The sequence below is a fragment of the Rathayibacter sp. AY1B5 genome (assembly GCF_002932795.1).
Lineage (GTDB): Bacteria > Actinomycetota > Actinomycetes > Actinomycetales > Microbacteriaceae > Rathayibacter.
Map to the genome: position 1 here is coordinate 1 of NZ_PSWM01000016.1, position 54562 is coordinate 54562.

Below are 54562 nucleotides of genomic sequence, written 5' to 3' on the forward strand. Positions count from 1 at the left end.
CCTCGCGGGGCCGCGAGCGGGCGTGCGCGGTGAGGCCGACCAGCGAGAGCAGCTCGTCGACGGCGGCGCGGGCGGCCGGGCGCGGGGTGCCGCGCGGGAGGCCGAGCGCGACGTTGTCGGCGATGCTCCGCCAGGGCAGCAGCCGCGGCTCCTGGAACGCCACCGCGCAGCGCGGGTCGATGCCGGAGACGGGAGCGCCGTCGATGAGGACGGACCCCTCGGAGGCGGTGTCCAGGCCCGCTGCGATGCGCAGCAGCGTCGACTTGCCGCAGCCGCTCGGGCCGAGGATCGCGATGACCTCGCCCGCGGCGGCCTCGAGCGTCACGTCCGTCAGTACCGGGGACCCGGGCGCGAAGGTGCGGCCGACCCCCTCGAAGCGCACGGGGAACGCCGACTGGCCGAGCTCGGCGTCGAAGGCCAGGCTCGTGCGGGCGGCGGGGGTGGCGGGCATGTCTCTCCGGACGGCGGGGCGGGCGGGCGGATCGTCCGATCGTACGGAGAGCCTCCCGGCGGCACAGCGGGGACCGACACGGGGAGTAACACAGGGTGGGATGCGGAAGGCCTCCCCGGTCCGTGGACGGGGGAGGCCTTCCGCGGGAGGGCTACGCCTGGACGAGCACGAGCTCCTCGAGGGGCAGGCGGGTGCGCGGCGCGGTCTCGCGCTCGCGGAGGGTCTCGTTCGCCAGCGCGTCGGCGTCGGCCGCGACTCCCACCGCGGCGATCGTCACGGGGTCGAAGCGCTCGTCGACGCCGAACGCGGCGCGGACGGCGTCCTTGTCGAAGCCGGCCATCTGGTGCACGTGCAGGCCCTCGTGGTGCGCCTGGACGCTGAGGTGGGCGATCGACTGGCCGAGGTCGTAGACGGCCCAGGGGCGCGGCTTCCCCTCGGAGTCGACGGTCTCGGCGAGGGCGACGACCAGGACGGCGGCGGAGCCGGCCCAGGCGCCGTTGAAGCCGGCGAGGGTCGCGACGATGCTGTCGAACTCGTCGGTCCCGCGGCGGGCGACGATGAAGCGCCACGGCTGCGAGTTGCTGGCGGAGGGCGACCAGCGCGCGGCTTCGAGGAGGGATGCGAGGGTCTCGTCCGAGACGGTCGCGGTCGCGTCGTAGGAGCGGGGGCTCCAGCGCTCCGCGAGGACGTCGAGGATCGGGGCGCTGGTGCTGGCGGTGCGGGAGGCGGTGGCGGACATCGCGGGGCTTCTTCCGTGCGGGGGACTGGGGGAGGGGCTCCGTCGCCCGAGGAGCCCAACCGTCCCCGCCCCGCAGGCATTCCCGCGCGCGCCCGTCCGGCGTCCGCGCGCGCGTTCGCCCACGGAGGAGCGGGCCGCCTCCGAGCCCCGGAACGGTACGGTGGGAGACGGCGTGGTCACCCCGCGCACCACCATCCACGACTCTGGAGGATCATCCATGGCCCAGCACTTCGACGTCGTCGTCCTGGGGGCAGGCCCCGGCGGATACGTGGCCGCGATCCGCGCCGCCCAGCTCGGCAAGTCCGTCGCCGTCGTCGAGAAGCAGTACTGGGGCGGTGTCTGCCTCAACGTCGGCTGCATCCCGTCCAAGGCGCTGCTGCGCAACGCGGAGCTCGCCCACCTCTTCCACACCCAGGCGAAGCAGTTCGGCATCTCGGGCGACGTCTCGTTCGACTTCGGCGCGGCGTTCGACCGCAGCCGCTCGGTCGCGGACGGCCGCACCAAGGGCGTCCACTTCCTGATGAAGAAGAACAAGATCGCCGAGTTCGACGGCGTCGGCTCCTTCACCGGCCCGCAGGGCCTCGACGTGCAGCTGAGCAAGGGCGGCACGGAGTCGTTGACGTTCGACGACGCGATCATCGCGACCGGCGCGAGCGTCCGCCTGCTCCCCGGCGTCGAGCTCTCCGAGAACGTCGTCACCTACGAGACCCAGATCATGACCCGCGAGCTCCCCGACACGATGGCCATCGTGGGCGCGGGCGCGATCGGCATGGAGTTCGCCTACGTCCTCAAGAACTACGGCGTCGACGTGACGATCATCGAGTTCATGGACCGCGCCCTCCCCAACGAGGACCCGGACGTCTCCAAGGAGATCCAGAAGCAGTACAAGAAGCTCGGCGTCGAGATCCTGACCTCGACCAAGGTCGAGTCGGTCGTCGACAAGGACGGCTACGTCACGGTCACCTACACCGCGAAGGACGGCACGCAGTCGACCCTCGAGGTCGACAAGGTGCTCATGTCCATCGGCTGGGTCCCCCGCACCGAGGGCTTCGGCCTCGAGAAGACGGGCGTCGAGCTCACCGAGCGCGGCGCGATCGCGATCGACGACCACATGCGCACCAACGTGCCGCACATCTACGCCATCGGCGACGTCACCGCGAAGCTCCAGCTCGCGCACGTCGCGGAGGCGCAGGGCGTCGTCGCCGCCGAGACCCTGGCGGGCGCCGAGACCCAGACGCTGGGCGACTACCGGATGATGCCGCGCGCGACGTTCTGCCAGCCGCAGATCGCCTCCTTCGGCCTCACCGAGAAGCAGGCGACGGACGAGGGCCACGAGATCACCGTCTCGACCTTCCCCTTCATGGCGAACGGCAAGGCCCACGGCCTCGGCGAGCCCACCGGCTTCGTGAAGCTCATCGCGAGCAAGAAGTACGGCGAGCTCCTCGGCGCCCACATGATCGGCCCGGACGTCTCGGAGCTGCTCCCCGAGCTCACGCTCGCCCAGAAGTGGGACCTCACCGCGACGGAGCTGGCCCGCAACGTGCACACCCACCCGACGCTGTCGGAGGCGCTGCAGGAGGGCTTCCACGGCCTCAAGGGGCACATGATCAACATGTAGGGCCCGTCCCTCCACGGCCTCCGGCCCGCAGGATCCCGCTCGGCTCGTCCGCCGCGGATCCTGCGGGCCGGAGCCGTCTCCGGGGGCACCTGCGGGGCTCCGGCACCGCTCCCGCTCCCGCTACCGTGGCCCGATGGATCCGCGCCTGCTCGACCGCCTCGCCGCCGACGCCTGGCCCGCGCTCGTGCGGCGCCCCCTCGGTGCGTGGGAGCTGCGCGCCTCCGCGGGAGTCACCAAGCGCGCGAACTCCGTGCTCGCGTCCGGCGACGTCGTCGACCAGGAGGCGGCCCTCGACGCGGCGGAGGCGTTCGCCCGCGAGCACGGGATCGCGCCCCTCGTGCAGATCGGCCCGCCGAGCCCCGCTGGTCTGACCGGGCTGCTCGCCGAGCGGGGCGCCGCGCCGATCGACCGGACGCTCGTGCTGACGGGATCGGTGCAGGAGGCGCTCGCCGCGCTGTCCGCACCGTTCAGGTCCGCACTGTCAGGATCCGCGCCGCGGCCTCGCGTCCGCCTCGCCCCGGCTCCCGACGAGGACTGGCTCGCCCTCTGGTGGTCGGTCGACGGACGCGGCGGAGCGGAGGAGCGCGCGGTCGCCGAGCGCATCCTCGCGGGCTGCCCCTCCTCCTACGCTCTCGCCGTCGACGGGGACGGCCCGGCCGCGACCGGCCGCCTCGCGCTGGTCACAGCGCCCGACGGCGAGCTCTGGGGCGGCCTCTTCGCCCTGACGACCCGCCCGGACGCCCGGCGCCGCGGCCTCGCCTCCGCCGTGATCGCCGCCCTCCTCGAGGACGCGTCCCGCCGGGGCGTCGCGCGCTTCTGGCTCCAGGTGCTGGCCGACAACGCCGGCGCCCGCCGCCTCTACGCGTCCCTCGGCTGCCGCGAGTCGTCCTGGTACGAGTACTGGCGCTGACCCGTCCGTCCGCCTCCGCGAGATGCCACTCCGGTACGCGACACGCCGGTGGAGGCGTACCGAAGCGGCATCTCGCGGGGAGGAGCGGGGCGGCCGGTCAGGCGTTCGCGAGCACGGCGCGGGCGACGGCCTCGGCCTTCGCCGCGTCGCCGGTGACGGTCACCCGCCACCACACGTCGTCGGCCAGCGCGTCGATCTCGCAGACGCCCGCCGCGCAGCCGGTGAGGGCCTTCTCGCCGAAGCCGTCGAGCGGCTCGAGCGGGATCGCCAGGCCCGAGGTCAGCGAGAGGTTCCGCCAGCCGTCGTCGCCGTTCGGGAGCGCGTCGACCGTCACGCCCGAGTAGGCGGCGCTGGAGGCGTCGCTCCAGCTGCAGGAGGCGTACCCGGCCCGGGCGGCGGCAGCGGCCGACGCGGTCGTCGGCGTCCCGGTCCCGGTCCCCGCGGTCGCCTGCGCGAGACCGGCGGCACCGGACAGCTGCTCGGCCGTCAGGACCTCGGTGCAGACGGGCGCCGTCGCGGTGACCGGCTCGTCGAGGGTGCCGAGCGCGGCGGAGGCGGTGCCGGTCGCCAGCGCGGCGAGGTCGACGGCCGCGGGGGCGCCGCGCAGCTGCAGAGTCACCCAGGTGGCGCCGGCGAGCAGGTCCAGGTCGCAGCTGCCGTCGGTGCAGGAGCCGTACGCCTCGACGTCGGTCTCGAGGCGCGGTCCGGGACGGCCGGCGAACGCCTCGGCGGCGTCGTCGACCGCGGCCGCGGTGACGGAGGCGTCCTCGTCGTACCAGGCGCAGCGGAGCACTCCGCCGTTCTCCTCCGCGGCCTCGCGGATCAGCTCTCCCGAGGAGCGCGTCGTCACCTCGCGGCTGCCCTCCAGAGCGCTGCGGGAGACCCCCAGCGCCGAGGCCGCCCGCGCGGCGGGGAGGAGGGAGTCGCAGCCCAGGCGGGTCGAGGCCGTGGGCGAGGGCGTCGGAGTCGCGGAGGGAGTCGGAGCGACGCTCTCGGACGCCGACGGGGTGGCCGCCACGTCGGCGCGCTCGGCCGTCGTGCAGCCCGTCAGCGCGACGAGCACGGCGAGCGCGGCGCCGACCGTCGCCAGCCGCGGGAGGCGGGCCCTCACGCGGCCAGCTCGCGCTCGATCGCGGCCGTGAACGCGTCGATGTCGTCCTCCGTGGTGTCGAAGGAGCAGACCCAGCGGACCTCGCCGGTCGCCGGGTTCCAGTCGTAGAAGCGGTAGGCGGCACGGAGCCGGTCCGCGACTCCGGGCGGCAGCGTCGCGAACACCGCGTTGGCCCGGGTCTGCTGCGTGAACTCGAGCCCGGTGATCCGTCCGGCCGCGATCGCCTCCTCGAGCCCCGAGCGCAGACGCGCCGCCATGGCGTTCGCGTGCCGGGCGGAGCGGAGCCACAGGGGCTCCTCCGTGCTGCCGTCGCCGAGCAGCGCGAGCAGCTGCGCCGAGATGAAGCGCATCTTGGAGGAGAGCTGCATGTTGGTCTTGCGGAGGAAGGTCAGCCCGGTCGAGGCCGCCGGGTCGAGCACCACGATCGCCTCGCCGAGCAGGATGCCGTTCTTCGTGCCGCCGAACGAGAGCACGTCGACGCCCGCGTCGGTGGTGAAGGACCGCAGGGGCAGGCCGAGAGCGGCCGCGGCGTTGGCGATCCGCGCCCCGTCCATGTGCAGCCGCATGCCGAGGCCGTGCGCGTGGTCGGCGAGCGCGCGCACCTCCTCGGGGGTGTAGACGGTGCCGAGCTCGGAGGACTGGGTGATCGAGACCACGAGCGGCTGGGCGCGGTGCTCGTCGCCGAAGCCCCACGCCTCCTGGTCGACCAGAGCCGGGGTCAGCTTGCCGTCGGGCGTGGGGACCGTGAGGATCTTGATCCCGCCGACCTTCTCGGGCGCTCCGCCCTCGTCGGAGGTGATGTGAGCGGTGCCCGCCGAGACGACGGCGCCCCAGCGCGGCAGCATCGACTGCAGGCCGGTGACGTTGGCGCCCGTGCCGTTGAAGACGGGGAAGGCCTGGGCCTGCTCGCCGAACTCGCGGCGGAACGCCTCCTGCAGGCGCTCGGTGTAGACGTCCTCGCCGTACGCGATCTGGTGCGCTCCGTTGGCCGCGGCGATCGCGGCGAGGACCTCGTCGTGCACTCCGGAGTAGTTGTCGGAGGCGAAGCCGCGGACGTCGGGATCGTGCAGAGCGCTCATCCCTCCATCTTCGCAGCCCGCCGCCCGGAGGAGCCCCGGAGGCGCCCTCCGCGACGCCCCTCCTGCCTCCCGCGTGTTTCGGGCAGGTGAACGGACGACGACCCGAAAGCCGATCTCCGTCAAGAAGTTGGTATCGGCTGGGAGGCAGGCCACTCTTTACCTATGCGCATGGACACGACGGGAGCTGTTCGCGACATGCCCGCCCCTCCCGGGGTGGACGAGATCGCGGCTCGCTTCGGCGATCCCGTCCTCGCGTTCGCGCCTCAGCCGAGGCTGGAGGAGTTCGCCGCAGCGCAGACGATGGCGCTCGGCCGCTTCGTCGAGATCTCGCTCTCGTACTCGTTCTACAAGAACCCGCGCAACCGCGCCGACCCCGTCAACCACGTCCTGCTGACCCCCGAGCAGAAGCGCGCGATCGAGCGCGCCGAGAACGACCACCTGCCGCCGTGGATGGTCGACCAGGTGACGCGGATGCGGTACCCGGTCCTCTGGGAGGCGGTCCGCACCTCCGTGCCGATCCCCGCCGAGCGCAGCCGGCCCCTGGAGTCCCGCCTCGCGGCCCACATGGGCGACGTGCTCCGCAACACCTTCCCGGGCCGCGTGCGCAGCCGACGAGGCGGGATGCCGGTGGTCGCCGCCGCCCTCCGCGACGAGGACGTCGTGCGCGGCGTCCCGGTGATCGTGGACGGCGAGGCGCTGCGCGGCTACCGCGTGGACACCGACCCGGACGTGGTCGCGATCGGCGCCCGCGTCGACGGCCGCTACATGACGGTCGTGCTCGACCGGAAGATCGTGCCGGAGATCCGGATGGAGTTCGTCCGCCGCACCCCGCCGCGCCCGGCCTCGAGCCAGCCCCGCCGCTGACAGCCCGCCGCTGACAGCCCGCCGCTGACCGCCCGCCGCTGACCGCCCGACCGCCCACCGCTCAGGGGCGGCCCGGCACCGCGATCCCGTGCTCGTAGGCGAACACGACCGCCTGGATGCGGTCGCGCACGCCGAGCTTCATCAGGATCTTCGAGACGTGCGTCTTCACCGTCGCCTCGCCCACGAACAGCTCGGCCGCGATCTCGGCGTTCGACCAGCCCCGCGCCAGGTGCACGAGCACCTCGCGCTCGCGGTCCGTCAGGTCGGCGACTCCGGAGTGCTCCGCGGCGGCGGGCGTGCGCTCGGGCACGGACGCGAACCGCTCGATCACCCGCCGGGTGACGTCGGGGGCGAGCATCGCGTCGCCGCGGGCGACCACCTGCACGGCCTCCACCAGCTCCTCCGGCGACGCGTTCTTGAGCAGGAACCCGCTGGCGCCGGCCGAGAGCGCCTCGAAGAGGTAGTCGTCGCGGTCGAAGGTGGTGAGGATGAGCACCCGCGAGCACAGGCGCGGGTCGGCCACGATCTCGCGGGTCGCGGCCAGGCCGTCGAGCCCGGGCATCTGCACGTCCATGCAGATCACGTCGGGGTGGAGCTCGGAGGCGCGCTGCAGGGCCTCGAGCCCGGTGCGGGCCTCGCCGACCACCTCGATCCCCGGCTCCGACTCGAGGATGATGCGGAAGCCCACGCGGACGAGCTCCTGGTCGTCGACGAGCAGCACGCGCACGTGCTCGGTCATGGGCGGCCCCCGCTCGCTCGATCCTGACGCCCCCGCGACGTCTCCGACGACGGTACCGGGTCGCCGGCGTCCGGCACGCTCGCCCGGACGGGGGACAGCGGGACCCGGGCGTGCACGAGGTAGCCTCCGCCCCTCGGCCCCATCTCGATCCAGCCGCCGACCGCGGACGCGCGCTCGCTCATGCCGGTGTGCCCGAGTCCGCAGGAGGCGGGGGCGCTCGGGTGCGGGCCGGACCCGCCGTCGTCGGCGATCTCGAGCTCGACCGCGTCGGGGGCGTAGCGGAGGCGCACCTCGGCGTGCGCGCCGCGTCCCGCGTGCTTGCGGACATTCGTGAGGGACTCCTGCGCGATGCGGTAGAGGCTGAGGCCCACCGTCGCGGGGATCTCGCGGGGCGTGCCGAGGGTGAGGAAGACGGTGGGCAGGCCCGACCCGCTGGACGCCGCGACCAGCTCCTCGAGCTGGGCCACCCCGCGGGTCGAGGCGGCGTCGGTGAGCGGATTCGGGGCTGCGTCCTCAGCGCGCAGCGCGACCAGGATGCGGTGCAGCTCCTCGATCGCCGAGCGCGCGTCGCCCTCGATGGCGCTGAGCGAGGCCGCCGCCTGCTCCGGATCCCGCGCCAGCACCCGCCGCGCCGCTCCCGCCTGCACGCCCATCACGCTGACGTGGTGCGCGACCACGTCGTGCAGCTCGCGGGCGATCCGCAGCCGCTCGGAGGACACGGCCTGCCGGGAGGAGCGCTCCCGCTCGTCGTCGAGCTCGGCCGTGCGCGTCTCGAGCGCCTCCAGCCGGCGGGCCGACTGCCACGACGCCTCGCCGAAGACGTAGGCGCTGCCGAAGTAGAGCAGGTTCGACACGACCGCGAGGGCCGACTCCGCCGCGTAGGGCGAGAGCAGGCCGGGGGAGTCGTCGACCGGCACGGAGCTGCCGAAGTACTCGCCCGTGGCGAGGGTGGTGAGCAGCCAGCCCAGCATCCCGACCGCGATCGCCACCCGGACGACGAGGGCCGTGCGCCGGTTCCGGCCCCACGCACCGACCGTGTACAGCGCGAGGAACAGGCAGATCTGGCCGAAGAGCGACTCCGGCACCTGGAGCACGATCCCCAGCGCGTAGACGACGGAGAGCCCGGCCGCCACGCTCGCGGGGAACCGGCGGCGCAGCGCGAGCGGCAGGGTCATCAGGACGGCCCAGTGGGCGCTGACGACGGGGTGCGCCGCGTCGGGGAAGCCCGCCGAGGAGTACAGCGCGACGGAGACGATCGTCGCCACCAGCATGATCCCCGCGGTGACCGCGTCGTGCACGTATCCGGCCCGGCTCGGCGCTCGCCGGATCCAGCCCGCGTCGAGCGGGTCCGCGGCTCCGTCACCTGAGGGCATGCGCCCCACGCTAACCGACGCCGGTCGGACGGGGCCCCGGGAGGCGGAGGAGCGCACCCCGCCGCCTCCCGGGCGCGACGTCAGTCCCGGCCGGTGATGCCCCGGGTCGAGGCGATCACGTCGCCCATCTTCTTCCCGAGGGCCTCGTAGAACATCGACAGCGGGAACTCGTCGTCCAGCACCGCGTCGGTGAGGCCGCGCGGGGCGCCGAGCAGCACCTCCTCCGGCAGCCCGCGGGCCCAGGCGGAGGCGGGGTGCGGAGTGAGAGTGGCCGCGATCAGCTCGTGCGCGGCCAGCCAGTGCGCCGTCTTGGGCCGGTCGATCGAGCGCCAGTAGAGCTCGTCGATGGCGTCCGAGAGGGCGACGACCACGTCGGCGACACCGTCCCACTCGAACGCCAGCCGGGTGTCGGTCCAGTGCAGGACGCCGTGCTGGTGCAGCCAGGCGAAGAGCAGCTGGCCGCCGAGGCCGTCGTAGTTGCGCACCCGCGACCCGGTGAGCGGGAAGCGGAAGAGCCGGTCGAACAGGATCGCGTACTGCACGAAGCGCGAGCGCTCGGCCAGCGCCTCCTCCTCGTCGTCGCGGCGGTCCAGTGAGCCGAGGCGGCGCTCGATGGCGACGGCCTCGCGGAAGGCGGTGAGGTCGCACCGCAGCTCCTCCAGCGAGTAGAGGAAGAAGGGCATCCGCTGCTTGATCATGAACGGGTCGAACGGCAGGTCGCCGCGCATGTGGGTGCGGTCGTGGATGAGGTCCCACATCACGAAGGACTCCTCCGCCAGGCGCTGGTCGGCCAGCAGGCGCTGCGCGTCCTCCGGGAGCTCGAGCCGGGTGATCCGAGCCGCCTCCGTGACGACGCGGCGGAACCGTGCCGCCTCGCGGTCGGCGAAGATCGCGCCCCAGGTGAAGGACGGGACGGAGCGCATCGCGACCGTCTCGGGGAACAGCACGGCGCTGTCGGTGTCGTAGCCGGCGGTGAAGTCGACGAAGCGCACGGGCACGAAGAGGGCGTTGGAGTAGTCGCCCGCCTCCAGCTCGGCGACGAACCGCGGCCAGACGACCTCGACGAGGACGGCCTCGACGTGGCGGTCGCGGCTGCCGTTCTGGGTGTACATGGGGAAGACGACGAGGTGGCGGCGGCCGTCGACGCGCTCGACCTGCGGCTGGAACGCGGTGAGCGAGTCGAGGAAGTCGGGCAGGCCGAGGCCGCCCGCGCTCCAGCGCTCGAGGTCGACGACCAGCGCGTCGAGGTAGGCCGCGTCGTGAGGGAACGCGGGGGCGAGGGTGCGGACGCCGGCGACGATCCGCTCGACGAGGGTGCGCGCCTCGTCGAGCCGCTCGGGCTCGGCGAGCGAGCCGTCCTGGGACTGGAGCGGCTGCAGCGCGGCGGCGGCCGCCTTCAGGTCGAGCCAGGCGGCGGAGTCCTCCACGCGGTCCTCGACGACCTCGGGTTCTCCGACGACGGTGCTCTGCACGGCTTGCGACATGGTGATCCTCCTCACGCTGGTGATACGGGGCTGCAGGAGCGGAACGCGCTCCGACTCCGAGCGTATGGGCTCGTGCGCGCGCTTTTCTTGCGTCTCGGCGGAGCGAAGCAGCGACCTCGCGGGGGCGGGCGCACGTCTCCGCCGCCCGTCGAGAGCCCCGCGGTCAGCGGCTGCCCAGGTGTTGTGCAGGTGCCACCCCCCGTCCGGGGCTAGATTCCTCAGGCTTCCGTTTCCCTCCCCTGATCGGGTCGAAGATGGGGCGACACCGTGTCCGCATCCCGAGTGCGGAGACATCCGATCGGACCGGCGCGCCGAACCCCTGGCGGCGCGCTCGATCGGCGAGCCATCCTGAGAGAGAGGATCGGAGCGCGTGACGGGACCCGAACCCGGAAGCGACCAGAGAACAGCCAGCATCGACCACCACCCCGAGAACCTCCGCCTGGTCCCCTGGCCGCAGGCGGACGCCTCCGTCCTGCGCGACACCCTCGCGCACGCAGGCGGCGGACTCGAGAGCGAGAGCGAGATCCTCCTGCGCCACGACCGCTACCTGCGCGGTTGGGCGGACGGCGACGCGTTCTTCTACGTGGTCGAGCTGGACGGACTCTCCGTCGGCTCCATCGGCTATTGGTACGGCTGCTCGCGCGGCGTCGTCGCCTACGAGGCGGCGTGGAGCATCGCTCCGCACGCCCGCGGCGTCACGGCGGACTCCGTGCGCATGCTGCTCGAGGAGGCGGCGGCGTTCCCCGTGCCCCGCTTCGTGCACGCTTTCGTGGCGGAGAGCGATCTGGACGCCGGAGCGACCTGTGTCGAGACCGGCTTCGACCGGGTCGATCTCGTCGAGCAGGGCGAGCCGCCGGAGCTCTACGTGGACTGGGCGTTCGACCTGGCCGCCGTGGCCTGATCAGATCCCGTGGCGCTCCAGCCACGGCCGCAGCACCGCGAGGAACTCCTCGGGGTGCTCGAGGCTGGGCAGGTGCGCCGCGTCCTCGAGCACCTGCAGCTCGGCACCGCTCACCGCGGCGGCGAGGTGCTCGCAGACCGGCAGCGACTCCGAGAGGTCGTGCGCACCCGCCACGACGAGGGTCGGCACGGCGATCTCCCCGAGCCGATCGCCCGCCGGCCCGGACGGCTCGACCGGGCGCGGAGCCTCCGATTCGTGGCCGACGCCCGTGAGCGCGAGCTCCCGGACCCGCGCGAGGAACTCCGGAGCCACGTCGTCGGCGGAGCGGTCGGGGCCCACGGCCCAGAGCTCCGCCTCGACGATCGCCGCGGCCTCCCGCTCGCCCGCGAGCTCCAGCGCCTCGACCTCGCCGAAGCGGCGCTCCTCCTCCGCCGTCAGCGCCGGGTAGTCGAAGCCCGCCAGGCCCGGGGCGATCGCGACCAGGCCGGTCACCCGCTCCGGATGCTCCAGCGCCAGGTCCAGCGCGAGGGTGCCGCCCCGTGAGCAGCCGACGACCACCGCGCGCTCGACGCCGAGGTGGTCGAGCACGTCCAGGGCGTCCCGGCGCGGGTCGTACTCCACGTCCTCCGTGCTCGTGCCGCCGGCGCCGCGGACGTCGAAGCGGACCACCAGCCGGTCGCGCGAGAGGTCGGGGACGAGCGGGTCCCACATCCGCAGATCGGCGATGCCCGCGTGCACGAGCAGCAGGGCGGGGGCGGAGGCGCGGCCGTCCGCCTCCCAGTGGAGGGTCGCGCCGGGGACCTCGAGATGCGGCATGCCGCACACCGTAGGCGCGTCGGGCCGGCGCTGCAACGCCCGGGCACTGCCTAGGGTGGAGGCGCGACAGCGGACGGACCGCGGCGGAGAGGCGGCGGCGTGGAGGGCGTGCTCACCGGCTTCTCGATCATCGGGGTCGTCATCGCGGTCGGCTACCTGATCGCGCGGTTCCGGATCGTCCCGCCCGAGAGCCGGCTGATCCTGTCGCGGATCGCCTTCTTCGTCACGACGCCGGCGCTGCTGTTCACCGTGCTCTCGCGGGCCGACGTCTCCGTCCTCTTCTCCTCGTTCCTGCTCGTCTCGCTCCTGACGGTGCTGACCGTCGCCCTGCTCTACGTGCTCGCGTCGCGCCTGCTCTTCCCCCGTCCGCTCCCCGAGACGGTGATCGGGACCGCGGCCTCCTCCTACGTCAACGCCAACAACATCGGACTGCCGGTCGCCATCTACGTGCTGGGCGATCCGCAGTGGGTGGCCCCGACGCTCCTGCTGCAGCTGATCGTCCTCGCGCCGACGATCCTGACGCTGCTCGACGTCTCGACGAGCGGGCGGACCTCGGTCGGCGCGATCCTCACGCAGCCGCTGCGGAACCCGATGATCATCGCCTCCGCCCTGGGCCTCGTCGTCGCCCTCACCGGCGTGGAGCTGCCCGCGCCCGTGCTGCAGCCGTTCTCGATCATCGGCAACGCGTCGATCCCGCTGGTGCTGATCGCCTTCGGGATGTCGCTGCGCGGGCAGCGGCCGCTGGAGGCGGGGCCGGCGCGGGTCGAGGTGGTCGTCGCCTCCGTGCTCAAGTCGCTGGTGATGCCGGCGGTCGCGCTGCTGCTGGGGCGCTTCGCGTTCCACCTCGACTCCGAGCACCTCTTCGTGGTGACGGTGACCGCCGCGCTGCCGACCGCGCAGAACATCTTCACCTTCGCCTCGCGCTACGACCGGGGCGTCGCCGTCGCCCGGGACACGGCCCTCGTGACCACGGTCGCCGCGGTGCCCGTGCTCATCGGGGTGTCCCTCCTGCTGGGCTGAGCGGAGCAGCCTCCCCGGCTCCCGCGCGACCCCGGCGGAGGAGCCGGACGGCCCGCGCATCAGCGTCGCGTGTCCCTCGTCCTGGGTCGGGGGCGGTGGCGCGGGCCCGGTCGCACTCCGCCGACCGTCGCTTAGGCTCTCTCCAATGAGCACCACCACGTCCGCCGACCGCCCCGCCCGCGGCAGGCCGCGCCGCCGTCGCGGCCTCTGGATCACGCTGATCGTCCTCCTGGTCCTGCTGATCGGAGCCGTCGTCGCAGTGCTCCTCGGCGTGCGCACCTACGACAAGGCGATGACCGTCCGCGACAAGCTGACCGAGGCGATCCCGCTCGTGTCGCAGGTGACGGACAGGCTGACGACCTTCGACACCTCGGGGGCCGGGGAGACCGCGGCCCAGATCGCGACCCTCACCGGCGAGGCGCGCGACGAGACCGACGACCCGGTGTGGCGGGTGATGGAGGTGGTGCCCGTCCTCGGCCCGAACCTGTCCGCCGTCCGTGCCGCGACCGAGATCGCCGACGACGTCTCCGGCCGGATCGTCACGCCGCTCTCCACGACCTCGCTCGACATCCTCAAGCCCGTCGACGGCAGGGTCGACCTCGCGGCGATCACCGAGCTGTCGCGGAAGATCACCGTCGCCAAGGAGGTCGTCGACGCCGCGCAGACCCGCGTCGAGGGCATCGACCGCGGCCCGCTGGTGCCGCAGGTCGCCTCGGCCCTCGACTCCTTCACTCCGCAGCTGGCCACCGCCACCGCCGCGATGGAGCAGGTCGAGCCGCTCACCGCGATCCTCCCCGACTCCCTCGGAGCCTCCGGTCCGCGCCACTACCTGGTGATGTTCCAGAATCTGGCGGAGTCGCAGGCTCTGGGGGGCGGTGCGTCCTCGGTGATGCAGCTCGACGTCGACGGCGGCGCGATCTCGATCGGCCGTCAGCTGGGCAGCGGCGACTTCCGCGGGCCGGCGCCCGTCACCGTCGACCAGAGCGCGCTCGACACCATCGGCGAGAACCTGGCGACGACCTTCAACGTCTCGACCAGCCGCCCCGACTTCCCGACGGCGGCCTCGATCGCCTCGCAGTTCTGGGCGCAGAAGTTCCCCGAGCAGAAGATCGACGGCGTCCTCGCGATCGACCCCGTCGCCCTCTCCTACCTCCTCGGCTCGACCGGGCCGGTGACCCTCACCGACGGCACGGTCCTCACGAGCGAGAACACCGTCTCGACCCTGCTCAACGAGGTCTACTTCCGCTACCCGGAGTCGGTCGTGGCCGAGCGCACCGACGAGTTCTTCTCGGAGGCGAGCGCGACGATCCTGGGCAAGATCCTCGGAGGGGAGATGGAGCCGACGAAGATGCTCCCGGCGATCGTGAAGGCGGTCGACGAGAGCCGCATCCTCGCCTACAGCTCCGACGCCGACGAGCAGGCGCTCCTCGCACCCACGCCGATCGCAGGGGTCCTGCCGCAGACGACGACCGACGGCACGACCACCGGAGTGTTCTTCCAGGACGCCTCGCGCGGCTCGAAGATGGACTACTACCTGAGCACGGCGGTCGCGCAGTCGAGCACGGGCCGGTGCGCCGCCTCCGGCGCGGTCTTCACCACCTCCGTCACCGTGACCAACACGATCTCGAAGGCGGTCGCGCGGACGCTGCCCGCCTACGTCGCCGCGGCCGGCGGGCGGGGTGCGTACCCCCTGGGCGACTTCGTCACCAACATCTACGTCTACGGCCCTCCCGGAACCACGGTGTCGAGCGCGGCCTGGGCCGACGGCACGGGCTACGAACCGGAGAGCCTCGACGACCTCGGCCGTCCCGTCTCGAAGGTCGCCGTGCAGCTCTCACCCGGTCAGTCCGAGACGTTCGACGTTCAGTTCAGCGCCGGCGACGCCTCCGGCTTCGGCGACCAGGCCGTCCGGGTGACCCCGATGATCAACCCCACCGCGGTGACGCTGAACGACGAGCCCGCCTGCGGCTGACGCTCCTCCCGGGTCGGTGCTGGGCCGGCGCCGAACCACGTCCGTGGCCGGCACCACCCCGGGTCGGTGCTGGGCCGGTGCCGAACCACGTTCGTGGTCGGCACCACCCCGGGTCGGTGCTGGGCCGGCGCCGAACCACGTTCGTGGTCGGCACCACCCCGGGTCGGTGCTGGGCCGGCGCCGAACCACGTTCGTGGTCGGCACCACCCCGGGTCGGTGCTAGACCAGCGCCGAACCGGGGATCGAGCTCGTCACGAGCGAGGAGGCGAGGAACGCGGTGGCGATGCAGAGCACGAACCCGATGACCGGCACGAGGAACGCGCGGCGGCCCACGAGGTAGCGCACGACCGTCACGACCACGGCGATCAGCGTCAGCGCGGGCGGCCCGATCAGCGCGATCGAGACGCCCCAGTCGATCCGGTCGAAGTCGCAGGCGAAGTTCTGGCCCTCGCACTGCGCGGGGAAGACCGAGAGGATCGCGGCGAGGTAGCCGAGCACGATCGTGAGCAGGCCGAGGGCGAGGCAGCCGAGGATCGAGAGCACGAGGTCCCAGCGGCGCCGGCGCGGCTTCCCGGCGGCGATGATCTCGCCCACCGAGCGGTAGGCGTCGGACCGGAACTCGTCGTGGGCGGCTCCGGGGCGGACGGCGGCGGGGCGGACGGCTCCGGGGCGGGCCGACGCCGGCCGAGCGGGGCGGGCCGCACCGCCCGAGGCGCCCTGGGCCCGCGCGCGCTTCTTCTTCGACGAGGCCATGCTCAGAAGATCATCGGGCGGTCGTCGTCGAGGGTCGTCTCGAGGTCGAGGTCGACCACCACCGGGACGTGGTCGCTCGGGGCGTCGCCCTTGCGCTCGTCGCGGTGGATCGAGGCTCCGGTGACGAGCTCGCCGAACGCGTGGGAGCCGAGCACGAAGTCGATCCGCAGCCCCTCGTTGCGCGGGAAGCGGAGCTGCTTGTAGTCCCAGTAGGTGTAGCCCTCGGGCACGAGCGGGCGGACGACGTCCCGCAGGCCGGCGTCCTCGAAGGCGGCGAAGGCGGCGCGCTCGGGGATCGAGACGTGCGTGGATCCGGGGCCGAGGCCCGGGTCGCCCACGTCGCTGTCGAGCGGCGCGACGTTCCAGTCGCCGACCAGGGCGAGCGGCAGGTCGGGCTCGGCGGCCAGCCACTCGCGGGTGCTCGCCTCCAGGGCCGCGAGCCACTCGAGCTTGTAGAGGTAGTGCGGGTCGTCGACCGCGCGGCCGTTCGGGACGTAGAGGCTCCAGACGCGCACGCCGTCGACCGTGGCGCCGATCGCGCGGGCCTCGAGCGGGTAGGAGCCGTCGGCCGCCGCCTCCTTCGCGAAGCCGGGCATGCCCGGGAAGCCGATCCGCACGTCCTCCATCGGCAGGCGCGAGGCGATGCCGACGCCGTTCCACTGGCTGAGCCCGACCATCTCGACGTGGTAGCCGGCGTCGGCGAAGGCCTCGTGCGGGAACTGCTCGGGCTTGCACTTGAGCTCCTGCATGGCGAGGACGTCGACGTCCTCGCGCACGAGCCAGTCGACGACGCGGCCGGTGCGGGCCCGGATGGAGTTCACGTTCCAGGTGGCGATGCGCATCCTGGAAGTGTAGGAGCCGCCGCCGACACGTCTCCTGCGCGTCCCCCGCGCTCCGGCGGCCGCGGGCCGGGGGAGTCATCCCCTCGGCGGATTGCGGAACCGGTGTCGGTGGTCGATGGTTGTCTAGCGCCGTCCCGACCGGCCGTTCGTCGAGCCGTCCGGACGCCGCCGCCGCCCGCGCCGTGCGGGCCCGACGGGCTCCCCGGCGCTCCGCGCTCCCCAGCCCGGTCCCCTCCCCTGCCGCTCCTGCTCCGCCCCTCCGGAGGACCCATGATCCTGCTCCGCCTCGCCTCCGCCTACGCGAAGCCCTACGCGCGCTGGGTGGCCGCCGTCGTCGTGCTGCAGCTCGTCGCGACGCTCGCCGCGCTCTACCTGCCGAGCCTCAACGCCGAGATCATCGACCAGGGCATCGGCCGCGGCGACACCGACTTCATCTGGGGCACCGGCATGACCATGCTCGGCGTCTGCGTCGTGCAGGTCGCCGCGGCGATCGGAGCCGTCTACTTCGGCGCCCGCACCGCCATGTCCGTCGGCCGCGACCTGCGCCGCGACGTCTACCGCCGCGTCGACTCGCTCAGCGGGCTCGAGGTCGGCGGCTTCGGTACGGCCACCCTGATCACCCGCGGCACGAACGACGTGCAGCAGGTGCAGATGCTCGTGCTGATGACCCTCAACTTCATGGTGTCCGCGCCGATCATGTGCGTCGGCGGCATCGTCTTCGCCCTGCGCGAGGACGCCGGCCTCTCCTGGCTGGTCTGGGTGTCGGTGCCGCTGCTGTTCGTCGTGGTCGGCTTCCTGGTGTTCCTGCTGCTGCCGCTGTTCCGCCTCATGCAGGACCGGATCGACGGGATCAACAGCGTGCTCCGCGAGCAGATCACGGGCATCCGCGTGGTGCGCGCCTTCGTGCGCGAGCCGTTCGAGTCCGAGCGGTACCGCAAGGCCAACGCGGCGATCACCGAGGTGTCGATCAAGGTCGGCAACATCTTCGTGCTGATGTTCCCCGCGATCATGATGATCCTGCACCTGGCCACCGCGGCCGTGCTGTGGTTCGGCGGGCAGCGCGTCGACGCCGGTCAGATGCAGGTGGGCTCGCTCACCGCGTTCCTGCAGTACCTCCTCCAGATCCTCACCGCCGTGATGATGGGCGTCTTCATGGTGATGATGATCCCGCGCGCGGTCGTCTGCGCCGAGCGGATCCAGCAGGTCCTCGACGCCCGCACCAGCCTCACCACGCCCGAGGGCGGGGTCCCGACGCCGACACGTGGCCGCGTGGAGTTCTCGGGGGTCGTCTTCGGGTACCCCGGCGCCGAGCGCCCCGTGCTCTCGGGCATCGACATCCTCGCGGAGCCGGGCCGCACCACGGCCGTCGTCGGCTCCACCGGCGCCGGCAAGACGACCCTGCTCGGCCTCGTGCCCCGCCTGTTCGACCCGCAGGAGGGCACCGTCACGATCGACGGCGTGCCCGTCTCCTCCCTCGACCGGGCGCAGCTCGCCGAGGTGGTCGGGCTCGTGCCCCAGCGCCCCTACCTCTTCTCGGGGACGATCGCCTCGAACCTGCGCTTCGGCCGCCCCGACGCGACGGACGCCGAGCTGTGGGAGGCGCTGCGCATCGCCCAGGGCGAGGACTTCGTGCGGAGCAAGGAGCACGGGCTCGACGAGCCGGTCTCGCAGGGCGGCACCAACGTCTCCGGCGGGCAGCGCCAGCGGCTCTGCATCGCGCGGGCCCTCGTCGCGAAGCCGCGGGTCTACCTGTTCGACGACTCGTTCTCGGCGCTCGACGTCGCGACCGATGCGCGGCTGCGGGAGTCGCTGGCCGACGCCACCACCGACGCGACCGTGATCATCGTGGCCCAGCGGGTGTCGACCATCCGCCATGCCGACCAGATCGTCGTGCTCGACGCGGGCCGCGTCGTCGGCCGCGGCACGCACGACGAGCTCCTCGAGACGAACGCGACCTACCGCGAGATCGTCGAATCCCAGCTGAGCGTCGAAGGAGTGTCCTGAGATGGCGCGCACACGCGACACCACCGCGCCCGAGGAGACGACGTCCCTCGAGCCCGAGTTCGAGCCCGGCGAGGGCGACGGCGGCATGTTCGGGGACGGGCCGCCCGCCCGCAAGGCGCAGAACTTCTGGCCGTCCGCCAAGCGCCTCTTCTCGCTGCTCGGCCCCGAGCGCGCCCGGATGGTCCTCGTGGTCGCCCTGGTCTCGCTGTCGGTCGTCCTCACCGTCATCGCGCCCAAGATCCTCGGGCAGGCGATGGACACGATCTTCAACGGCGTGATCGGCTCGCAGCTGCCGGCCGGCGTCCCGCTCGAGCAGATCATCGAGCAGCAGCGCGCCTCGGGCAACGGCACCTTCGCCGACATGCTGGCCAAGACCGACATCGTGCCCGGCGCGGGCATCGACTTCGTGGTCCTCGGCCGCCTGATCATCATCGTGCTGCTGATGTACGTGGTCGCGTCGGTGCTCATGTGGGCGCAGGGCTACATCCTCAACGGCCTCGTGATGCGGGTGGTCTTCGGTCTGCGCCAGGACATCGAGGCGAAGCTCAACCGCCTCCCGCTGCGCTTCTTCGACACCCGGCAGCGCGGCGACGTGATGTCGCGCGTCACGAACGACGTCGACAACATCCAGACGGCGCTGCAGCAGGCCTTCTCGCAGCTGGTGCAGTCGGTGCTCACCATCATCGGCATCGCCGCGATGATGTTCATCGTCTCGTGGCAGCTCGCGCTGATCGCGCTGATCTCGATCCCGCTCTCGGGCGTGATCGCGGGCGTGATCGGCGCCCGCTCCCAGAAGCTCTTCGCCGCGCAGTGGAAGAACACGGGCGCGCTCAACGGCCACATCGAGGAGACCTTCTCCGGGCTCGAGATCGTCCGCGCCTTCGGCCGCGACCGCGAGATGCTCGAGGAGTTCGACCGCCGCAACGACAGCCTCTACACCGCCTCGTTCGGCGCGCAGTTCGTCTCGGGCATGATCATGCCCGCGATGACCTTCGTCTCCTACCTCTCCTACGTGCTCATCGCCGTGGTCGGCGGGCTGCGGGTCGCCTCGGGTCAGCTGACGCTCGGGGACGCGACCGCGTTCATCCAGTACTCGCGCGAGTTCACGCAGCCGGTGACCCAGCTCGCGAGCATGGCGAACATGCTGCAGTCCGGCGTCGCCTCGGCCGAGCGCACGTTCGAGCTGCTCGACGCCGAGGAGCAGGAGCCGGAGACGGCGACCGCGTCGCTCCCGCAGCGCACCGACGGCCACGTGGAGTTCGAGGGCGTCTCGTTCTCGTACGACCCGGAGCAGCCGCTGATCGAGGACCTGACCTTCTCTGCCCAGCCCGGGCAGACGGTCGCCATCGTCGGTCCGACCGGCGCCGGCAAGACCACGCTGGTCAACCTGGTCATGCGCTTCTACGAGCTCACGGGCGGACGCATCCTGCTCGACGGCGTCGACATCACGAGCCTCGCGCGCGGCGATCTGCGCTCGCGCGTGGGCATGGTGCTGCAGGACGCGTGGCTCTTCCAGGGCACGATCCGCGAGAACATCCGCTACGGGCGCCTGGACGCCACCGACGAGGAGATCGTCGACGCGGCGAAGGCCACCATGGTCGACCGCTTCGTGCGCCAGCTGCCCGACGGCTACGACACGGTGCTCGACGCCGACGGCGGCAGCGTCTCGGCGGGCGAGCGGCAGCTGATCACGATCGCGCGCGCGTTCCTCGCGAACCCGTCGCTGCTGATCCTCGACGAGGCCACCTCCTCGGTCGACACCCGCACGGAGCTGCTGGTGCAGCACGCGATGAACGCCCTGCGCACCGACCGGACCTCGTTCGTCATCGCGCACCGGCTCTCCACGATCCGCGACGCCGACACCATCCTGGTGATGGAGTCGGGGCGGATCGTCGAGCAGGGCGCGCACGAGGCGCTCCTGAAGCAGCGCGGCGCCTACTACGAGCTCTACATGACCCAGTTCCGCGGAGGAGGCGACGAGGCGGGCGAGCACGCCGCAGCGGGCGCGCTCCCGAGCGGGGGAGGGGTCGCCCCGTAGAGTAGGCGCGTGACCGACGCACGCCAGCAGCTCATCGAGTACATCGGCTCCGACGCCGTCTTCCACGGGGACTTCACCCTCACCAGCGGCAAGAAGGCGTCGTACTACGTCGACCTGCGCCGCGTGAGCCTCGATCACCGCGTCGCGCCGTTGATCGGGCAGGTCATGCTCGACCTCATCGCGCCGATCGAGCGCGTGGACGCCGTCGGCGGCCTCACCATGGGCGCCGACCCGATCGCCGCCGCGATCCTCCACCAGGGCGCCGCCCGCGGCCTCGCCTACGACGCGTTCGTCGTGCGCAAGGAGCCCAAGGACCACGGCCGCGGCCGGCAGGTCGAGGGCCCCGACCTCGAGGGCAAGCGCGTCGTCGTCGTCGAGGACACGTCCACCACCGGCGGCTCGCCGCTGAAGGCGATCGAAGCCCTGCTGAAGGTCGGCGCCGAGATCGCGGGGGTCGCCGTCGTCGTCGACCGCGCGACCGGGGCCCGCGAGATCATCGAGGAGGCCGGCTACCCGTACTTCGCCGCGATCGGTCTGGCCGACCTCGGCCTGAGCTGATGGTCGACGACAGGGGACGCGACGGGGGCCCGGGAGGCGGCGAGCACCCGGATCGGGAGCGCCGCGGATCCGAGGACCGCGAGCCGGAGCGTGCCGGATCGGAGACCGCCGAGCCGGAGCGTCCCGAGCCGGAGCGTCCCGAGGCCGAGCGTCCCGTCGGCGGCAGCGAGTGGCTGCTCCAGCAGCTCAGCGGCGGCCGTCTGAAGAGCATCTTCGATTCGCCCCGCCCCTCCCCTCCCGCGGAGGAGCCGCGCGCGGAGCGGACGTCCGGTCCTGCTGGGTCCGCGGCCGACGAGGCCCACGCCTCAACGGAGGAGCGGAGCGACACGAGCGAGTCGGCCTCCTCCGCCGACGCGGCCGGACCGTCCTCGGACGACGGCGACTCCGGTGCGGTGCCGTCCCGTGCCCCCGCCGCTCCGGTCGGCCTGTGGCCGGGGGAGCCCGTGCTGAGCGCGACGCCCGCCCCCGAGGAGGCCCACGACGATCGTCCGACCTCTGCGGACGACCCCGCTCGGGTGGAGGATGGCGACGACGACGACCGCGGCACTGTCGCGGAGCCGGAGCGCTCCTCCGACCGCGACGGAGTCTCCGCCGGGGGACGGGACTCCCGGGGCGGTGACACGGGTGTCCCCGCCGCGGGGGCCCGGGACACGGGATCGCCCGCGACCGGTGCCGGCGAGACCGGTGCCGGCGAGACCGGTGCCGGCGAGACCGGTGCCGGCGAGACCGGTGCCGGCGAGACGGATGTCCGCGAGACGAGTGCCCGCGGGACGAATGCCCGCGAGACCGGCGCCTCCGGTGCGGACGTGTCCGACGAGGACGCCTTCGACGCGTTCTTCGCCCCCCTCCGCGACGACGCGGACGACGCCGACCCCCACGCCGACTCCGACCGCTCCGCCGACGCCGGCCGCACCGACGTGCACCGCCGCGGGGCCGACTCCGTGCGCCCGGTCCTGCCGCACACCGACCCTCCCGCCGACCTGCCGACCGCACCCGCCGGGCTGCGCAGCGCCCACCGGCCGGACGACGAGCCCGATGCCGGATCCTCGACCGACGTCGATCCCGCGGGCCGCACCGCCGCCCCCTACCCCGCCGACGGACGCCCGGTCGGCGCGACCCCGCCGACTCCGCGCGAGCCGACTCCGCCCGCCGTCTACGAGTGGCCCGACCCGCGCGGGGACTGGGACCAGCCGCCCGTGTGGGAGCAGGTCGTCGCTCCGCGTGACGAGCCCGACGAGGACGGCGGTGACGAGGAGCTGTGGCGCGAGACCGCCGGCGCCTACTCGTGGAACCTCGAGCCGGCCGCCGAGCCCGCCGACCGCGCCGAGCCCGCGCCCTTCCGCACCGCTCCCGCGGCCGCCCACGTCAACGCCGCTCCGCCGCGGAAGAGCCGCTCCGCCCGGTCCCGACCCGAGAGCCGCGAGCGCGACTCGGCGCCCGCCGGAGCGCCCGCATGGCGCACGCTCAGCCGGCGCCGACTCCTGATCGGCCTGATCGCGGCGGTTGCGGTGATCCTCCTCGCCGGGCTCTTCGCGATCGGCATCGCCGTCGGGAGCGCCGGCGGCCGGGCCGAGCCGCAGGCCGCACCGGTCGTCAGCGAGACGCCCGCGGCGGAGCCGACCCCCTCGCCCACCCCGACCGCGACCCTCCCGACCGTCGGACCGCTGCCCGTCGGCACCTGGGCCTGGAGCGCGCTCCTCGGCGGCGAGTGCATCGATCCCTTCGACTCCGTCTGGGCGGAGGAGTTCACCGTCGTGGACTGCGCGAGCGCCCATTCCGCCCAGCTCGTCGCCACGGCGGAGCTGACCGACGCGGCGTTCCCCGGCCAGGACGCCCTGGCCGTCACCGTCTCCTCGCTCTGCCAGGCGCAGGGCGTCGTGGACGTCGCCGCAGCCGAGACCTACGGCGACGTGCAGGTCGCCGGCGCGTTCCCCGTCACCCAGGAGCAGTGGGACGCGGGCGAGCGCAGCTACTACTGCTTCGTCGACCGCGCGGGCGGCGGCGAGCTGACCGGCTCCCTCGCCGGCACTCCCGCGGCCTGACGCGCGCCGTCGCGTCGGCCCGGGGGATGCCGCCGTGCCCCTGCTCTGCGCACCCGGCCGAGCCGGGGAGCGCCCAGTAGGATCGCTCGTCGTGCAGGAGAACGAGGCGACCCCCGCGACCGGACCAGCCGCCTCCGTGGAGCTCACCACGAACGGCGTCGGCCCCTGGCAGGGGGAGTGGCCCGAGGACGACCGTCTCGACCCGGAGCTGCTGGAGCGCGGCGACGCGCGCAACGTGATCGACCGGTTCCGCTACTGGCGGATGGACGCGATCGTCGCGGAGCTCGACCGCACGCGGCACCCGTTCCACGTCGCGATCGAGAACTGGCAGCACGACATGAACATCGGCTCGATCGTCCGCAGCGCCAACGCCTTCGGCGCGGAGGGCGTGCACATCGTCGGCCGGAGGCGCTGGAACAAGCGCGGCGCGATGGTCACCGACCGCTACCAGCACGTCCAGCACCACGAGACGGTGGCCGACCTCGTGCAGTGGGCCGCGGAGGAGGAGGTGCCCCTCCTCGCCGTCGACAACGTCCCCGGCTGCGTGCCGCTCGAGACCTACCGGCTGCCCGAGCGCTGCCTCCTGCTGTTCGGGCAGGAGGGGCCCGGCCTCTCGGAGGAGGCGATCGCCGCCTCCGAGGCCGTGCTCGAGATCTCGCAGTTCGGCTCGACCCGGTCGATCAACGCCTCGGCGGCGGCGGCCGTCACGATGCACGCCTGGGTGCTGCAGCACGTCCGCTTCTGACTGCCCCGCCCTCGACGGCACCGAGGGAACCCCGAGCCGTCGAGACAGCCTCGTGGAGCGGGTTCCCTCGACGGTCCGGGGTTCCCTCGGAGGCGGTGCGAGGCTCGGGACTCAGACCGCGGAGTCCGGCGGGAACTCCGACTCCAGCGGCTCCGACGACAGGAGCTCGTGCACCCCGCTCAGCACCTCGTCCGGGCGGAACGGGTAGCGCTCGATCTCGGCCTCGTCGCTGATCCCCGTGAGCACCAGCACGGTGTGCAGGCCCGCCTCGATGCCCGCGACGATGTCGGTGTCCATCCGGTCGCCGATCATCCCGGTGTTCTCGCTGTGCGCACCGATCTTGTTCATCGCCGAGCGGAACATCATCGGGTTCGGCTTGCCGACGACGTACGGATCCTTGCCCGTCGCCTTCGTGATGAGCGCCGCGATCGCCCCCGTCGCCGGGAGCACGCCCTCGGCGCTCGGCCCCGTCGCATCGGGATTGGTGACGATGAAGCGCGCACCCGCGACGATCAGGCGGATCGCCTTCGTGATCGCCTCGAAGCTGTAGTTGCGGGTCTCGCCCACGACCACGTAGTCCGGCGCCGTCTCCGTCATGATGAAGCCCGCCTCGTGCAGCGCGGTGGTGATCCCCGCCTCGCCGATCACGAACGCGCTCCCACCCGGCATCTGCGACGCGCAGAAGTCCGCCGTCGCCAGGGCGCTCGTCCAGATCCGCTCCTCCGGCACGTGCAGCCCCGACCCGCGCAGCCGCGCCGCCAGATCCCGCGGCGTGAAGATCGAGTTGTTCGTCAGCACCAGGAACGGGGTGCCCGAATCCGTCCACTCCTGGATCAGCTCGGGCGCGCCGGGGAGCGCCTTGTTCTCGTGCACCAGCACGCCGTCCATGTCCGTGAGCCAGGCCTCGACTTCACTGCGGTTCGTCGCCATGGGTCGATGCTATCGGCGGCACCCCCGCGCACGACGGCGACGACCGGCGAACCGCCCGGCTCCCTCCGCTGACGCCCCTGTGGAGGGACGACCGTCGTGCGCCGGACGGCCGGACCCCGGACCCGCACAGCCGCGAGCGGGATAGCCTGGGAGGCATGAGTGGCGAGAACCTGCTGGGCCCCGAACCGACCCTCCTCCCCGACGAGCCCGCGGTCACCGCGGCCCTCGCGAAGCACGCGAACCCGGGAGCCGTCGAATTCGCCGCCCTCGCCGCCGCCCACCCGCGCTCCCCGCTGGCCTGGGCACTGCTCGCCGACAGCGTCTGGGGCATCGACGCGGCCCTCCCCTCCTACGCCTACGCCCGCGTCGGCTACCACCGCGGCCTCGACCTCCTCCGCGGAGCCGGCTGGCGCGGCCAGGGCCCCATCCCCTGGCGCCACGGACCCAACCGCGGCTTCCTGCTCTCCCTCTACGCCCTCCGCCGCGCCGCCGACTCCATCGGCGAGACGGAGGAAGTCACCCGCCTCACCCAGTTCCTCCAGCAGGCCGACCCGATCGCCATCGAGGAGATCGAGCGGTACCACGAGGACGCGTTACCCCCTACCGCCGCCATCATCATCCTCGGCAACGACTAGGCGACGCCCGGGTGCGGTTCTGGCGGCGTTGTCGTCGGGCGCCGTAGCGCCGCTACGGCTTCCTCCTCCGCCTTGCCAGAACCGCACCCGGACGCCGCCTAGCCCTGTGCTGGTGGGTGGGCGCCGTGCCTTCGGGCACGAGCGCGGGGCGCCGTGCCGGGGGCACGAGCGGCCGCGTGGGGCCGTGCCTGCGGCACGAGCCTGGTCCGAGGGAGCGTGGGGGCCGTGCCTTCGGCACGAGGGGCCGCGGGGCCGTGCCTTCGGCACGAGCCTGGACTGCGAGCGTCAGGCCGTGCCTGCGGCACGGGCCGCTCCACGGGTGAACGGGGTCGTGCAGGCGGCACGAGGCGGCTCGGGTGCGTCTGTGGGCGGGAGCCGCGGGTCGGGCGGCGGGTAGGTGGATCTAGGCGGCGCGCGGGAGCTGCGGCAGGATGGGGGGATGGACGGCGCGGTGGTGGAGGCGCTCCTCGAGGGGCTTCCGGGAGCGGAGGCGGGCTTCCCGTTCGGCGAGGGGACCCGGGTGTGGAAGGTCGCGGGGAAGGTGTTCGCGCTCGAGTCGGAGCGGTTCGGGCGGCCGGTGGTGAGCGTGAAGGCGCTGCCCGAGAACGTGGTGCACCTGGTCGCGGGAGTCGACGGGATCGAGCCCGGCTACCACCTGAACAAGAAGCACTGGGTGACGGTCGACGCCGGCGGGACCGTGGAGCCCGAGCTGGTGCTGGAGCTCATCGAGGAGTCGCACGCGATCGTGGTCGCGAAGCTGCCGAAACGGCTCCGCCTCGCCCTCGACGGCACCGCCTCCGGATCGCTGAACGAGGACGCCTGACCCGGACGGACGGCCCGCCCACGGCACCCGGACGCACGGGATCCCCCGCCGCAGCAGGGGATCCCGGGGTCGCGCGGAGCGGCCCGACTACAGGCCGTAGGAGCGGAGGTACGCGGCGGTGTCGTGCCAGCCCTCGACGGCGAAGCACTCGACGCCCATCGCCTTGACGGGGTAGTCGTTGCCGTCCGGGTCGAGGCGGTCGCCGACGAAGATCATGTCGTCGAGGGGGATGCCCGTCAGCTCGGTGAGCTTGTTCATCCCGTACGCCTTGTCGATGCCCTTGCGGGTGATGTCGACGGAGGTCGAGCCGCCGGAGCGGACCTCGAGGTCGGGGAGCACGGCCTGCACGGCCTCGCGGAGGGTGTTCTTCTTCTCGCCGTCCGGGTCCCAGGCCTGCTTGACCTCGACGGGCGCGGACTGGCCGAGGGCCGAGAAGGTGATCTGCGAGTCGCGGTCCTCGAGGATCGGGCCCCAGGTCTCGGACTCCCAGTAGCCGAGCTCCTTCGCCTTCTCCTCGACGGCGGCGAGGGCGCGCGACTTCTCGTCCTCGGTGAGGTTCTCGGCGTAGATCTGCGCCCAGTCGCCGTTCTCGTACCGGTAGTACTGCGTGCCGCAGGTGGGCATGAGGTGCAGCTTCGCGAGGACCTCGGGGTCGGCGCCCTCGAGGCGGTCGAGCACCTGCATCCGGAACTGGCCGATCTGGCCGCCCGAGATGATGCACACCTCGGTGGCCTGGAGCAGCTTCACGAAGAGGTCGGCCATCGCCGGGTCGACGGGGGACTTCGAGGCGGCGAGGGTGTCGTCGAGGTCGAAGGCCATCAGGCGGGGCAGGGTGCTCATGGAACTCGTTTCACGGTCTGCGGACGGGGCGGTAACGAGGATACGGGGCGCCGCCGGAACGCGCGCGCGGTCGGCGCGGGCGGGCTCCGAGCGCAGACTGAGGGCATGACCGCCGCCACAGCGCCCGACGGAGGACGCCGCTCCCTCCCGCGCACTCTCGCCCGCATCCTCCTGGGCCTGGTGCTCGCCACGGCCGGCACGGCGCACCTGACGGTCGCTCGTCAGGCGTTCCAGGCGCAGGTCCCGCCGTGGCTGCCGGCCGACCCGGACCTGGTGGTCGTCGCGTCGGGCGTCGTCGAGATCGCGCTCGGGCTCGCGCTCGTCGTGCTCGTGCGGTGGCGCGTGATCGTGGGTGTCGTGGTGGCCGCGTTCTTCGTCGCGGTCTTCCCCGGGAACATCTCGCAGCTGGTGACGCGGACGCCGGCGTTCGGCCTCGAGACGGACGCGGCGCGAGCGGTGCGGCTCGCCTTCCAGCCCCTCCTGGTGATCTGGGCGCTCTGGTCCACGGGAGCGTTCTCGGCCTGGCGGGCCCGCCGGTCGCGCAGCCGCGACGACTGAGCCGCCGGTCCGCGGCCCGATCGTCCCGCGATCCTCCGGAACGACGAACGGCGGCCGGCGGGAGACCCCGCCGACCGCCGCCCGTGCCCTCCTCGGCTAGGCCGCGAGGCGGCGTCGCGCGACGACCAGCGCGAGGCCCGACAGCAGCAGCACGAGGGCTCCGCCGATCAGGCCGGCCGCGTCGGCGCCGGTGTTCGCGAGCGAGCCCGGGCCGGAGCCTCCCGCGACGGGGGCCGCCGTGGTGGTGGGGTGCGGCGACGGAGCGGCGGTGGGCTGCTCGGTCGGGGTGCCGGGCTCGGTCGGCGCAGGGGTGACCGGGACCTCAGCGGCGGGCACCGTCGTCAGCGACCAGTTGGGGTCGAAGAAGTCGGCCTGGTCGATCACGCCGCGGGCGGTCGACCAGTCGATGAGCAGCTGGCGGATCTCGAGGCGCTCGTCGTAGACGAGGGGGGCCTGCGCGACGGCCGGGTAGGCGCCTCCGCCGCTCTGGCGGTAGTTGTTGACCGCCATCACGAAGCGCTCGTCGTCGGCGACCGGGGTCCCGTCGGCGTGGGCGAGACCGCGGATCCGCGAGCCGGCGGGCTGCGAGACGTCGATCACGTAGTCCAGGCCCGAGATCGCGTCGTAGTTGTAGTCCGGGATGCCGTCGGGGCGGTCCTCGGTCGTCGCGTTGGTGCCGGTCTCGGGGTCGAACACGGCGCCCTCGGCGGTCTGCACGAAGTAGCGGGCCGAGAACTCGAGGTAGTCGCGCACCTCGGCTCCGGTCAGCTCCACTCCGCGGAGGGTGTTCTCGTAGATGTACAGGCCGGCGATGTCGCGGATGCTGACCTGCCCCTTCGGGAAGACGGCGGTGCGCGAGAACGGCGACGCCTGCGAGATCACCGGCAGGTCGGCCCACTCGGTGCCCTCGAGCGCCGTCTCGACGGTCTCGGCCTGGACGGTGTTGATGAAGTCGATGATCGGGGTGTCCTCGTAGCGCGAGGTCGCGGCCGAGAGCTCCTCGACCGAGTCCGCGACGGGGGTGTTGACGTACTCGATCGTGGCGGCGTGCTGCTCGGCGAGGGCGTCGACCAGTGCGGGCGACTCCTCGGCGATGTCCGTCGCGTAGACGGGCTTCGCGACCGGCGCGCTCCCGGCCGACCAGTCGACCTCGAGGCCGCCCGCGGCGTCCGGCACCAGGTTCAGGGTGACCTCGGTGAGGCCCTGCGCCCAGAACTTCGGCTGGGTGACCAGCACCTGCTCGCCGGCGACGTTGGTGAACAGCGTCTGCGGCAGGTCCTTGTGGCTGTGGCCGGCGACGACCACGTCGATCCCGGGGACCTGCGTCGCGATGTTGTTGACGACGTCCTCGTTGAGGTCGGCGGCGTCGTACTCCGCGTCCGGGACCGTGCCCTGGCCGGTGTGCGCGAGGACGACGACCACGTCGGCCTGCTCCTGCACGATCGGGACCCACTGCTTCGCGGCGGCGACCATGTCCTGGAACTCGAGGACGCCGTCGACGTACTGCTTGTCCCAGACGCGGACGCCGGGGGTGACGAGGCCGAGGACGCCGACGGTGACCGTCTTCCCGTCGATCTCGCGCTCGATCAGCGTGTAGGGGTCGTGGTACGGCTTGCCGGTGGCGACGTCGACGACGTTCGCACCCAGCAGCGGGGCGTTGAGATCGCCCTCGTACGCGCTGAGCATGTCGAGCCCGTAGTTGTACTCGTGGTTGCCGACGACCTGCGCGTCGTAGCCGATGGTGTTGAACGCGGTGGCCATCGGGTGCGTCGTCTCGCCGGAGAGGACGCCCGCGGCGCCGTCGCCGAGGCCGTAGTAGTAGGTGAGCGGCGTGCCCTGGATCGCGTCGCCGTTGTCCATGACGAGCACGGACTCCTCGCCCTTCTCGGCGCGGAGGCGGTCGACCTCGGTCGCGACGCGGGTGAGGCCGAGCGTGCCGGCGGCCGGGTACGGCGCGTTCGCGAAGTAGTCCCAGTCGTAGACGTGCCCGTGCGTGTCGGTCGTCGACACCAGGGTGAGCTCGACGCCGTCGTCGAGAGGGGCGGCCGAGGCGATCGGAGCGGCGGTGGCGGCTCCGAGTGCGACGACGGCGAGGAGGCTTGCGGCGCGGAGTCTGCGCATCGTGGTCCTGTTCGCGTGATGAGTGGAGTGTGAACGTCCTCGAATCTATGCGGCGCGTGTGAACTGCGCATGACGGGATCGAGAGCATTGCTCGGCGATGCGTCCGCGGTGCGGCTCCGGTGCCGGGGCGTCCGCCGGGCCGGCCGTCGCCGGGGGCGTCCGCAGGGCCGGCCCGCGTCGGCGCGTCCGCCGGGCCGGCCTCGCGGCGAGGGCGTCCGCCGCACCGGCCTCGCGGCTGGAGGCGTCCTCCGGCCCCTCCGCTAGAATCGAGCGGCTGGTCGCGCGGAGGCGGCACGACTGCCGCGCCGCACCCGCCCACCCCCGCCCCTCCCGTCGAGAAGGACACCGCCATGCCAGCAATCGTCATCACCGGCGCCCAGTGGGGCGACGAGGGCAAGGGACGCGCCACCGACCTCCTCGGCAGCCGCGTCGACTACGTCGTGAAGTTCAACGGCGGCAACAACGCCGGGCACACCGTCGTCGTGGGCGACGAGAAGTACGCCCTGCACCTCCTCCCCTCCGGCATCCTCACCCCGGGCGTCGTCCCGGTGATCGCGAACGGCGTCGTCGTCGACATCGAGGTGCTCTTCCACGAGCTCGAGGCGCTGAGCGCCCGCGGCGTCGACGTGTCGAAGCTGCTCGTCAGCGCCAACGCGCACGTCATCACCAGCTACCACCGCACCCTCGACAAGGTCACGGAGCGCTTCCTCGGCAAGCGCCAGATCGGCACCACGGGCCGCGGCATCGGCCCGGCCTACGCCGACAAGATCAACCGCGTCGGCATCCGCATCCAGGACCTGTTCGACGAGAACATCCTCCGCCAGAAGGTCGAGGGCGCCCTCGACCAGAAGAACCACCTGCTGGTGAAGGTCTACAACCGCCGCGCGATCCTGGTCGAGCAGGTGCTCGAGGACCTGCTGCAGTACACCGAGCGCCTGCGCCCGATGGTCGCCGACACGTCGCTCGTGCTCTCTCAGGCGCTCGACGCGGGCAGGACGGTGCTGTTCGAGGCGGGCCAGGCCACGATGCTCGACGTCGACCACGGCACCTACCCGTTCGTCACCTCCTCCAACGCGACCTCGGGAGGAGCGGCCACCGGCTCCGGAGTCGCGCCGAACCGCATCGACCGCGTCATCGCGGTCATCAAGGCGTACACGACCCGCGTCGGCGCCGGTCCGTTCCCGACCGAGCTCTTCGACGAGTGGGGCGAGTACCTCCGCCGGCAGGGCTTCGAGTTCGGCACCACGACCGGCCGCCCGCGGCGCTGCGGCTGGTACGACGCCCCGATCGCCCGCTACTCGGCGCGGATCAACGGGGTCACCGACTTCGTCCTCACCAAGCTCGACGTGCTCTCGGGCCTCGAGACCATCCCCGTCTGCGTCGCCTACGACGTCGACGGTGTGCGCCACGACGAGGTCCCGGTCTCGCAGAGCGACTTCCACCACGCGAAGCCGATCTACGAGGAGTTCCCCGGCTGGCAGGAGGACATCTCCGGCTGCCGCGAGTTCTCTGACCTGCCGCAGACCGCGCAGGACTACGTGCGCGCGCTCGAGGCGATGAGCGGCGCCCGGTTCTCGGCGATCGGCGTCGGCCCGGAGCGCGAGCAGGTCGTCGTGCTGCACGACCTGCTCGACTAGAGCCTTTCGCCGACCGCACGCCGGTGCGCGCCGCGGCCGACTGCACGCCGGTGCGCGCCGCGTCTCGTCACAGCCGGTGCAGGCCGCGGCCGATCGCCGACAGCACGGCCCGCTCGACGTCGTCCCACTGCGTGAGCACCTGGGTCGCCGAGAAGCGGAGGGTGACGTAGCCGTCGACCGCGGCGAACAGATCGCGGCGGCGGTCGTTCTCGAAGTCGTGGGTCGACCTGCCGTCGATCTCGACGATCAGCGTGCGGCCGATCAGCAGATCGACGCGGCCGACGCCGGGGATCCGGGCCTGGGTCGAGCACTCGACCCCGATCGAGTGCAGGCGCCACCGGGCCAGGGTCTCGACGCCGCTGCCCGAGTCGTCGCGGGCGAACGCGAGGAGCGCCTGGAGCCGCTGCGGGCAGGCCGCCCGCAGCTCGGCGAGGTCGTCGGGTCCGAGCAGGCGCTTCTCGAGCGCCGACTCGAGCGCGACCAGCATGTCCTCGGCGCCGAGGGTGCGGCCCAGCTGCAGCAGTGCGTGCGGGACGGACACCCGCAGGGGCTCGTCGTCGGGCCGGGCCGGGTCCCAGTGCAGGCGGACACCGCGGGGAACGGTGAACCGACCGGCGTTCGGCCCGACGTGCACGTGCAGCCGAGGCGAGCGCAGAACCCAGAGTCCGTGGGAGCGAGCCGCATCGGTCGCGGCGAGGCGGCCGCCGAGCCGGAAGGCGGTGAGGGCCTCCGGAGGAAGGTTCGGCGAGGCGTACCGGCCGCTCCGGCCACGGACCAAGCGGCCGTCCGCGACCGCTGCAGTGAGGCCGCGAGCAGTCGCGCCGGCGGCGAGCAGGACCGGCCGCGAGGAGACTCCACCGTGGAGGGACATGAGGCGATCGAGATCCACACGGCGAGCCTGGCGCCCGACCGCCGTTCGGGGAGGGCCTCCTGCCTCTGCCGCGACGACCGGGCCGTCCGATTCGACTGTGGAGGGACGTCGCAAGCCTCTACGACCGGCGATCGTGTTCACAACTCAGGACGAACGTCCTCGGGCCGTCGGATTCATGCGGATCCGGCCGGGTCCGAACGAATTCTTCCTGAGTTGTGAACACGACCGCTGCCGAGCGCGCCGGATAATCGGCCCATGCAGATCTACGCCGACCTCCCGGCCGTCCGCGCGCGGCAGATCCTGGCCGACGCCCTCGCTCTCGGCGTGGCCGTCGTGGCGATCGCCGCGGGGATCGCGGTCGGCTCGCTGATCGCCGGCCTGGCCGAGATCGGCCGTCGGCTCGAGAGCGCCGGCAGCGGCTTCGGCTCGACCATGAGCGACGCCGGGACCACCCTCGGCGGCATCCCGCTGCTCGGCGACGCCGTGCGCGCGCCCTTCGATGAGGCGAGCGGGGCCGGCTCCGTGCTGGCCGCCGCCGGACGCGACCAGCAGCAGCTCGCGAGCGCCCTGGCCGTGGTCGCCGGGCTCGCCGTCGGGGGCCTCCCGCTCCTGCTCCTGGCCGTGCTCTGGCTCCGGCCCCGGCTCCGTTTCGCCCGCCGGACCGCCGAGCTGCGCGCCCTGGGCTCGACCGGCGGCGGAACCGAGCTGCTGGCCCTGCGCGCGCTCACCCAGGCGTCCCCCCGCGAGGTCCTCGCCGCGCACCCGGACGCCGCCGCGGGCTGGCGGACCGGCGACCCGGCCGTCACCGCCGCTCTGGCGGCCCTCGCCCTCCGCCGGGCGGGGCTCCGGCCGCGCTGACCCCGGAGGACCACCGCGGGTCCGCCGGAGGGATGACGCCGCGAGCCACTGCGGACGACGCCGGCGACACGGGTGCCTCCGTAGCGTCGGGGACATGCAGAACCAGACCTCCTCCGTCGTGGCGCGCGTCGAGGGCGTGCGCAAGCTCTACGGCAGCACGCCGCCCGTCGTCGCCCTCGACGACGTCACCCTCTCGATCGAACGGGGCGAGTTCACCGCGGTGATGGGCCCCAGCGGATCCGGCAAGTCGACGCTCATGCACGTCCTCGCCGGCCTCGACACCGCCTCCTCCGGCCGCGTGTTCCTGGGCGACGCCGAGATCACCTCGATGAGCGACGCCGAGCTGACGGTGCTCCGCCGCCGCAGCGTCGGCTTCGTCTTCCAGGCCTTCAACCTCGTCCCCACGCTCGACGTGCGCGGCAACATCCGCCTCCCGTTCGAGCTCGACGGCCGCTCCGTGACCGGCGACGAGGAGCAGTGGATCGCCCGGCTGATCGAGTCCCTCGGGCTCCGCGAGCGCCTCACGCACCGGCCCCACGAGCTCTCGGGCGGGCAGCAGCAGCGCGTGGCGATCGCCCGCGCCCTCGCCACCCGGCCGCAGCTGATCTTCGCCGACGAGCCGACCGGCAACCTCGACTCCCGCACCGGCCGCGAGGTCCTCAGCCTGCTCCGGGCCTCCACCCGCGAGTACGGCCAGTCGATCGCGATGGTCACCCACGACCCGATCGCGGCGGCCTACGCCGACCGCATCGTCTTCCTCCGCGACGGGGCCGTCGTCGACGACCGCCGCGGGATGAGCGCCGAGGAGATCTCGCGCGCGATGCTCACGATGGAGGGCGCGGCGTGAGCGGCGTGCGCACGGGCTCGACCCAGGGCGGGGGCGCCGTCGTCACCGTCGCCGCACTCGCCGCGGCGTTCGGCGCCGTGCTGGTGCAGGTCATCGCCGACATGGTCGCGGCCTTCGCGGCAGCGGGGATCGACGGCATCGGCCAGGTCGCCCTCATGCTCGGGATGGTCGGCGCCGTCTTCTTCGGCATCGCGGTGTTCGTGGGCGGGATCGTCACGGCCAACGCCGTCTCGACCGTCATCGCCGGGCGCACCCGCGAGATCGCGCTGCTGCGCCTGCTCGGCGCCTCCGGCCGGTCGCTGCGCGGCGGGATCGTCCGCACGGGCCTCCTGCAGGGTCTCCTCGGAGCGGCGATCGGCGTGGTCGCCGGCGTCGCTCTCGTGGCGCTCGCCGCGGAGCTCGCCATCCGGAGCGGCACCCTCCCGCGCTTCGACTACCCGCTCGTCTCGCCCGGCCTCGTGCTGCCGCTGATCGCCGTGGTCGCCTCGACGGTCATCGCCTCGTGGTCCGGATCGCGCCGCGTGCTCGCGGTGGCGCCGTCGCAGGCCGCCGGATCGTCCGCCGAGCCCCGCTACGAGGAGCTGCGCGGCCGCACCGCCCGCAATGTCACGGCGATCGTCTTCGTCGTGGTCGGCGCGCTGCTGCTCGCCGCCGGCGTGGTCCTCGGGCTCACCAACCCCGGCGGAGTCCTGCTCGGGCTCGTCGGAGGCATGGCGTCCTTCACCGGCGTGATCCTCGGGGCGCCCGTCCTGCTCCCTCCGCTCACCGCCCTCGTGGGCCGCGCTTTCGGCCGGGGCCCCGTCGCGCGTCTGGCGTCCGCCAACGCCGTCCGCAACCCGGCGCGCAGTGCGCGCGCCGTCATCGGCCTGGTCATCGGAGTGTCGCTGGTCACGATGTTCGCGGTCGCCGCCGCCACCTTCGGCTCGATCATGGAGCGATCGGGCGAGACGAACCCCGAGGTGATCGCGGCGTTCGAGCAGTTCATCCAGGTGAGCACCGCGGTGATGAGCGTCCTGCTCGGCTTCTCGGTCGTCCTGGCCGCCGTCGGCATGGTCAACACGCTGTCGCTCAGCGTGCTGCAGCGCCGGCGGGAGCTGGGCCTGCTCCGCGCGCTCGGCTTCACCGGCTCGCAGGTGCGGTCGATGGTGGTGCTCGAGGCGGCGCAGATGATCATCGCTGCCGCGGTCCTCGGCATCGTGCTCGGCGTCGTCTACGGCTGGTGCGGCGCGATCTCAGTGTTCGGCTCGCTGCCGGGCATCGGACTGATCCCGCCGACCGTCCCGGTGCCGATCCTGGTGGCGGTGCTCGTGGTGGGCGTCGTGATCACGGTCGTCTCGGCCGTGCTGCCCGCCCGCCGCGCCACGACGGTGTCGCCGGTCGCCGCTCTCGCGGTGGCCTGAGGGCCGGCGCCGCCGGATCGAGGAGAGCCCGCGGCGTGAGGACAGGCGCCGTCCCGCGGAGGACCCGGAGGCAGGCACCACGCAGAACCCGCGGCCTGAAAGGCGGCGCCCTCACACCACCGAGAACCCCGCGGCGAGGGGCTCCCGCCCGCTGAGCGCGAGCAGGAGCTCCTCGCCGCGTCCGGCTCGAGCAGCCAGCCCGCCGGTCAGCGCGCAGCACGCCTCGACGGCCTCGGCGGGCAGCACGTGCCGGATCCCGGTGGCGCGCGAGAGGTCGAGCGTGTGCACGACCAGCTCGAGGAGCCGGGTCCGGAGGTACTCGCCCAGCTCGATCGCGTGGCCGCCCACGGCGACGAGGCGGCCGGGACGCTGGGCGGCGACCAGCTCGACCGCGCGGCCCGCCGCCTCCGCCAGCGCCTGAGCCGGCCTGTCGCCGAGCAGCAGTCCCGCCTCGACCCCCCGCTGCGCCACCGCCACGGGGTCGGCGACGTTCCCGGCCAGCGCGGCGTAGTAGTCGAGCGCGTCCTCGATGGTCGGCTGGGGCGGCTCCGGAGCGAGGAGGTACGCCTCGACCGTCAGCACGGCCCGGGAGGCGTGGCCCGCGAGGCCTCGGACGTCCCAGACGCCGAGCCCCGGCTGCTCCCACTGGTCGTCCCGCACCTGAGCGAGCAGGCCGACGAGGGCGGCGGCGGCGGACTCGAACAGTGCGGCGGTGCTCATGGAGCCATGCTGGCACGGTGCCCCACACTGATCGCATGAGCAGTCCCCGCCGCCCCGGTCCCGTCACACTCGTCGGCCGCTCGATCGTCCTCGAGCCGCTCGCCGCCGAGCACGTCGAGCCGCTCCGGCGGGCGATCGGGCGTCCGGAGGTGTTCGCCGGCGGCTACGGAGGAGGACCCGCCGGCCTCCCCGGCGGACCGGAGGAGTTCCGCGCCTTCGTCGACCGCTACTACCCGTGGGGCACGGGCCTGCCGTTCGCCGTGCTGCAGGAGGGGCGCGTCGTCGGCACGACCTCGCTGGCCGACTTCGACGAGACGCGCGAGGCGGCCCACCTCGGCTGGACGGCCTACGCGCCCGAGACGTGGGGCACCGTCGTGAACCCGGAGGCGAAGCGGCTGGTGCTCGGGCTCGCCTTCGACAGCGGCTACGAGCGGGTGAAGCTCCAGGCGGATGCGGTGAACGCGCGCTCGCGGGCCGCGATCCTCCGCCTCGGCGCCGTGTTCGAGGGGGTGCTCCGCCACGACCAGCGGCGGGCCGACGGCTCGTGGCGCGACACGGCCGTCCACTCGATCCTCGCGGCCGAGTGGCCGGCCGTCCGCGACGCGCTCGACCGTCGGATCGACGCGGCGCTAGCGCTCTCTCCCTCGGCCGCGCAACCGCTGACCGACCGGGCGCCCGAGGAGTAGGAAGGAGGAATGGAACGCATCCACTACGCCGGCAGCTCCGTGCTGACGGGTACCGCCATCGCGCGGTCGCTGCTGGCCTACGCGGAAGCGCTGGCGCTCACCAAGGGGTCGATCACGGTCGACATCCCGATCCGCCAGGAGTCCGGCCGGCCCGGACGGGCGGCGCTGCTGATCGGACCGGCGAGCCAGCTGTTCTCGGAGTCCGAGGACGACGGAGCCGAGGAGCTGCTCGACGAGGAGCTCGTCGAGCGCTTCACCCGCGAGACGGCCCGCCTGGGCGTCTCGCACCCCGTGGCCGAGGAGGACGGCGGCGCCGGGCCCCTCTCCGCCGTCGACACCGAGATCCCGCACTTCCACGGCGAGGACGACTCCTGGTGAGCATCCGGGGCGCCGGTAGTATCGACACCCACGACTGCGCCCGACCCTTCGCGGACGGGCGACTTCCCGAACGGAGAACCGCCTGATGGGGCGACTGATCTACGACTCGACCCTCGAGGCCGACTTCGACGACCGTCTGCTGGCGCACCTGCAGATCGTGATCGGCTCGAAGCTCGCGCGCAACGAGTCCTTCTACTTCTCCTGGAAGGACTCCCAGGCGGTCGGCGACGGACGCACCTCGATCTGGCTGCACCCCGCCATCCCGTTGCGCTTCAAGTACCACGGCGGCCGCGCACCGAACATCAACCCGGACTGGATCCGCCAGCTGCTCGCCGACTCGCACACGGCGCACGGGCTGCGGATCAGCGAGGAGCCCCACGGGACCGCCCGTCAGAGCGAGGAGAGCATGCTGTGAAGCGCGTCGAGATCATCTACGGCGGAGCGCCGTTCAGCCTGAGCGAGACGAGTGCCGCGGAGGTGCGCGAGAGCATCGACCGCGCCCTGGACGGCTCCGCGTCGCGCTGGATCACGGTGAACCAGGGCGAGGGCGAGCCTCGCGAGACCTCGATCCTGATCACGCCGGGAGTGGCGTTCTCGGTCGCGGACGTCGCGCACTGAGGCTCGTGCCGCGGTCCCGGTGACCGCCGGGGCTCGCGCCGCCGGCTCGGTCCGGGGCGCTCGCGCCGCCGGCCCGGCTCCGAACGGCTGCCGTGGCAGGCGCACCCGCCCCGCTCAGCCCGCCAGCACGCGCGGGAACTCGCCCGGGATCTCGCTCGCGAGATAGCCGGCCGGGCCGATCCGCGCGGTGAGGCGCGTGTCCGCCTCCGTGTGCAGGAAAGCCCCCCACGCGGCCGCGCCCATCGGGTCGATGCCGCGCCCGCGCAGGCCCGCCGTCGCTCCGGCGAGCACGTCGCCGCTGCCCGCGGTGGCCAGCCCGGGGTGCTCGCCCTCGATCCGCACCGCGTCGCCGTCGGGCGAGGCGATCGTGTTGAACAGGCTCACCACCGCGCCGTAGCGCTCGGCGACCGCGAGAGCGGCCCGCTCGACGTCGTCGACCTCCTCGCCGAGGAGCCGGGACGCCTCCTCCGAGTTCGGGGTCAGCAGGAGCCGGCCCGCGAGCCTCCGCGCGAGACGGCGCTGCCCGGGCAGGACCCCGAGCGGGAAGGCGTCGAGGTGGACGGCCGGCACGTCGTCGAGGAGCGGAGCGAGGGCCCGCAGGGTCGCGGCGGTCGCGCGCGGGTCGTCCAGGCCGGGCCCGATCAGGGCGACGTCGGCGGAGGTGAGCTCGCCGGCCAGGACGTCGAGCCCCCGGCCCGCGACGGAGCCGGTCCGCGTCTCCGCGAGCGGGACCACTCCGCACTCCGGCAGCGCGACCGCGGTGGCCGACGCGACCGACTCGGCGACGCAGAGCGTGATGCGCCCCGCGCCGGTCCGCAGCGCGGCGATCCCCGCGAGGATCGCGGCTCCGGGCGTCTTGCGGGCGCCGCCGACGACGACCACGTCGCCGCGGGAGTGCTTCGAGCCTCCGGGCTCGGGGAGGGGCCAGCGCTGCTCGAGCAGGGCGCGGGAGACGAGGTCACTCACGGGGGTCTCCTTCTCCGGCCGCGCGGTCGTCGTGCCGGGTGACGGGGGCGCCGGAGCGCTCGAGGTGGGACGTGCGGTTGAAGAGCTCGAGACGCCACGCATCGCCGTCGCGGACGAGACGGGTGACGGAGCCGTTGGCGACGGGCGTCGAGGCGCCGATGTCGAGCAGTTCGCGCTCGGAGAGGCCCTCGAGGACGTAGCGGAGGACGAGGACGACCGCGTCGTGGCAGAAGAGGATCGCCGGCCCGGGAGGCGCGGCGACAGCGAGGTGGTCGACGAACGCGCGGACGCGGAGCGCGAGATCCGTCCAGGCCTCCCCGCCCGGCGGGCGGTAGTAGAACTTGCCGAGCCACTCGCGCCGAGCCGCCTCCTCGGGCATCCGGGCCCGCACGCCGGCGGACGTGAGGCGGTCGGTCACGCCGAGATCACGGTCGCGCAGGCGCTCGTCGGGGCGCAGCCGCAGGTCGATGCCGGCCTCGCCGAGGGCGAGACGCGCGGTCGCGGAGGCGCGGCGGTAGGGCGAGGTCCAGGCGGAGGCGGGTCGCGCCTCCTCCGCCAGCCACCGGCCGAGCGCGCGGGCCTGCTCCTCGCCGGAGGGGGAGAGCTCGACGTCGGGGTCGCGGCGGTCGACGGTGATCTCGTGCGCCCCCGAGGCCTCGGCGGCGCTCGCCGCGATGTTGGCGAGGCTCTCGCCGTGGCGGACGAGGAGGAGCTCGGTCGGGCCGGTGGAGGAGTCGGGCATGGCTCCACGCTCCGCCTCGCGGGCCGGAGCCGCCAGAGGGTTCCGCCGCGGCGACGCGGGTTGCTACGGGGGCGTCAGGGCGCCCCTCCGTCGGCGCGCTCCTCCGCCGAGACCGCCGTGACGACCGCGGTGAGCGTCTCGGGGTCGCTCAGGATGCGGAAGTGCCCGCCGGTCTCGATCCGGACGTTGACCGCGCCCTCGAGCATGCTGCCCTCGGGGATGTGCGGATCGAAGAGGCCGAACACGGAGGTGATCCGCGCGTTCGCTCCGGAGCGGCTCGACAGCAGCAGGGTCGTGGCGTCCCTCGGCGAGAAGGCGCGCAGGCTCCGGAGGACCAGGTAGGGCGCGTAGCGGGAGCCGCCGAACGGGGTCGCCACGGCGACCATCCGGTCGACCCGGCCGTCCGGGTCCAGCTCGGTCATCACGTACTTGCCGATCAGCCCGCCCTTGCTGTGGGCGACGATCACCACGTCGCGGAGCCCGTGCTCGGCGAGGTAGGCGGCCACGTCCTCCGCGGTCCGGGCGACCGGGCGGCCGTTCCGGCCGAGGCTCGTCAGCACGTGCAGCGGGTGCCCGCGCTCGTGCAGAGGGTCGATGATCGGGCGGAGGAAGGACCAGGTCTCCCAGATCCCCGGGAGGACCACGACGGGCCGCCGGTCGCCGTCGAGGTAGTCGTCCGGGGCGCGGCGCGAGAGGACGCCCCGCACCTGCCAGGCGACGGCGTAGGCGTAGTCGCGGATCCACCAGACGGCGTCGCGCACCAGGCGCCGGAGCCGGCTCATGCGGCCGGCTCCGACCGCAGGGGGAGCGGGGCGACGGGACTCTCGCCGAGGGCGGCGGCGAAGCGGAGGATCTCGCGGGCGAGCGCTCCCGGCTCGGTGCGGGGGACGACGTGGCGCGAGCCGGCGAACTCGACGAGCCGCCCCTCGCGCGCGCGGGCCGTGAGCCGCTCGCACCAGTCCCGGGTGGCGATCGGATCGTCGCGGCCGCGGGCGACGAGGACCGGCACCTCCAGCCGGGCGACTCGCTCCTGCACCGGATGCCGCAGCATCTCGGGCAGCTGGCGCAGGTACCAGCGCAGGCCGCCGCGCAGGTAGTCGGCCAGCAGGATCGCGTCGACGCCCACCGGCTCGCCGAGGCAGTCGCGCAGCAGCGCGAGCCCCTGGCGGACCGCTCCCGGCCGCTGCGGATCCACCACCGGCCCGATGAGCACCGCGCCGTCGACAAGCCCGGGCGCGCGCAGCCCCAGCTCGACCGCCACCTGCGACCCCATCGAGTGCCCGACGACGACCGCGCGCGAGACGCCCAGTCCGCGGAGGACCTGCTCGACCTGCCGCGCGTGGTCCTCGAGGCCGACCCTCCGCCGCGGGCGCCCGTTCGCGCCGAAGCCGGCGAGGTCGACGCCGATCACCCGGCCGTGCCGCTTCAGGCGGGCGGCGAGCGGCGAGAAGGTGTGGTGCGACATCCCGATCCCGTGGATCAGGACGAACACGGCGCCCGCTCCGGCCGGACCGGTGTCGACCGTCCGCAGCGTGACGCCCTCGACCTCGTGTCGCACGGGGAGGACGCGGCGGGGCGGTGTCGGCAGCATCGTCCCAGGCTAGGGACCGGTGGCCGGGCGCGCGGGGGGATGCGCCCGCTCCCGCCGTGGTCTAGGCCGGATCCGGCCTGGGGAGGAGCGTTCCCTCCGCCGGCCGCCGTCGAGCGTCCCGTCGTCCCCGCTGTCAAGCGGCTCCTCCCCGGCGGCGCCCCTGCCTAGCCTCGGAGGAGGGGGCCGGCGTGCGCCGCTCCCGGAGGGATGACGCCATGCGGATCGCGATCGTCGGAGCGACCGGCAACCTGGGGACGGCGCTGCTGCGGCGCCTGCACGGCGAGGCCGGGGTGGAAGAGATCGTGGGCATCGCCCGCCGGGCCCCTCGGCTCCGCTCGGAGGAGTACCGCGAGGTGCGCTGGGTCGAGATCGACCTCGCGTCGAGCGTCGCACCGCGGCGGCTCCGCGAGGCCTTCGCCGGCGTCGACGCCGTCGTGCACCTGGCCTGGGCGCTGCAGCCCAGCCACGACGAGCCGTTCCAGCGGCTGGTCGACGTCGGAGGCACTGCGGCCGTGCTCGAGGCCGTCGCCGCCGCGGGAGTCGGCCAGGTCGCCGTCGCCTCGTCCGTGGGCGCCTACAGCGCGGCGCCGAAGTCGGTCCGGGTGACCGAGGACTGGCCCACGGGCGGCCTGCACACCTCGACCTACAGCCGCCACAAGGCCGCGAACGAACGGCAGCTCGACGTCTTCGAGGAGCAGCACCCGGAGATCGTCGTCACGCGCCTGCGCCCGGGGCTCGTCTTCCAGCGCGGAGCGGCGACCGAGATCGCCGGGCTGTTCGCGGGCCCCCACTACCCGACGCGGTGGCTGAAGGCGGTCCGGATCCCGGTCCTGCCGCTTCCGAGGAGCATCGTCTTCCAGGGCGTGCACGCCGACGACGTGGCCGACGCCTTCTGGCGCGTGCTCGACCGGCGCGCCGGCGGAGCCTTCAACATCGCGGCCGAGCCGGTCCTCACTCCGGAGCGGCTGGCACGCGCCTTCGGCGCCCGCCTGGTCACGGTGCCGTTCGGGCTGCTCCGCTCCGTCGTCACCGCGACCTGGCACCTGCGCCTCCAGCGCACGGACGCGGGCTGGCTCGACATCGCGGGCAACATCCCGGTCATGTCGACCGAGCGCGCCCGCGCGGAGCTCGGCTGGGCGCCGACCCGCACGGCGGAGGAGGCGCTCGCCGAGCTCGTGGCCGGCCTGGCCGACCGCTCGACCGTCCCGGGCTCGCCCCCGCTCCGGGGCTGATCCGGCCGGGCGCGCAGCCGAGGCGCGCCCGCCCGGTCACTCCGCGACGCGGATGAGCACCTTGCCCGTCGTGCCCTGCTCGACCGCGTCGTGGGCGGCCGCGGTCTCCTCGAGGGGGAACCAGGTCAGCGGGAGTCCCGCCTCCTCGCCCACCGGGAGGGCGCCGTCGACGAGCGCCGCGGTGATGTCCTCGGCCGCGGCCTGCAGCGCCTCCTCGCCCACGGTGTAGAGCAGCAGGCCCTGCCAGCGGGCGTTCTTCGCGAAGCTCGCGACGATCGGCACGGTGAACTCGTCGCCGTTGTTGTTCGCGTAGTAGCCGATGCTGCCGTGGTTGGCGAGCACCTCGACGTCGAGCGCGGCGTTCTGGGCCGGGGCCACCTCGACCACGTGCTCGACGCCCTCGGGGGCGAGCTCGCGGATCCGGTCGGCGAGCGCGGCGTCCGGGTACTGCAGCACGTGCTGCGCGCCGGCCGCACGGGCGAGCCGCTCCTTGGAGTCGCTGCTCACCGTCGCGATGACGGTCGCGCCGGCCCAGACCGCGAGCTGGACGGCGGCGTGCCCGACGGCTCCGGCGCCGCCCTGGACCAGGACGGTGCGGCCGGCGAGGGCGCCGGGTGCGAGGCGGGAGGGGCCGTGCTCGTGCACGGTGAGGGCGCGGTGGGCGGTCATCGCGGGGACGCCGAGGCTCGCGGCGACGTCGGTGCCGACGCCCTCGGGCAGGCGCACGACGTGCTCGGCGGCGAGCACCGCCGACTCCTGCGCGGTGCCGGTGGGGCGGCGGTGCGCGGACAGGTACATCCAGACCCGGTCGCCGACCGTCAGGCCCTCGACGCCCTCGCCGACGGCGTCGACGACTCCGGCGCCGTCCTGGTTCGGCACGACCTCGTCGAACGCGAGGTCGCCGTCGGCGCGCGCCTTCCAGTCGGTCGGATTCACGCCCGAGGCCAGGACGCGGACGCGGACCTCGCCGGCGCCCGGCGCCCGCTCCTCCCGGTCGACGAGGGAGAGGACGGAGGAGTCGCCGGTGCGGGAGTAGATGATCGATCGCATACGGAGGGCAAGGAGCGCGGGCGGCGGCGTATTCCCGGCGGCACGACGAAGGGCGGCGGGCCCGGAGGCCCACCGCCCTGTCAGCGCCGACGGATCAGTGCTGCACGTCCTCCTGGACGGCGTGCTTGGCCTCGCGGGCCGAGTCCTTCACGTCGTCGGTGGCGGAGGTGCCCGCCTCCTTGACGTTCTGCGCGGCGTCGGCCGCGGTCTCCTTGACGGAGGCGAAGGCCTGCTGCGCGGGCTCGCGGAGCTCGCTCGCCGCCTCCTTGGCCGCGTCGGTCACCTTGTCGACGACCGGCTGGGCCTGCTCCTTGACGCGGCTCGCCGCCTCCTTCTCCTTGCTGGAGGCGGGGATGAGCGAGGCGACGAGGAGTCCGGCGCCGAGGGCGATGAGCCCCACGGCGAACGGGTTGCCCTCCGCCTTGGCCTTCGCCGAGCCCGCACCGCTCGAGAGCGAGTCGGACGCGTCGTGCGCCGAGCCCATCACGCGGTCGCGGACGGAGCCCACGGCCGACTTGACCTTGTCGGTCTGACGCTGCGCGATGGCGGACGGGCTGACCTTCTCGGCCAGCGCGTCGACGTCGCCGCCGAGCTCGAGGCGCGTGCGCTCGATGTCCGCCCGGATCTCCTCGGGTGTCTTGTTCTGTCCTGCGTCGTACGTCATCGTCCTGCCCCGTTCGGCTTGAGGGTGTCGGGAATCTTCTTGAGGGAGTCGACCGTCTCGGGAGCGCCGTCGACCTGCTTCAGGCTCTTGCGGCCCACCGCGTAGAGGATCGCGGCCACGATCGCCCAGATGACGGCCACGACCACTCCGGACCAGCCGTTGCCGATCAGAGTGCCCAGGCCCCACCAGAGGGCGATCGAGAGGAAGAGCACGGCCATCAGCGCGGCGTAGCCCGCCCCGCCGAGGAGGCCCGCTCCCTTGCCCGCCTTGCCGGCGGACTCCTTGAGCTCGGCCTTCGCGAGGGCCATCTCCTGACGGATCAGGGTGGAGAGGTCGCGCGAGACCTCGCCGAGCAGATCGCCCAGCGACGTCGACCCGGCCCGCTGGTCGGGCGTCTCCGTCGAGCGGTGGACGCCCGTCGGGTCGGTCACAGCCGGCCGCCGTTCGGGAAGCCGCCGTCGAGCGGGTCGGCGACGGGCTCGGTCGGCGCGTAGTCGCGCTCGAGGGAGCTCGAGCCGACGGTGCCGTAGGTCGACGCGACGGGCGCGTCGTACGCGGAGGCGTCGGAGTACGCAGTGGTCGAGGCGGGGGCGTCGAACTCGGGCCCGTCGGTGCGGGTGCTCGTCGCCTCCTTCTCGTCCTTCGCCTCAGCGGTCAGGGCGCGGATGAGGCGCCCGCCGACGAGTCCCGTCGCCGCGGCGATGAGGATGAAGGCGCCCGGACGGCGGCGGGCGAACGCGCGGACGTCGTCGAGGAGCTCGGAGGGGTCGCGGTTCTCGAGCCACGACGCCACACCCTGCACGCGGGTGGCGGCCTGCGAGACGAGCTTCGCCGCGGCGTTGTCGCTGCCGCCCTCGCCGTTGGCCAGCGCGGTCAGGTCGTCGCTGAAGGCGCGGGCGCCCTTGGCAGCGTTCTCCTTCTGCGCGTGGGCCTGCTCGGTGAACTGGGTGCGACCCTGCTCGTAGAGGTCGCGGACCTGGACCTTCGCCTCCTGGACCACGTTGGCGGCCTCGTCCTTGCCGGTCGAGAGCACCTCGCCGGCGGCCTGCTTGGCGTCGCCTGCGACGGCGCCGGCCTGGTCCTTGGCGGTACCGGCGGCGGCACTGGCCTTCTCCTTCGCGGAGTCGGCTGCGCCACCCGTGGAGGAGCCGGAGGAGGTGCCGGTGGAGGCGACGTGCGCCCCGCTGTCGATGGGGGTCTCGGTCGCGCCGGAGTTCGCGGCGCCGTCTCCGAACGGAGGTGAAGCGGGATCGATGTTCGACATCGTCTGTCCCTTCCAGGATCGAGTGGGGAAATGAATGCGTGCCGGCGTCGCCAGTCTGTTGCGGCCCTCGAGTACCGGGAAGGGCATAGCGGCTGACCCCCCGATGGGGCTACCATCCCGCGCCCACGAGGGCGGGACCCGAGGGCCCGTGGATCGACTGCTCCGCTGCCGCGTCAAGCCCCTTCTGACCTGCGAATGGGGATCCTTAGCGTCGAGAGGACAGACATCGGACGTCCGCACCCGGATCCGCCCGGCTACCCCGGAAAGGCAACCAGTCATGTTCTTCCACCGTCAGGAACTCCAGTTCACGGCCACTCCCTCGAAGCCCGACGCGGTCTTCGCCCGCCGCTTCCAGGAGGTGCTCGGCGGCCAGTACGGCGAGATCACCGTGGCGATGCAGTACGGCTTCCAGGCCTGGAACGCCCACGACCCGGGCAAGTACCGGGCCCTGCTCTTCGGCATCGGCGCCGAGGAGTTCGGCCACGTCGAGATGATCGCCGTGATGATCGCCCAGCTGCTCGAGAAGGCCCCGGTCGAGCAGTCCGAGGACGCGATGAAGAAGGACCCCGTGCTCGCGGCGGTCATCGGCGGCTCCGATGTGCAGCACGCCATCGTGGCCGGCGCCGGCGTGCGCCCCGTCGACAGCATGGGCAACCCGTGGCAGGGCTCTTACATCACCGCCAGCGGCAACCTGCTGGCCGACTTCACCGCCAACGCGAACGCCGAGATGCAGGGCCGCCTCCAGGTCGCCCGGCTCTACCACATGACCGACGACCACGGCGTGCGCGACCTCCTGTCGTTCCTCCTGGCCCGCGACACCATGCACCAGAACCAGTGGATCGCGGCGGCGGCCGAACTGCGCGCCGAGGGTCGCGAGGACCTGCCCGTGCCCTCGAACTTCCCGATCTCGAAGGAGGAGCGCTCCGTGTCGTACGAGTACATCAACTTCTCGGACGGAGCGGCGGCTTCTGAGGGCAGCTGGGCCTCGGGGCCGACCCCCGACGGCAAGGGCGAGTTCAGCTACCGGGCCGCCGAGCCCGGCGGCAGCGTCCCGATGCCCCCTCCCACCCAGCCGGACGAGCGCTTCTACGGAACCGACCCGAAGCCGAACATCGTCGAGAAGGCCGTGGGGGCCGTCAAGGACGCGGTGACGGGCAAGTGAGCGCCGCACGGGTCCTCGGGGCGCTCGGCGCCTCCGCCCTGACGATCGGCCTCCTGGCCGGCTGCACCGGCGACGCCCAGACGCCGAACCAGTCGGGGAGCGCGGTGCCCACCAGCGCCGACGACGGATCGACGCAGACGCCCACGAACGCGCCCTCGCAGTCGGCCCCGTCCGAGTCCGCCACTCCGGCGACCTGATCCCGCGCCCTCGGCCGGCCGTCGCCGGTCGAGGGCGCGAATCATGACAGTCCAGCGGGCGCCCGGGCAAGCCCCTTCCGACTCCCAGGAAGCGGGCAGTTCCCGGTCCTACGGTCGTGCCAACGATCAGCGAAGGAGGCACCACCATGGGGCTCGATGACAAGATCAAGAACGCCGCGCAGGACATCGCCGGCAAGGCGAAGGAAGCGATCGGCGACCACAAGGGCGACGAGAGCCTGAAGGCCGAAGGCCAGAAGGACCAGGCCGCGGCCTCGGCCAAGAAGGCCGGCGAGGACGTCAAGGACGTCTTCAAGTAGGTCTCGGCAGTACCGCGAAGGCGGCGCTCCCCTCGGGGGGCGCCGCCTTCGCCGTTCCCCGCTAGGGGTGCAGGACGACCTTGATGCAGCCGTCCTCCTTCTTCTGGAAGGTCTCGTAGAGCGCCGGAGCATCCTCGAGCGGGGCCCGGTGGGTGACGAGGTCCATCACGCCGAGCGGATCGGTGGAGTCCTCCACCAGCGGCAGCAGGTCGTCGATCCAGCGCTTCACGTTGCACTGGCCCATCCGCACCGTCACCTGCTTGTCGAACATCGACTTCAGCGGCATCGGGTCGGCCTCTCCGCCGTAGACCCCGCTCAGCGAGACGGTGCCGCCGCGGCGGACCAGGTCGAGGGAGGCGTGGACCGCGGCGAGCCGGTCGACGCCGACCGTGTCCATCGCCTTGCGGGCGATCGGATCGGGCAGGAGCCCCGCCATCGACTGCGCGAACGAGCCGACCGGCGAGCCGTGCGCCTCCATGCCGACCGCGTCGACGACGGAGTCGGGGCCGCGCCCGTCCGTGAGGTCGCGCAGCTGGGCGGTGATGTCGTCGGACAGGTCGAACGTCTCGACGCCGTACCGCTCGGCCATCGCGCGCCGCTCGGCCACGGGCTCCACGGCGAGGACGCGGTAGCCGCGGTGGGCGCCGATCCGCGCGGCGAACTGGCCGACCGGGCCGAGGCCGAAGACGACCAGGGTCCCGCCGTCGGGCACCTGCGCGTACTCCACGCCCTGCCAGGCGGTGGGCACGATGTCGCTGAGGAACAGGTAGCGCTCGTCCGGCAGATCCGTGCCGACGACGATCGTGTTGTAGTCGGCCAGCGGCACGCGGAGCAGCTCGGCCTGTCCGCCGGGGACCTGGCCGTACATCTTCGTGTAGCCGAAGAGCGACGCTCCCGAGCCGTACTCCGTGACCTGCGTCGTCTCGCACTGCGACTGCAGCCCGCGGCGGCACATGAAGCACTCGCCGCAGGCGATGGTGAACGGGACGACGACCCGGTCTCCGACCTTCAGCGTGGTGATCCCGGAGCCCACCTCCTCGACGACGCCCATGGGCTCGTGGCCGAGCACGTCGCCGCGGTCGAGGTAGGGCCCGAGGAGGCGGTAGAGGTGCAGGTCGGAGCCGCAGATCGCGGTCGAGGTGATCCGGACGATCGCGTCGGTCGGCTGCTGGATGCGGGGGTCGGGGACGGTCTCGACCGAGACCTTCTCGATGCCCTGCCAGGTGAGTGCTCGCATGCTCGTGTCCGTTCTCCGGCTCGCGCCGGTCGGGGTCGGTGTCCCTCCACCGCACACCCGGAGGGCGCCGAGGGGGAGGGGCTTGACGCTCCCCGGAGCGTTCCCGAGGGGGATTCCCGGGAGAACGCACGGACGTGCATCCCGCGTTCACCCGACTCACGGCGGCCGAGTGGTGGGATGGGGGGATGGATGCTCTCTACACCGCCATCGCCCACGCCTCCGGTGGAGGACGCGACGGCCACGTCCGCACCGAGGACGACCGACTCGACCTCGACACTCGAGCCCCGCAGGAGCTCGGCGGCTCCGGAGAGGGGACCAACCCCGAGCAGCTGTTCGCGGCCGGCTACTCCGCCTGCTTCCTCAGCGCCCTGCACGGCGCCGGTCGCCAGCTGAAGATCGACACGACCGACGCGGCCGTCTCGGCCAGCGTCTCGATCGGGAAGAACGACTCCGACGGCTTCGGCCTCTCGGTCGAGCTCGACGTCTACGTGCCGAAGGCGAGCTCCGAGGACGCGCAGAAGGTCGCCGATGCGGCGCACCAGCTCTGCCCGTACTCCAACGCCACCCGCGGCAACATCCCTGTGCAGATCAACCTGGTCGACTGACCGAGCCCTCTCGACGGCCCCTCCCGGACTCCGGGCAGGGGCCGTCGTCGCGTCCGGGGGCGGTCCGTTAGGGTCGGGGCATGACCGAGGAGCTGTCGCACGAGGAGCCGTCGCACGAGGAGTCCCAGGCGCGGGCCGAGCTCGTGCAGATCCGTCAGAGCATCGACAACATCGACGCGGCGCTGATCCACCTGCTCGCCGAGCGCTTCAAGTTCACGCAGAAGGTCGGCCGGTTGAAGGCCGCGCACGGGCTGCCCGCCGCGGACCTCGAGCGCGAGGCCCGCCAGATCGCGCGGCTGCGGGCGCTCGCCGAGGAGTCCCACCTCGACCCGGCGTTCGCCGAGAAGTTCCTCGGCTTCATCGTCGCGGAGGTCATCCACCACCACCAGCGCATCGCCGACGGCGCCGAGGACTGAGCCTCAGCCCTCGATCCGCAGCAGCCCCGCCGTGCGCTCGCGCAGCACGCCGAGCAGCAGCGGGTAGTCGGGGAAGAGCTGGTCGCGCCGCAGCGTCGGCACCCGGAGCCCGAGGGGGACCTCCGTGATGCGGCCGTTGGTCTCGGTGAGGGTCAGCCGGAGGCCCCGGCTCCCCGTCGGGCTCGAGGCGACGACCGAGCGCAGGGCCTCGAGCGGGAAGATCAGCCCGTCGATCTGGATGGCCGACTCCGACACCACGATCGAGCCGGGCAGCCCGGGCCTCAGCGCCAGCCGCGCGGCGACCAGCCCGAGCGGGAGGGAGAGCGCCACGACGACCGCCCCCAGCGCGATCTGCGCGCGGTCGCCCGACGGGGATCCCGCGAGGGCGACGGCCAGGACGCCGGCGGCGAACGCCTCCGTGGCGACGACGACCAGGGCGACCGCCCGGCGCCGGAGCGGAGCACGGTGCGGCCGGAAGCGGACGGCCGAGGCGGGCCCGGCCAGAGCGGGCGGCAGAGCGTCGCGGACGCGGGCGGCGGCGCCGAGGTCGGCGAGCAGGGCGGCGAGGTCCTCCGGGCGGAAGTGCGCGCAGCGGACCTCGACTCCGTCGCCGCGGCACCAGGCGACGAAGCCGTCGCCGTCGGCGGACTCGAGGAAGCGGACCGACCGGCGGGGCCACTGCTCGCGGCGGCGGCGGCCGCGCATCAGCACGACCTGCGTCTCGGTCGTCATCACGCGGGTGGGGGAGACGACGAAGAGCGAGACCGCCGAGACCAGCCCGATGACGACGGTGAGGGCGAGGAGCCCGAGCGCGAGCACCGACTCGTCGAGGATGCCGCGGCGGTCCGCGAGGACGGCGAACGGGATGAGCACGGCCGTGAGGCCGGCGCCGAGGAGCCGCAGGAGGAGGGCGCGGAGGCGCCGCAGGACCGACGGGCCGTGCACCCGTCGCGTCCGGATCGCCATCGGTTCCGACTCCATCGCGTCAGGCTAGCCCCGGCCGGGGCCGGTCGCCCGGACAGGCGCGTCGGTGGCGCGATCCTCGCGCCACCCGTCCCCGGTTCGGGGGAGGAGTGGCGCGAGGCGCGGCCTACGCCTCGGCGGTGCGGTGCAGGGCGCGGACCGAGACGACCCTGCGGCGGGCGATCGCGGCGACCGTGAGCAGCAGGCCGAACAGCAGCCAGATCACCAGGCCGACGACGGCGCCGGCCGTGCCGTCGGTGCCCTCGACCACTCCGGACAGCGCGTTCTGCGCCGCCGAGAGCGGCAGGAACCCGAGCACGTCGTCGAACAGCCCGGGGACCGTCGAGATGATGCCCGCGCCGAGCCCGATCACCGCCGCGACCATCGCGAGGAAGCGGCCGATCCCGCCGAGCAGGGCGACCAGCCCCTGGTTCACTGCGGCGAACGAGGCGCCGGTGAGCATCGCCAGGAGGGCGAAGCCGACCCAGCGGCCCGGCTCCAGCCCCGCGACCCCGCTCATCACGATCGCGACCGCGAGCCCCTGCACCACGCCGATCACGAGCGCCGGCACGTAGGAGGAGAGGGCGAGCGCCGCGGAGGAGCGGGTCGAGGAGAGCGCGCGGTGCGAGAACGCGGCGAGCACCAGGAACGTCGCGAGGGCGCCGAGCCAGAGGGCGATGGTCGCGAAGAACGGGACGCTGGAGGCTCCGAACAGGTCGGTCGCGCTGCTCGCGTTCTCGACCGGGTCCGAGACGACGTCGGCCAGGTTGGTCGACTCCGACTCGGTGTAGGTCGGGAGCTGAGCGACGGCCGCGTCGAGCCCGGTGGCGAGCGTGCGGGTGCCGTCGGCGAGCTGCACGGCGCCGTCCGAGACCCCGCTCGCGCCGTCGGCGAGCTGGTCGGCTCCGTCGGCGGCGGAGGAGGCTCCCGTGGCGAGGTCGGCGGCGCCCCCCGCGGCGGTGGTCGCTCCGGTCGCGAGGTCGCGGGCGCCGCCCGCGGCGGTGGTCGCGCCGGTCGCGAGCTGCGCCGCTCCCGCCGCCGTGGTGTCGGCGCCGTCGGCGAGCTGAGACGCGCCCCCCGCGGCGGTGTCCGCGCCGTCGGCGAGCTGCGTCAGGCCGGCGGACAGCTGTCCGATGCCTCCCGAGAGAGTGCGCGCGCCGGTGGCGGACTGCCCGACCCCGTCGATCAGCGAGGGCTGCCCGTCGCCTCCGAGGCGGATGCCCGCGTCGATCCCGGCGACGGCTCCCGCGGTCTGCTCGGTGAGGGTCACGGCTCCGGTGGGCCCGCTCGTCGAGGCGAGGACCGCCTTCGCCGCGATGCACTCCGCGGTCGTGCAGGACTCGAGGACGGTCGAGAGGCCGGCGAACGTCTGCGCGGTGGCGGCGGCGGCGCCGGCGCTGAGGGCGGCGACCTGCTGAGTCCCGTCGCCGGTCCTCACCACTCCCTCCCGCAGCTGGTCGAGCCCGTCGGCCAGGTCGGAGGCGCCGCCCTGCAGCGCGGTCGCGCCGGTCGCCGAGTCGCGGGCGCCCGTCGCGAGCTGTCCCACTCCGCCGGCGACGCCGCGCGCGCCGGTGGCCAGCTGCGCGACTCCGCCGGAGAGGTCGGAGGCCCCGGTGCCGAGCTGCCCCACGCCGTCGGCGAGGGACGAGGCTCCGGTGCCGATCTGCCCGACGCCGTCCGAGAGCGAGGAGGCGCCGGTGGCGAGCTCGTCGATCCCGTCGGCGAGGCTGCTCGTACCGTCGGCGAGGGTGGAGGCGCCGGTGCCGAGCTGGTCGGCGCCGTCGGCGAGCGTGCCCGCGCCCTCGGCCGCCTGGCCGATCTGCTCGTTGAGGGTGTTGAAGCCGACGTAGACGTTCTCGAGGTAGGCCGTGGTCAGCTGCGTGTTGAGCAGCGAGGTGGCGGTGCTGGTGACGGTCGCCGAGATGGCGTCGTCGACGAGCTTGGCCTTCTCGCTGGTGGCGATGTCGATGGTCGCCTTCGTCGCCTCCGCGGCGTCGCCCGAGTACGAGGTGGCGGCGGCGGAGAAGGACGAGGGGATCGTCACGACGGTCGCGTAGCTGCCGTCGGCGAGGCCCTTCGCGGCGTCGTCCTTGTCGGTGAGGACCCAGGTGAAGTTGCCCGTCGAGTCCGAGCCGGAGACGTTGGGCACCGGGGTCGCGCTCGCCGACGGGGTCGCGCTCGCCGAGGGGGTGGCGGAGGGGGCGTCCGAGCTCGCGGAGTCGGTGCCGCCCGTCACGAGGCCGGCCGCGAGCTGGCGGCCGAGCGGCACGGTCTGCCCGTTGATCTCGACCGGAGTGTCCTCGTTGACCACGGCGGCCGTGATCGTGTCGAGGCGCTCGGTCGGGTTCCAGAGCGCCCACACCAGGAGGCCGCCGATGACAAGGGGGACCAGGACGATCCCGAGAAGGGTCAGCCAGGACACCTTCTTGACGCCGCGGGGGCGTTCGAGGGAGAGGAGAGCCATCTGTCAGAGGACCTTTGCGATCGCGCGGCGCTCGGCCGCGGGCGAGACCGCGAGCACGCCGCGGTCGGAGGGGAGGAGGTCGTCGAGCGCCTCGGCGTCGACGGAGGAGGCGACCACGGTGAACGCGTCGTCGGCGGCGCGGGCGGCGTCGAGCTCGGCCCGGATCGCACTGCGCAGCTGCGGGTCGGTGACCGTGTCGAGGTCGTCGAGCACCAGGATCGGCGGGGCCGACTCCAGGGCCGACCGGACGTCGGCGACGGGGTCGGCGGCTCCGGCGAGGCGCACCAGCCCGACTCGGCCGCGCACGGCGGCGGAGCGGATCGGCACGACCAGGCCCGCGACCTTCAGGCGCCCGGAGTCGGGGGCGAGCCGGCCGGCGATGCTCAGCAGCAGCGCGGTGCGGCCGGAGCGGTGCGGCCCGTGGACCACGAGGGAGGAGCCGGGCGCGACCCGCAGCGAGACGCCGCTGTAGACGGGGCCGTCGGGTCCGTCGAGGCGGAGGTCCTCCGCCGCGATCACGTCGGTGGATCCGGGCTCCGGCCAGTCGGCCAGCGCGAGCTCCTTCGTGAGGCCCTCGCCCTCGACGTCGAAGGACGGCAGGACGCGGTCGAGCCAGCGCGGCATGTGCCAGGCGCGGTCGCCGAGCAGGTGCAGCACGGCGGGCACCAGCGTCATCCGCACGATGAACGCGTCGACGAAGACGCCCACGGCGAGCCCGAGCGCGATCGGCTTGATGTTGGTGTCCCCCTCCGGCACGAAGGCGGCGAAGACCGAGAACATGATGACCGCGGCGGCCGTGACCACCTTGGCCGAGCCGACGAAGCCCGACTCGACGGCGGCGCGCGCCGGCCTCCCGTGCACGTAGTCCTCGCGCATCCGCGAGACCAGGAACACCTCGTAGTCCATCGCGAGGCCGAAGAGCACGCCCATCAGGATGATCGGCATGAAGCTGATGATCGGGCCCGTCTTGTCGACGTGCAGCGCGTCCGAGAACCATCCCCACTCGAACACCGCCGCCACGGCGCCGAAGGACGCGCCGACGGACAGCAGGTAGCCCAGCGTCGCCTTGATCGGCACCCAGAGCGAGCGGAACACCATCGTCAGCAGCACCAGCGACAGGCCCACGACGAGCAGGCCGAACGGCAGGAGGGCCTTGGCGAGCGTGTCCGAGATGTCGATCCCGACCGCGGTCTGGCCGGTCACCGCGAGGTCGACGCCGTACTCCTGCTGGAAGTAGTCGTGCTTGTCGCGGATCTCGGCGACCAGCGCCTTGGTGGCCTCGGAGTCGGGGCCGCCCTCGGGGATCACCTGGATGATGCCGGTGTCGGCGGTCTCGTTGGGCGTCGCGAGCGGCACCGAGGCGACTCCGTCGAGCTTCTCGATCTCGCCCTTGAGGTCGTCCATGAGGCCGAGCGGATCGGTCGAGCCGATGATCGTCCCGGTGACGATGAGCGGGCCGTTGTAGCCGGCGCCGAAGTTCTCGGCGAGCAGGTCGTAGGTGGTGCGCGCGGGCGTGCCCTCGGCCTGGTAGCCCGCGTCCGGCAGGGCGAGGCGGAGGCTGAGCGCCGGGATGCTCGCGACGCCGAGCACGCCGATCACCGCGATGATCGTCACGATCGGGAACCGCGTGACGACCCGGACCCAGCCGCGGAAGAACCCGCGCGGGACCTCGGCGTGCACGTGGCCGCCGGGGGAGGCGGTGGCCGCCTCC

At 73.4% G+C, this 54562-nt stretch carries 55 protein-coding genes (1 of these 55 cut by a window edge); 28 read left to right on the top strand and 27 right to left on the bottom strand.

Annotated elements, in window-relative coordinates; all coding sequences use genetic code 11:
• Together C5D44_RS10880 and C5D44_RS10885 are read right to left on the bottom strand one after the other, a co-directional pair.
• Positions 1–451: ATP-binding cassette domain-containing protein (locus tag C5D44_RS10880; RefSeq protein ID WP_146088033.1), on the bottom strand; the 451-nt coding region annotated here is incomplete at its 3' end.
• Positions 452–602: 151 nt separating this feature from the next.
• Entirely contained in the window at positions 603–1190 is a 588-nt protein-coding gene (locus C5D44_RS10885; protein WP_104277322.1) for a nitroreductase family protein, read from the bottom strand.
• Between the two features lie 217 nt (positions 1191–1407).
• Here C5D44_RS10885 and lpdA point away from each other — a divergent pair, with 217 nt between their 5' ends.
• Positions 1408–2808 (top strand): dihydrolipoyl dehydrogenase, encoded by a 1401-nt coding sequence (gene lpdA, locus C5D44_RS10890; protein ID WP_104222818.1) that lies wholly within the window; start codon positions 1408–1410, stop codon positions 2806–2808.
• Between the two features lie 133 nt (positions 2809–2941).
• On the top strand, positions 2942–3718 hold the full coding sequence (locus C5D44_RS10895) for a GNAT family N-acetyltransferase (RefSeq protein ID WP_104281659.1): 777 nt from the start codon (positions 2942–2944) through the stop codon (positions 3716–3718).
• A gap of 97 nt (positions 3719–3815) precedes the next feature.
• On the opposite strand, the gene C5D44_RS10900 is transcribed toward C5D44_RS10895, so the two are convergent.
• Positions 3816–4829, bottom strand: a complete 1014-nt coding sequence (locus C5D44_RS10900) for a hypothetical protein (RefSeq protein ID WP_104281660.1) — start codon at positions 4827–4829, stop codon at positions 3816–3818.
• Positions 4826–5908 (bottom strand): low specificity L-threonine aldolase, encoded by a 1083-nt coding sequence (locus C5D44_RS10905; RefSeq protein WP_104277325.1) that lies wholly within the window; start codon positions 5906–5908, stop codon positions 4826–4828. Before C5D44_RS10905 ends, C5D44_RS10900 begins: the two co-directional genes overlap by 4 nt.
• Positions 5909–6076: 168 nt before the next feature.
• Between C5D44_RS10905 and C5D44_RS10910 the strand changes: the two genes are divergently transcribed.
• Entirely contained in the window at positions 6077–6772 is a 696-nt protein-coding gene (locus C5D44_RS10910) for a hypothetical protein (RefSeq protein WP_146082643.1), read from the top strand.
• A 61-nt stretch (positions 6773–6833) separates the two neighbouring features.
• Here C5D44_RS10910 and C5D44_RS10915 read toward each other — a convergent pair whose 3' ends face one another.
• The 3 genes from C5D44_RS10915 to C5D44_RS10925 form a co-directional block, all read right to left on the bottom strand.
• Positions 6834–7511: a response regulator transcription factor gene (locus C5D44_RS10915; RefSeq protein ID WP_104277327.1), complete on the bottom strand. Its 678-nt coding sequence runs from the start codon at positions 7509–7511 to the stop codon at positions 6834–6836.
• Positions 7508–8884 (bottom strand): sensor histidine kinase, encoded by a 1377-nt coding sequence (locus C5D44_RS10920; RefSeq protein WP_104281661.1) that lies wholly within the window; start codon positions 8882–8884, stop codon positions 7508–7510. Before C5D44_RS10920 ends, C5D44_RS10915 begins: the two co-directional genes overlap by 4 nt.
• A gap of 80 nt (positions 8885–8964) precedes the next feature.
• Positions 8965–10368: a DUF6421 family protein gene (locus tag C5D44_RS10925; RefSeq protein ID WP_104281662.1), complete on the bottom strand. Its 1404-nt coding sequence runs from the start codon at positions 10366–10368 to the stop codon at positions 8965–8967.
• Positions 10369–10738: 370 nt separating this feature from the next.
• Between C5D44_RS10925 and C5D44_RS10930 the strand changes: the two genes are divergently transcribed.
• Entirely contained in the window at positions 10739–11269 is a 531-nt protein-coding gene (locus C5D44_RS10930) for a hypothetical protein (protein ID WP_104277330.1), read from the top strand.
• Here the strand turns inward: C5D44_RS10930 and C5D44_RS10935 are convergent, their stop codons facing one another.
• Entirely contained in the window at positions 11270–12085 is an 816-nt protein-coding gene (locus tag C5D44_RS10935) for an alpha/beta fold hydrolase (protein WP_104281663.1), read from the bottom strand. It lies immediately after the preceding gene.
• Positions 12086–12184: 99 nt separating this feature from the next.
• Between C5D44_RS10935 and C5D44_RS10940 the strand changes: the two genes are divergently transcribed.
• Entirely contained in the window at positions 12185–13105 is a 921-nt protein-coding gene (locus C5D44_RS10940) for an AEC family transporter (protein WP_104222809.1), read from the top strand.
• A gap of 145 nt (positions 13106–13250) precedes the next feature.
• Complete coding sequence (locus C5D44_RS10945) at positions 13251–15077, top strand: DUF4012 domain-containing protein (protein ID WP_104281664.1); 1827 nt, start codon at positions 13251–13253, stop codon at positions 15075–15077.
• 219 nt (positions 15078–15296) lie between these two features.
• On the opposite strand, the gene C5D44_RS10950 is transcribed toward C5D44_RS10945, so the two are convergent.
• On the bottom strand, positions 15297–15830 hold the full coding sequence (locus tag C5D44_RS10950) for a hypothetical protein (protein ID WP_104281665.1): 534 nt from the start codon (positions 15828–15830) through the stop codon (positions 15297–15299).
• A gap of 2 nt (positions 15831–15832) precedes the next feature.
• Entirely contained in the window at positions 15833–16672 is an 840-nt protein-coding gene (locus tag C5D44_RS10955; RefSeq protein ID WP_104277334.1) for an exodeoxyribonuclease III, read from the bottom strand.
• Positions 16673–16942: 270 nt separating this feature from the next.
• Between C5D44_RS10955 and C5D44_RS10960 the strand changes: the two genes are divergently transcribed.
• From C5D44_RS10960 to C5D44_RS10980, 5 genes are all read left to right on the top strand, one after another.
• Entirely contained in the window at positions 16943–18676 is a 1734-nt protein-coding gene (locus C5D44_RS10960) for an ABC transporter ATP-binding protein (protein WP_104277335.1), read from the top strand.
• A gap of 1 nt (position 18677) precedes the next feature.
• Complete coding sequence (locus C5D44_RS10965) at positions 18678–20714, top strand: ABC transporter ATP-binding protein (RefSeq protein WP_104277336.1); 2037 nt, start codon at positions 18678–18680, stop codon at positions 20712–20714.
• Positions 20715–20723: 9 nt separating this feature from the next.
• Positions 20724–21272, top strand: a complete 549-nt coding sequence (gene pyrE, locus C5D44_RS10970; protein WP_104277337.1) for an orotate phosphoribosyltransferase — start codon at positions 20724–20726, stop codon at positions 21270–21272.
• Complete coding sequence (locus C5D44_RS18650; RefSeq protein WP_104281666.1) at positions 21272–23314, top strand: septum formation family protein; 2043 nt, start codon at positions 21272–21274, stop codon at positions 23312–23314. The genes pyrE and C5D44_RS18650 overlap by 1 nt, the downstream gene beginning before the upstream one ends.
• Positions 23315–23405: 91 nt before the next feature.
• A complete protein-coding gene (locus C5D44_RS10980; protein WP_104281667.1) occupies positions 23406–24059 on the top strand; it encodes an RNA methyltransferase in 654 nt (217 codons plus the stop codon).
• Positions 24060–24170: 111 nt separating this feature from the next.
• Here C5D44_RS10980 and C5D44_RS10985 read toward each other — a convergent pair whose 3' ends face one another.
• The gene (locus tag C5D44_RS10985) at positions 24171–24989 is read right to left on the bottom strand and encodes an HAD-IIA family hydrolase (protein WP_104277340.1); all 819 of its coding nucleotides are present in this window, start codon (positions 24987–24989) and stop codon (positions 24171–24173) included.
• Positions 24990–25144: 155 nt separating this feature from the next.
• On the opposite strand from C5D44_RS10985, the gene C5D44_RS10990 reads away from it, so the two are divergent.
• Together C5D44_RS10990 and C5D44_RS10995 are read left to right on the top strand one after the other, a co-directional pair.
• On the top strand, positions 25145–25624 hold the full coding sequence (locus C5D44_RS10990; RefSeq protein WP_104234388.1) for a DUF3151 domain-containing protein: 480 nt from the start codon (positions 25145–25147) through the stop codon (positions 25622–25624).
• Between the two features lie 439 nt (positions 25625–26063).
• The gene (locus C5D44_RS10995) at positions 26064–26447 is read left to right on the top strand and encodes an MmcQ/YjbR family DNA-binding protein (RefSeq protein WP_104277342.1); all 384 of its coding nucleotides are present in this window, start codon (positions 26064–26066) and stop codon (positions 26445–26447) included.
• Positions 26448–26534: 87 nt separating this feature from the next.
• Here C5D44_RS10995 and C5D44_RS11000 read toward each other — a convergent pair whose 3' ends face one another.
• Positions 26535–27287, bottom strand: coding sequence for an HAD-IIB family hydrolase (locus tag C5D44_RS11000; protein ID WP_104222786.1), 753 nt, complete (start codon positions 27285–27287; stop codon positions 26535–26537).
• A gap of 105 nt (positions 27288–27392) precedes the next feature.
• Between C5D44_RS11000 and C5D44_RS11005 the strand changes: the two genes are divergently transcribed.
• Positions 27393–27845, top strand: a complete 453-nt coding sequence (locus C5D44_RS11005) for a hypothetical protein (RefSeq protein ID WP_104281668.1) — start codon at positions 27393–27395, stop codon at positions 27843–27845.
• Positions 27846–27941: 96 nt separating this feature from the next.
• Here C5D44_RS11005 and C5D44_RS11010 read toward each other — a convergent pair whose 3' ends face one another.
• Positions 27942–29966 (bottom strand): bifunctional UDP-sugar hydrolase/5'-nucleotidase, encoded by a 2025-nt coding sequence (locus C5D44_RS11010; protein WP_104277344.1) that lies wholly within the window; start codon positions 29964–29966, stop codon positions 27942–27944.
• 350 nt (positions 29967–30316) lie between these two features.
• Between C5D44_RS11010 and C5D44_RS11015 the strand changes: the two genes are divergently transcribed.
• Positions 30317–31603 carry an adenylosuccinate synthase gene (locus C5D44_RS11015; RefSeq protein ID WP_104222783.1) on the top strand — a complete coding sequence of 429 codons (1287 nt, stop codon included), beginning with the start codon at positions 30317–30319 and terminating at the stop codon, positions 31601–31603.
• 67 nt (positions 31604–31670) lie between these two features.
• Here C5D44_RS11015 and C5D44_RS11020 read toward each other — a convergent pair whose 3' ends face one another.
• The gene (locus C5D44_RS11020; protein ID WP_146088034.1) at positions 31671–32492 is read right to left on the bottom strand and encodes a DUF559 domain-containing protein; all 822 of its coding nucleotides are present in this window, start codon (positions 32490–32492) and stop codon (positions 31671–31673) included.
• 237 nt (positions 32493–32729) lie between these two features.
• Between C5D44_RS11020 and C5D44_RS11025 the strand changes: the two genes are divergently transcribed.
• From C5D44_RS11025 to C5D44_RS11035, 3 genes are all read left to right on the top strand, one after another.
• On the top strand, positions 32730–33332 hold the full coding sequence (locus tag C5D44_RS11025; RefSeq protein WP_104277542.1) for a hypothetical protein: 603 nt from the start codon (positions 32730–32732) through the stop codon (positions 33330–33332).
• Positions 33333–33426: 94 nt separating this feature from the next.
• Complete coding sequence (locus tag C5D44_RS11030; RefSeq protein ID WP_104222781.1) at positions 33427–34179, top strand: ABC transporter ATP-binding protein; 753 nt, start codon at positions 33427–33429, stop codon at positions 34177–34179.
• A complete protein-coding gene (locus C5D44_RS11035; protein ID WP_104281669.1) occupies positions 34176–35579 on the top strand; it encodes an FtsX-like permease family protein in 1404 nt (467 codons plus the stop codon). The genes C5D44_RS11030 and C5D44_RS11035 overlap by 4 nt, the downstream gene beginning before the upstream one ends.
• A 111-nt stretch (positions 35580–35690) precedes the next feature.
• Here the strand turns inward: C5D44_RS11035 and C5D44_RS11040 are convergent, their stop codons facing one another.
• Positions 35691–36299 carry a maleylpyruvate isomerase N-terminal domain-containing protein gene (locus tag C5D44_RS11040; RefSeq protein ID WP_104281670.1) on the bottom strand — a complete coding sequence of 203 codons (609 nt, stop codon included), beginning with the start codon at positions 36297–36299 and terminating at the stop codon, positions 35691–35693.
• A gap of 35 nt (positions 36300–36334) precedes the next feature.
• Between C5D44_RS11040 and C5D44_RS11045 the strand changes: the two genes are divergently transcribed.
• The 4 genes from C5D44_RS11045 to C5D44_RS11060 all read left to right on the top strand — a co-directional run bounded on the left by C5D44_RS11045 (position 36335) and on the right by C5D44_RS11060 (position 37981).
• Positions 36335–36985 (top strand): GNAT family N-acetyltransferase, encoded by a 651-nt coding sequence (locus C5D44_RS11045; RefSeq protein ID WP_104281671.1) that lies wholly within the window; start codon positions 36335–36337, stop codon positions 36983–36985.
• 9 nt (positions 36986–36994) lie between these two features.
• A complete protein-coding gene (locus tag C5D44_RS11050) occupies positions 36995–37363 on the top strand; it encodes a hypothetical protein (protein WP_104222777.1) in 369 nt (122 codons plus the stop codon).
• Between the two features lie 85 nt (positions 37364–37448).
• Positions 37449–37778 carry an ATP-dependent DNA ligase gene (locus C5D44_RS11055; protein WP_104222776.1) on the top strand — a complete coding sequence of 110 codons (330 nt, stop codon included), beginning with the start codon at positions 37449–37451 and terminating at the stop codon, positions 37776–37778.
• Positions 37775–37981, top strand: coding sequence for a hypothetical protein (locus C5D44_RS11060; RefSeq protein WP_104222775.1), 207 nt, complete (start codon positions 37775–37777; stop codon positions 37979–37981). The genes C5D44_RS11055 and C5D44_RS11060 overlap by 4 nt, the downstream gene beginning before the upstream one ends.
• A gap of 114 nt (positions 37982–38095) precedes the next feature.
• On the opposite strand, the gene C5D44_RS11065 is transcribed toward C5D44_RS11060, so the two are convergent.
• The 4 genes from C5D44_RS11065 to C5D44_RS11080 all read right to left on the bottom strand — a co-directional run bounded on the left by C5D44_RS11065 (position 38096) and on the right by C5D44_RS11080 (position 41280).
• On the bottom strand, positions 38096–38947 hold the full coding sequence (locus C5D44_RS11065) for an NAD(P)H-hydrate dehydratase (protein ID WP_258067955.1): 852 nt from the start codon (positions 38945–38947) through the stop codon (positions 38096–38098).
• The gene (locus C5D44_RS11070) at positions 38940–39689 is read right to left on the bottom strand and encodes a histidine phosphatase family protein (protein WP_104281673.1); all 750 of its coding nucleotides are present in this window, start codon (positions 39687–39689) and stop codon (positions 38940–38942) included. Before C5D44_RS11070 ends, C5D44_RS11065 begins: the two co-directional genes overlap by 8 nt.
• Before the next feature lie 74 nt (positions 39690–39763).
• Positions 39764–40471, bottom strand: a complete 708-nt coding sequence (locus C5D44_RS11075; RefSeq protein ID WP_104281674.1) for a triacylglycerol lipase — start codon at positions 40469–40471, stop codon at positions 39764–39766.
• Positions 40468–41280 carry an alpha/beta fold hydrolase gene (locus tag C5D44_RS11080; protein ID WP_104277549.1) on the bottom strand — a complete coding sequence of 271 codons (813 nt, stop codon included), beginning with the start codon at positions 41278–41280 and terminating at the stop codon, positions 40468–40470. Before C5D44_RS11080 ends, C5D44_RS11075 begins: the two co-directional genes overlap by 4 nt.
• Positions 41281–41495: 215 nt before the next feature.
• Here C5D44_RS11080 and C5D44_RS11085 point away from each other — a divergent pair, with 215 nt between their 5' ends.
• Positions 41496–42512: an NAD-dependent epimerase/dehydratase family protein gene (locus C5D44_RS11085; RefSeq protein WP_104281675.1), complete on the top strand. Its 1017-nt coding sequence runs from the start codon at positions 41496–41498 to the stop codon at positions 42510–42512.
• A 36-nt stretch (positions 42513–42548) separates the two neighbouring features.
• Here C5D44_RS11085 and C5D44_RS11090 read toward each other — a convergent pair whose 3' ends face one another.
• The 4 genes from C5D44_RS11090 to C5D44_RS11105 form a co-directional block, all read right to left on the bottom strand.
• Positions 42549–43562: an NADPH:quinone reductase gene (locus C5D44_RS11090; RefSeq protein WP_104281676.1), complete on the bottom strand. Its 1014-nt coding sequence runs from the start codon at positions 43560–43562 to the stop codon at positions 42549–42551.
• A 94-nt stretch (positions 43563–43656) separates the two neighbouring features.
• Entirely contained in the window at positions 43657–44226 is a 570-nt protein-coding gene (locus C5D44_RS11095; RefSeq protein WP_104255991.1) for a DUF3618 domain-containing protein, read from the bottom strand.
• Positions 44223–44657: a phage holin family protein gene (locus C5D44_RS11100; RefSeq protein ID WP_104222767.1), complete on the bottom strand. Its 435-nt coding sequence runs from the start codon at positions 44655–44657 to the stop codon at positions 44223–44225. Before C5D44_RS11100 ends, C5D44_RS11095 begins: the two co-directional genes overlap by 4 nt.
• Complete coding sequence (locus C5D44_RS11105) at positions 44654–45490, bottom strand: hypothetical protein (RefSeq protein ID WP_104281677.1); 837 nt, start codon at positions 45488–45490, stop codon at positions 44654–44656. Before C5D44_RS11105 ends, C5D44_RS11100 begins: the two co-directional genes overlap by 4 nt.
• Before the next feature lie 277 nt (positions 45491–45767).
• Between C5D44_RS11105 and C5D44_RS11110 the strand changes: the two genes are divergently transcribed.
• The 3 genes from C5D44_RS11110 to C5D44_RS11120 all read left to right on the top strand — a co-directional run bounded on the left by C5D44_RS11110 (position 45768) and on the right by C5D44_RS11120 (position 47166).
• Positions 45768–46652, top strand: a complete 885-nt coding sequence (locus C5D44_RS11110) for a manganese catalase family protein (protein WP_104281678.1) — start codon at positions 45768–45770, stop codon at positions 46650–46652.
• A complete protein-coding gene (locus C5D44_RS11115) occupies positions 46649–46849 on the top strand; it encodes a hypothetical protein (protein WP_104281679.1) in 201 nt (66 codons plus the stop codon). Before C5D44_RS11110 ends, C5D44_RS11115 begins: the two co-directional genes overlap by 4 nt.
• Before the next feature lie 146 nt (positions 46850–46995).
• Positions 46996–47166, top strand: coding sequence for a CsbD family protein (locus C5D44_RS11120; RefSeq protein WP_104281680.1), 171 nt, complete (start codon positions 46996–46998; stop codon positions 47164–47166).
• Between the two features lie 61 nt (positions 47167–47227).
• Here C5D44_RS11120 and C5D44_RS11125 read toward each other — a convergent pair whose 3' ends face one another.
• On the bottom strand, positions 47228–48403 hold the full coding sequence (locus C5D44_RS11125; protein ID WP_104281681.1) for a zinc-dependent alcohol dehydrogenase: 1176 nt from the start codon (positions 48401–48403) through the stop codon (positions 47228–47230).
• A gap of 185 nt (positions 48404–48588) precedes the next feature.
• Here C5D44_RS11125 and C5D44_RS11130 point away from each other — a divergent pair, with 185 nt between their 5' ends.
• On the top strand, positions 48589–49008 hold the full coding sequence (locus C5D44_RS11130; RefSeq protein ID WP_104222761.1) for an organic hydroperoxide resistance protein: 420 nt from the start codon (positions 48589–48591) through the stop codon (positions 49006–49008).
• 80 nt (positions 49009–49088) lie between these two features.
• A complete protein-coding gene (locus C5D44_RS11135; protein WP_104277557.1) occupies positions 49089–49424 on the top strand; it encodes a chorismate mutase in 336 nt (111 codons plus the stop codon).
• Between the two features lie 3 nt (positions 49425–49427).
• Here C5D44_RS11135 and C5D44_RS11140 read toward each other — a convergent pair whose 3' ends face one another.
• From C5D44_RS11140 to C5D44_RS11150, 3 genes are all read right to left on the bottom strand, one after another.
• Positions 49428–50405 (bottom strand): hypothetical protein, encoded by a 978-nt coding sequence (locus tag C5D44_RS11140; protein WP_146088035.1) that lies wholly within the window; start codon positions 50403–50405, stop codon positions 49428–49430.
• Positions 50406–50514: 109 nt separating this feature from the next.
• Entirely contained in the window at positions 50515–52851 is a 2337-nt protein-coding gene (locus C5D44_RS11145; RefSeq protein WP_104281683.1) for a YhgE/Pip domain-containing protein, read from the bottom strand.
• Between the two features lie 3 nt (positions 52852–52854).
• On the bottom strand, positions 52855–54562 hold the 3' portion of the coding sequence (locus C5D44_RS11150; RefSeq protein WP_104281684.1) for an MMPL family transporter. The gene runs 1097 nt beyond the window's last position; 1708 of the gene's 2805 nt are visible here — the last part of the coding sequence; its start codon lies off the right edge, out of view; it ends in the stop codon at positions 52855–52857.

Excerpts from the sequence above, each read along its gene's own strand:
- C5D44_RS11090 (WP_104281676.1), bottom strand. The coding sequence starts at position 43,562 with ATGCGATCGATCATCTACTCCCGCACCGGCGACTCCTCCGTCCTCTCC.
- C5D44_RS11025 (WP_104277542.1), top strand. The coding sequence starts at position 32,730 with ATGCAGATCTACGCCGACCTCCCGGCCGTCCGCGCGCGGCAGATCCTG.
- C5D44_RS11120 (WP_104281680.1), top strand. The coding sequence starts at position 46,996 with ATGGGGCTCGATGACAAGATCAAGAACGCCGCGCAGGACATCGCCGGC.
- C5D44_RS10915 (WP_104277327.1), bottom strand. The coding sequence starts at position 7,511 with ATGACCGAGCACGTGCGCGTGCTGCTCGTCGACGACCAGGAGCTCGTC.
- C5D44_RS10990 (WP_104234388.1), top strand. The coding sequence starts at position 25,145 with ATGAGTGGCGAGAACCTGCTGGGCCCCGAACCGACCCTCCTCCCCGAC.
- C5D44_RS10935 (WP_104281663.1), bottom strand. The coding sequence starts at position 12,085 with ATGCCGCATCTCGAGGTCCCCGGCGCGACCCTCCACTGGGAGGCGGAC.
- C5D44_RS11000 (WP_104222786.1), bottom strand. The coding sequence starts at position 27,287 with ATGAGCACCCTGCCCCGCCTGATGGCCTTCGACCTCGACGACACCCTC.
- C5D44_RS10885 (WP_104277322.1), bottom strand. The coding sequence starts at position 1,190 with ATGTCCGCCACCGCCTCCCGCACCGCCAGCACCAGCGCCCCGATCCTC.
- C5D44_RS10995 (WP_104277342.1), top strand. The coding sequence starts at position 26,064 with ATGGACGGCGCGGTGGTGGAGGCGCTCCTCGAGGGGCTTCCGGGAGCG.
- C5D44_RS10905 (WP_104277325.1), bottom strand. The coding sequence starts at position 5,908 with ATGAGCGCTCTGCACGATCCCGACGTCCGCGGCTTCGCCTCCGACAAC.
- C5D44_RS11075 (WP_104281674.1), bottom strand. The coding sequence starts at position 40,471 with ATGAGCCGGCTCCGGCGCCTGGTGCGCGACGCCGTCTGGTGGATCCGC.
- C5D44_RS11145 (WP_104281683.1), bottom strand. The coding sequence starts at position 52,851 with ATGGCTCTCCTCTCCCTCGAACGCCCCCGCGGCGTCAAGAAGGTGTCC.
- C5D44_RS11055 (WP_104222776.1), top strand. The coding sequence starts at position 37,449 with ATGGGGCGACTGATCTACGACTCGACCCTCGAGGCCGACTTCGACGAC.
- C5D44_RS10960 (WP_104277335.1), top strand. The coding sequence starts at position 16,943 with ATGATCCTGCTCCGCCTCGCCTCCGCCTACGCGAAGCCCTACGCGCGC.
- C5D44_RS11080 (WP_104277549.1), bottom strand. The coding sequence starts at position 41,280 with ATGCTGCCGACACCGCCCCGCCGCGTCCTCCCCGTGCGACACGAGGTC.
- C5D44_RS11030 (WP_104222781.1), top strand. The coding sequence starts at position 33,427 with ATGCAGAACCAGACCTCCTCCGTCGTGGCGCGCGTCGAGGGCGTGCGC.
- C5D44_RS11130 (WP_104222761.1), top strand. The coding sequence starts at position 48,589 with ATGGATGCTCTCTACACCGCCATCGCCCACGCCTCCGGTGGAGGACGC.
- C5D44_RS11010 (WP_104277344.1), bottom strand. The coding sequence starts at position 29,966 with ATGCGCAGACTCCGCGCCGCAAGCCTCCTCGCCGTCGTCGCACTCGGA.
- C5D44_RS11110 (WP_104281678.1), top strand. The coding sequence starts at position 45,768 with ATGTTCTTCCACCGTCAGGAACTCCAGTTCACGGCCACTCCCTCGAAG.
- C5D44_RS10945 (WP_104281664.1), top strand. The coding sequence starts at position 13,251 with ATGAGCACCACCACGTCCGCCGACCGCCCCGCCCGCGGCAGGCCGCGC.
- C5D44_RS10920 (WP_104281661.1), bottom strand. The coding sequence starts at position 8,884 with ATGCCCTCAGGTGACGGAGCCGCGGACCCGCTCGACGCGGGCTGGATC.
- C5D44_RS10950 (WP_104281665.1), bottom strand. The coding sequence starts at position 15,830 with ATGGCCTCGTCGAAGAAGAAGCGCGCGCGGGCCCAGGGCGCCTCGGGC.
- C5D44_RS11040 (WP_104281670.1), bottom strand. The coding sequence starts at position 36,299 with ATGAGCACCGCCGCACTGTTCGAGTCCGCCGCCGCCGCCCTCGTCGGC.
- C5D44_RS10965 (WP_104277336.1), top strand. The coding sequence starts at position 18,678 with ATGGCGCGCACACGCGACACCACCGCGCCCGAGGAGACGACGTCCCTC.
- C5D44_RS11050 (WP_104222777.1), top strand. The coding sequence starts at position 36,995 with ATGGAACGCATCCACTACGCCGGCAGCTCCGTGCTGACGGGTACCGCC.
- C5D44_RS11140 (WP_146088035.1), bottom strand. The coding sequence starts at position 50,405 with ATGGAGTCGGAACCGATGGCGATCCGGACGCGACGGGTGCACGGCCCG.
- C5D44_RS18650 (WP_104281666.1), top strand. The coding sequence starts at position 21,272 with ATGGTCGACGACAGGGGACGCGACGGGGGCCCGGGAGGCGGCGAGCAC.
- C5D44_RS10910 (WP_146082643.1), top strand. The coding sequence starts at position 6,077 with ATGGACACGACGGGAGCTGTTCGCGACATGCCCGCCCCTCCCGGGGTG.
- C5D44_RS11070 (WP_104281673.1), bottom strand. The coding sequence starts at position 39,689 with ATGCCCGACTCCTCCACCGGCCCGACCGAGCTCCTCCTCGTCCGCCAC.
- C5D44_RS10955 (WP_104277334.1), bottom strand. The coding sequence starts at position 16,672 with ATGCGCATCGCCACCTGGAACGTGAACTCCATCCGGGCCCGCACCGGC.
- C5D44_RS10925 (WP_104281662.1), bottom strand. The coding sequence starts at position 10,368 with ATGTCGCAAGCCGTGCAGAGCACCGTCGTCGGAGAACCCGAGGTCGTC.
- C5D44_RS10895 (WP_104281659.1), top strand. The coding sequence starts at position 2,942 with ATGGATCCGCGCCTGCTCGACCGCCTCGCCGCCGACGCCTGGCCCGCG.
- C5D44_RS11045 (WP_104281671.1), top strand. The coding sequence starts at position 36,335 with ATGAGCAGTCCCCGCCGCCCCGGTCCCGTCACACTCGTCGGCCGCTCG.
- C5D44_RS10985 (WP_104277340.1), bottom strand. The coding sequence starts at position 24,989 with ATGGCGACGAACCGCAGTGAAGTCGAGGCCTGGCTCACGGACATGGAC.
- C5D44_RS11015 (WP_104222783.1), top strand. The coding sequence starts at position 30,317 with ATGCCAGCAATCGTCATCACCGGCGCCCAGTGGGGCGACGAGGGCAAG.
- C5D44_RS11085 (WP_104281675.1), top strand. The coding sequence starts at position 41,496 with ATGCGGATCGCGATCGTCGGAGCGACCGGCAACCTGGGGACGGCGCTG.
- C5D44_RS11095 (WP_104255991.1), bottom strand. The coding sequence starts at position 44,226 with ATGACGTACGACGCAGGACAGAACAAGACACCCGAGGAGATCCGGGCG.
- C5D44_RS11125 (WP_104281681.1), bottom strand. The coding sequence starts at position 48,403 with ATGCGAGCACTCACCTGGCAGGGCATCGAGAAGGTCTCGGTCGAGACC.
- C5D44_RS11005 (WP_104281668.1), top strand. The coding sequence starts at position 27,393 with ATGACCGCCGCCACAGCGCCCGACGGAGGACGCCGCTCCCTCCCGCGC.
- C5D44_RS11135 (WP_104277557.1), top strand. The coding sequence starts at position 49,089 with ATGACCGAGGAGCTGTCGCACGAGGAGCCGTCGCACGAGGAGTCCCAG.
- lpdA (WP_104222818.1), top strand. The coding sequence starts at position 1,408 with ATGGCCCAGCACTTCGACGTCGTCGTCCTGGGGGCAGGCCCCGGCGGA.
- C5D44_RS11105 (WP_104281677.1), bottom strand. The coding sequence starts at position 45,490 with ATGTCGAACATCGATCCCGCTTCACCTCCGTTCGGAGACGGCGCCGCG.